Genomic DNA, 57,671 nt, shown 5'->3' with positions numbered 1-57,671 from the left:
GCCATTCGTCCCAGAAATTGGTCAACTCCTGTCGCCAGCCCGTCCCTTGCTCAGCATCTAATGAAAATGAAACGCCCAGCGTCTGGTTACGTATTTTTTGGGACAAGGAGGGATAAAGAGCCTCAAAACCGTTTAGTACATCCATCTTATTGATAACAATATATACCGGCATACGGCAGGCGAAACGATCGCTAAGCTCCAGGATACGGGTTTGCCAGCCCTGCATCCATACACGACGCGTTTCATCATTCATAGCCATCAATTGTTGAACGTTGAGCGTAAGTACAACGCCATTCAAAGGTTGCCGGGGTCGATGCTGTATAAGCCAGTCAAGAAGGTGCTGGTGCAATCGCTCGCCTCTGCTGGCCCCTTTTTCGACTGCATCGTTCCTGGACTGAAAAAACTCACCGGGTGGATCGATAATGACCGCCGAATTTGTCAGCGCAAGTTTAAGTGTTTTGAGTTCAATGCCTTCATGTAGCTCTCTTATATACTCACTGGCATAATCCAACGGAATAATCTGATCCGACTGACGAATGAGCGCACTCTTACCACTAACGCTATCTCCTAACAGCATGTACCAGGGACGGTTATAGTTTGCATTTTTACGGTGGCTACGTTGCAAATAGTGTTGCATCCACTCGTTTAGATACTCTTCCTGATAATCAACACTCGCCTGATAAGGTTTTTTTTCAACCGATGCCTGCCCGGGGAGTGTTTTTTTCACCTGCTGGTACAAATAAAAGCTCACCACGCTCAGCGCAATCAGCAAAAGCAAAAGCGTAGCTACGACACGATTGCTCTGTGATGCTAATGGCTGACTCTCACCCCAAACCCAGCGCGGCCCCCACGTCCAGATCGCAATGAGGCCCAGCCCCCAGACCAGCCATAGTAAAACCAGGGAGACAGAGAAGCGTGGTAACAAGGGTTTCAGACGCAACAGCTGAAGAAATAGCGACTTCACTGTACGTAACGGGGAAAGCCAATATGTGATTTTATTTATAATGTTCATGAATAATTACTCCAGTCCCTGTGAAGCATCGGCAATATTTTTCTTTATAAATGTGATTAACGAGGGTTCCCATTCCTCAAGGGAAAGCGTTCTGATACTTTTCCAGAGCGTGGCATATTGATGCTGCGAGAGGTCTGATAATCCTTCTTCAGCCAATAATTGCGCGGTGGTAAGTTGGTTATAAAAATAAATACGCGGATCGTTTCCAGGCGTGCTTTGCTGCGCGTTATTTAGTTTACGAAGGGCCGCCTGTAGCCCCTTACTATGATATTCCTGCCATACCGCTTCGTCGTTAAGGCCACCCCCATTCTGCATTGGGGAAACCGCGTCATTTTCTAACCAGGCGGCGGTCTCTTTACTCACAAAAGGAGAACCATCGCTGAACTGCAATATTTCTGCGCCAGGCACTTTCTCAAGGAACCGATTTATACTTTCACGTATCGCGTTTGCGACAGCATGATAACCATTTTGCAAGGCAATCGATGCCGACAGGTAATGGCCATCAAACCACCATGGTGCAAGCGTCACGCTGGTTTCAATCTCTTTCCAGACACTGGGATCAGAGGCAATCCGTCGGCGATAATCTGCCGTTCTGTCAGCTGCAACGGCGGCAAGCTGGGTCTTAAATCCTTCTTTAGTGGGCGGAAGACTATTAATTGTGCTCCAGATAGCATGTCGGCGTAATAAATAGCCCACCGGATCGGCGGGATGCGTTTCACATAAGCGCTCAGCTACATCAAGTAAACTCTGGCGCCATGCCCGTTCAGAATCACTACGTATTTCAATATTGGCCGGAATGTTCGGGGCTGCCGCGGTTGCTTCCTGAGTGGCTGCGGGCAGAGGTGTAGTATCAGGATCGCTGACGCGCTCATACGCAGTCATAAGCTGTCGAACGTCGGCCGCGCGTTTTTCATCCAGTGAAGAAACGCGGTCTAAAAGCGTCGTCAATGCCTGATGCATTTGCTGACGATGCTGCTCATCAGCGCGTTTTGAAAAGTGAACTGCAGCGCTGTCAAACCGCCTGAAAACCTGCTGAAGCAACCGCGAACTGACCTGCTTGTCCTGCGGCCATGCGATCCCCGCGTAACAATTCATGTAATCGTTCAGCAGTGAACATGCCAGAACGAGTCCGTCAGGATTACCGCTATGCTGTAGCGTACGGAGGAGGTGAATAAATATGCGAAAATCTTTGCTCTCCTCCTCCAGCAAGGTCAGACACAGCTCCTGAAGACGCGGGATATCGACCTGACCGTGCGTAAGGGATCCCAGTTTTGCAATGTTATTGTCTATCTCTTCCCAGAATGGGCATTCATCAGAGATCTTTGCCGCTATCTTTTCAGCCGGCAGGCTGGCGAGAAGCCGCTGCCGCCAGGGGTGATCAATCATTGTCATATTTTTAACGTCCATGTGTTACCAGTGACATGCCTTTCTTAAAGGCTCAATTGCAATTTTCAGTCCATCAATACGAAAACGTAAGTGATTCAATGCCGGGTGTTCAGCAGCGATTTCGAGTTCTTTCGCACCAAAAAGCTGCTGAATTTCTGCAATACCCTGTAACCCACGGCTCGCCTCCAGTCGATATCCGCTTCCGCGCCAGAACCATCGTCCTGGCACACTTTTCCCGTTAGCAATGAGGTGTAATATCTGATCGCCTTTTCCCTGCGGAGCGTTAAAAACAATCTGCATACGCGTGATGTTTTCAATACAGCTAATAGCGAGAGTCGCTCTCGCCGGGTAGTTACCGTTGCCGGGAACGGTCAGCAGCAGATAAGACGTACCGGCCTCTCCATTGATCGATTTGAGCAATAGCAAAGGATCATCAGGCTTTCTGGCCTGTTCCTGGCTGGTTACCTGCCACCAGTACGGATCAGGTTTACCTTTTTCTGCAGACTTTAATTCGGGATGCCATGCATCGTCATAACATTGCAAACGAGGAAGGGGCGATGATTCCTTACGACAAGCCTGCATAGCGGTCTGAATATCAATCGCCAGAGGTTCCGTTAACGCTTTGTTGACTGGCGTAGCCGCAGACCATCCCGTAGATAAAACAGAAAGACCGACTATTAATACATACGATTTATATTTCATCGCGATATCCCTGCCTTCTTGCATTTCATATCCAGTGAACGTCTTGATATAGACAGACTTTTAGCAACGCGTTCTTTATCAAAATTGTATTTTTCCAGCCGATGACGTAATACCACTTCCTCGTAATAGGCCAAAATTTTCTTTAATGAACCAGACATAACGTATGCGGTGGAAAAGGAGAGTGAGCATCCCTGACTTGCTTTTAATCTTGTTACAAGCGTCGCCAGTGCTTGTTCACCCCCTTCATTTTCCAGCGTAATAATATAAATACGAATGATGTTTTCCAGCTCACGGATATTCCCGGGAAACGTATGCGTTAACAAAACATCCAGAACATCTTCCGAAAGACCTGCCGATTGTGCCAGGGGCTTTTTTATTGATTCCAGTAATATCCCTGTGATTTTCTTAATATCGTGCATTCTATCACGCAGCGGCGGCAAATATATTTCAGCACCACAAAATCGATGATAAAAGCCTGCGTTTGTGGGGTATAATTTATTAAGTTCAGAAAACGATCTCCTGCATGTCACTATCAATTTTAATGTCACCGTACCTGAATCCCGGGCATCACAACTGATCACCTCATGCGTATCAAGAAAATGTTGAAAGCGCGCATGCCAGCGAGCAGCCAAAGCATCAATATTTTCTATAAGCAGATATCCCCGATGCGCTTTCACCAGCGCGGCACCAGCAACGCTATTTTCACCGAACAGTTTTAAGCCCTGCATTTCATCTGACAGGACGGCACAATCAAAGCATACCAGCGAAGAGGTATCGCGAGAGTATGCATGCAGATAATGGGCCAGCCAGGTTTTCCCGGTCCCCGACTCGCCTGTCAGGGCAACAGGTTTATCTACCTGCAACCTCTCCAGCAGGAACTGTACATAGTGAGACGCAATACAGGCCCCTTCAGTCGCCTTAAAATCGTTACTTGCGCCGTTATCAACATGTAATCGCCGTTGGCTTAATTCTCTGATGCGATGCTGAACCACCTGAGTAATAACCTGGAAATGCCCCTGGGTATCAACTAACTTACCGATCGTTATCGATGGGGCAAGTGCCGCCCACACCCCAGAGACATGTCCATTGTTATCAACGAATGGAAAAGCGTATAAACCACATTCAGTTTTTTGACGTTGCACTAGCGCTTTGAAAGCAGGGTGCTCGATCCGCGCTCCAAAATTTAATGATAACCAGACAGCAGGTTTACCGCTGCGAATCACCTGAGCCAGGGGATGCCGGAAATCATTAACGTCCAGATGAATTAAACCGGAGTGAGAGCCACTAACGCGGCACTCAATCAGCGAACTCCGCGGCATTAGCAATCCTGATAGCTGAGAGCATCCGGGCGCAAGCTCATCCATTTGCGCAGAAAATCGCGTCAGGAGCTCCGTCATATCATTGCAGGAAAGCAACTCCAGTATGGAGTGAGCTGCGGACAGAGACATTAGCTTATTACCTCAACTGCGAACTCCCCTTCTTTAATGCTGAAATGGACGCGCTTGATAGCTTCCCCTGCTGAAAGTTTTTGCAAAATTTCCAGGGACACAGGAGGAAGTAACGCCCCGTCAATTACCGATTCAAGCATTCGTGCGCCATTTTCTTTGCGGGTGGCACGGGAAATTATTTCTTCATAGACCTCTTCATCAATGCAGACGTCAGCAGAAAATCGAGAGGCCAGTTTCGCTGTGAGACTGGTCAGTTTGCCACGGACAATTGACATCATGGTCTCTTCATCCAAAGGCAGAAAAGGAACCACTTCCATACGGGCAAGCAGCGCTGGTTTGAAGAAAGCGGCAAGTTCTGGATAGAGCGCATCCTGAATCTGTTCTGGTGAATGACTCAACTCAACGATTGTTTGATAACCCAGATTCGAGGTCAGGAAAAAGGCTATGTTCTTACAGTCAATAAGTTGTCCTTCGCCATCGGCCATTTCACCTTTATCAAAAGCCTGATAGAAAAGGTTCAGCACATCGGGATGCGCCTTTTCAACTTCATCAAGCAGAACAACTGAATAAGGCTTTTTACGAATTGCCTCAGTCAGGACACCGCCTTCGCCATATCCGACATAGCCCGGGGGTGAGCCGATAAGCCGCGACACAGTATGTTTTTCCTGAAATTCCGACATATTGATGGTTGTCAGCCACGAAGCGCCGCCAAAAAGAAGATCGGCAAGTTGCAGTACCGTTTCCGTTTTACCGACACCACTGGGGCCAACCAGAAGGAAAGCGCCGAGCGGTCTTCCCCCTTTTCTTAAATCAGCACGCGCCGTCAATAAATGTCGGTGCAAATGTTTTAATGCTAAATCCTGACCTTTTATCGTATCAGCAAGATATGCAGGCAATTCGGTAATCACCTTCAGTTCATTTTGTGATATTTGCCGTAACGGTACACCGGTCCATTCTGCAATAACTGTAGCGATCTGGCTTCGGTCAACGTGAGCTGAAAGGCACTGATGTGTTTTCTGCGATTCAGCAAGCTGCTCTTCTAAATCGGCCAGGCTGATGGCGACAGTTGATGAAGTATCGCCATCAAGTAATAATTTACGTAACGCGATTATTTCCGTGACCAGTGTTCTTTGGCTATGCCATTGCGCTTCAAGTTTGGCAAGTTCAACTTTACTGCTCTGACGAGATTGAAAAAGTTCGCCCAGGCGTTCAGCATGATCGTTGAGCCCTATACGTTGTTCACGTTCAATGTGAGTAATTTCCTGCTCAATTTCATTAAGCCGTGTTATCAACGCTGTTATAGTTCTTGGGGGTGTTGATAAATTAATGGCACAACGAGCACAAGCCGTATCCAGAACATCGATGGCTTTGTCAGGGAGTTGGCGCCCGGAAATGTAGCGAGCACTCAACTGTACAGCGGCTACAATTGCATCGTCATCAACCAGAACGTTATGCGCCGACTCATAGTAAGAGACAAGACCACGTAAAATAGTGATAGCCTGCTCAGGATGAGGTTCCTGAACTTTTACTAACTGGAAACGGCGGGTTAAAGCTGCATCTTTCTCAATGTACTTTTTATATTCGCTCCATGTTGTCGCAGCGATGGTTTTCAACGCTCCTCTCGCTAATGCTCGTTTTAACAAATTAGAAATATCCAATCCGCCCTGAGTATTACCAGCACCAATTAATGTGTGCGCCTCATCGATAAAAAGGATCACCGGAACAGGTGCGTCATAAATTTCCTGCATAACACCCTTAAATCGCTTTTCGAACTCACCCTTTACCGAGGCTCCGGCTTGCATAGCCCCAAGGTCAAGGGATAGCACCGCGGTACCAGTAAGCTGTGATGGAACATTATCGGCAGCAATTCGCAAAGCCAGCCCTTCGATTAACGCACTTTTACCCACGCCGGCTTCACCAACGACTATAGGGTTGTTTTTACGTCGGCGGCACAGGATGTCTATCATCAGGTCAATTTCGTCATCACGACAAAGAACAGGATCAAGCTGGCCGTGGCGTGCGGCATCCGTGAGATTTGTCGTAAAGCGAGAAAGTAAGCTTCCCTCACTTGCTATCGTTGCTTCATTACGAACACTTTGTACGCTTTTAACAACGTTATTTTCTGCAGAATCCTGAGTGAGAACGCCAAAACGAGCCAACACTTGATCGCGATGAATACCATCAATCAAACGGCAAAATTCTGCATTAAGATAGCGGTGACGATGTTGAAGTAAAACTAGTAACAGAGCGCCGCTTCTTAATTCATTATGCTCAAGCTCTGTTGATCCAAATAACCAACTATCCTGTAGCCATTCTACAAGTAATGGAGAAAAAGAGGGGTAAGCTTCCGGGTATGCAGAAATGGGTAATAAATCTGTGAATGCCAGTAAAGAAGACCGTGCACTTTCAATATCGACACCATATTCATTCATTATGATATGTATATCACATAAAGGGGTGCAAATTAATTCATATAATAAATGATTGACAGTGATTTCTTCAGCTTGCTTATTGACGCTTACTGCTGCTGCACGCTCAAGGGCGTTCCTTACGAGTGGATGCATGCGTTTTACCAGCGTCGACATCTCTATCCTGATCATATTTTCTCCTTGTTTCGATCTAGTATGGGCAGCCTGCTTATCACGGCAGCATTTCTTCTAATTTAACTATGATATTTGCAGTCTGAATATGTAGCTGCCACTGAAAAATAAGAAACCCCATCAAAGCCAATCCAACCATGAGCCAAACTATCTTTTTGACGGAAAGTAAGCTTCTTAACCCATATTTTTTATCACGCGTAAGAGCACCATAATGAACAACCGTGTTTTGCAAAAGAACAGGCTGTTCCATGGCAGCGACAGCATTAACGCTTTGTAACTTTTGATGTATTACTCGCAGGATCCGTTCACGCTCCTCCTGATACTGTACCGTCATTCTGTATCGACCCTGAAACCCAAGACATAAGCAAAGATGAATAAATTCAAGCAAATCACGATATCGTGAAGGTTCTAATAGGAGACGGTTTATTAGCTGAAAACATTTTTCGCCTCCCCATGTTTCATTATGAAAGCGTACCAGAAGTGTATGTTGCGCCCAACTCTCAATGCCCCATGGACGAGCCATAACCATTTCATCTATGAATGTACAAAAAAAATAGCTCCAGGATAATAAAATACCCGGCTCATATTTTTCAGATTCAAGGTTTTGTAAAATGATGTGAAGTTCATGTTCAATGCGATCAATCAAATTTTTATCAGCCGGTGCATCCATAAGCGATTTAACCCGGACCACAAAACCTAATAAGGACGAGGATTGACTTATCAACGCATTTGGATGATGTAGCAACTCTGTGTCATTCAGACTTCCTACAGCGTTGACATGTAGCGATTGATTCAGCTCCTGCATAATTACTGAATGGATATCGGTTCTGCTTTGCATTATTGATTATCTCCTGATAGCCCAGAATTGCATATCCAGCTCAGGGAACTTCCCTCCGATATGGAAAGCAAATCCGCTATTTGTTCCAGTTTTAGGCCAATACGGAGTCTGATGGTCTAAAGAAAAATAAATGTACCCATTGTGGTAAGGAAGCTGCCGGGGCGATGCCGCTAAAGGACGCAGTGGAATACCATGCGTATGCGTACTTACCAGTTTCATTATCGTTTCAGGTGTAGCCACCTTACTTTGCTGCATAAATTGTTTGCCTAATATATCAAGCGGTAAATTTGCTTTTACTGCAAGCACGAAATCAGCATCAAGCAGTAACTCTTCCTCAGTAATAGCCGCAACAAAGACGCCAAATCGTTGCTCTCGTAACTGCAATGAAACGGCTCGCGGGGAAAGTACGGTACTAAGCGCTTGTCTTAATGAGAGCATAAGAGGATGGAAGCTGCGCTGTAAGTTGTCATGATAATAAAGCGGTAAGTTGTGAGGTAAACGTGAGAGGTCGGTAAATGTCATCAGCTCACCGCAAAAACCTGCCAGAAGATTAAAAAGCGCTTCAGGGTGTAAAATTACTTTACTATTCAGATGATTTAACTGCGGCTGCATGCGGTTCAACAATTGAAGCAGCATAAATTCAGCAACATCAGCAACGCCTTGTTGGCCTGGCGAACCAATTCTGTCGGCGAGGTTTTTTGCACGCTCAATCACGAGACCTGTGACTTCGGAAAGAAAGCTTCTTAATTGCGAAACAGTGCTGATAGTCAAGCAAGTAGGGATAAAATTATTATCAAGCAATAAACTCCCATCGGGCCGTTTATCCGCAATACGCGCGATGGGTATCGAAGCGAATGTGCTTCTGTCATCACTTTCTAGCATCAGTCTAAGATTCACTTTTGCCACTTTGAGCGAAGTTATGTCTGCGCTGGCGGAATAGAGATCGCGTACCGTTTCTATACTTTCCTGATAACGTGTTTTAGATATAGAGCTTTCACTGGAAATATTTATTTCCTGAATATGATCGCTCATTAAAGGAACAGCAAGATAAACGACTTGCCCTACCAAACTACTACCTGCCACTTTAAGTGGCTGCGGAAGAATATCTTCATAAGGGAGGTTAAACAGGGTTCCATCCGGCATAATGCCAGAGGCACTGATTAACGTAACTTGTCCAAAACTTAGATGTTCTTCATTTATCTTTAGCTCAGTAACACCATAAAAATTTTCTGATAATGCAGAAAAAAAAGAATGGAGCAGATAGTCATTATGCCTTTGTTGCTGCTGAAAATGCTGAGGTTTAATAAATAAACCTTCATTCCATATAATACGATTGCGTGTTAACATTAATCCTCACTCTCTTTTAGAATGTCTACACTATCTTTATGCAGGTGGACTAAAACCTGATAATGCCGCCCTAAAGGAAATAGTTTTATAGCTTTTTTCCATTGGGACTTATTAGGATGACTATAATAGACAACAACACCGATATATTTTACATCCTTATCCATTTCGACAGGAGGAAGATACTTGTATTGGCCAGGTACTAACGTAAAATCCTGATGATTTATGTAGTTTTTACCTAATGTATCTTCTATTTTTTTCTCCTGTAACTGGTCAATATCAGCGGCCATGAGCTTAGAATCGTCTGACATCCAGATGAGCTGAAATGCGGCAGGGGAAGCAACCTGACTTTCATTAGGATTAATATCTTTATCCGCAAGTAATGTCAGACCCAAAGTAGAAGGCAATTTAGTGACATCAGGTGTTTCATCACCAGGCCATATTGAACTCTGGCATCCGGCTAATCCCATAGCTACCATAAACATGAGCACTGCCGAAAATCCCGTTTTTAAAACGGTCATATCTTGGCCTCCTCACGCAGCTCCCGTAAACATTTGTCATAAACTTGTTCAAAAACCTCGCGAAATAAGCGGTTAATACCTGCCTGCCTTGAGGACTGGAGCTCTTCAAAATAATATTTATACATTTCCCAGGCCCACGAAGGATCATTGATATCGGCCATTGAATCATGACGATACCGTTGAAAACGGGCCAATAAAACATCCGGTGAAAATGATTGAATAACACTATCAAGCGCAGTTTCTACAGCACGCTCAGAGGCATGGCTTTGTAATCTTATATATGACAGACACTCCCACACAGCAGCAGAAGGTGAAAGATGCACCTGGCTTTTACGTTCACCGAACATTGTATCCAGCGTTGTGACATAATCCATTTGAAGGCGTAGAGGGTTATCTTCTACGGGCTGCATCTGTTTATTAATGCGGATGCGGTCCTGCTCGAGTAGCAATAGCCCTTTGATAGCGGATTCCAGTGTACGGCCTGCCTCCTCTAAAAAAGCATTGGCTTGTTCGCTATCAATAAAACTGAAGAAATTATTCATGCCCCGCATTAATGGTGTAAGGGCTACACTTTCGAAAGGTTGTGTATAGTAGCTCTCAGGTTGTTGATAAGGGTTGGGCACATCAATGAACTCCTCATCCAACATAGGCTCTACTCTCGCCGTAACGTTTTTTAAATCATCGGCATAGCCCTGAGGATCAGATGATTCTGGAGTCGAATAAGGCGATCGCAAACCAAGGGTACCCGGATCAAAAGGCCGGCTTGATAAAACAGATTCATCATAAATATGCCTCGATAGTGAAGCTGAAGTGGCATTGATGACTTGATTCACATCTCCTTTATCTTCAGTAGAGATCAATTCCTGTAGTTGAGAGTAATCAGGGACATCAATTTTCTCTCCAGGGTACCTCAACTGAGAGTGCAGTATTATCTTACCCACTCGCAGCTGATCGCCTGTGGTAAGAGCTACAATATTGTCTTTACCGATACTGTGATCGGCAGCATTAATAAAAGTTTTTCCGCTTGTATCTTCAATACAAAATCGGCCATCCTGAAAAATAATCCGTGCATGAATAACATCTATGCCTTCACTGTTGTCCTGTAAAAACCAGTGTTTTTCATCTTGAATTTCTTTACTTCCTATTGTTCCTCCTTCTTTGCGAAACACATGAGAACGTTTTGTTTTTCCTTTGATACTGTGTGAATCGACAATGTTTAATATCAATTCCATTGAATTATTCATAATAATCATTCCTGAACACGAAGCGTAATTTTTGGTTCCTGTGGCACAGGGGCAAGAAACGTTGTCCATCCCAATAGACATCCATTCCCCGAGCCCAGACATGTTTTCTCAAACTGTTTTTTTGCAAGATTTAACTCAAGATCCCAGGCAAACTGTTCTCGCATGATAAATGACATAACAGTAACTAAAGGCTTAAAAAGATCACCATTAGGAAGAAATCTTAAAAATTCAGAATATGCCAATTCATTTATTTCTAAAATATATTTACTGCTTATGTCGGGGCAAAAATCACCAATAACGAAGTCTTCACCCAGCGAAACATTGGCTTTACCAAGCATATTCTGTTGATGCTTCGCAATGGCAACACGACGATACTGCCAGCAATGTATGCGCACATTCTTAAGATCGAAACAGTGTGAGATTAATCCTTCAACAACCTGAGGCGAACGTCCAGGCGCAGCTAACAGGCCTGAATAGGCCAGCATTTTGCTATGATTAATTGATAAAGATTGGCGTAACTCTTTACTCCCCAGTCCTATTAGAGAAAACATACATTGAGAAAATCGATCCTGCCCTCCCTGGCGGTATCTCACATGATAGCGATATTTTCGCCAGGCACGGTGCAGTAACATTAAGAATCGGTGATTAAAAAAGTTAAGAAATTGCCCCGGACCATCTTCGCCATGGAGATACTGTCTCGCCACGTTTTCAAGATAATAACCTGGCAACGGTGACTGAGCCCCCTGAAGTCCGAGAAATGAAACCTCTACCTCATATCCCTGGTTGTTTTTATTTACTGAAACAATATCTCCAGAAGGAAAGCCCAGCGAGCCGCTTGCAACAAAGCGAATCCGTTCCTTTGCAGGTAACAAGTTTTCAAGCCGTTCGATATCCTGCCCTTCATTACGATAGAGCAGTTCAATCAATTGATAAAAATTATATTCAGTAAAATTATTATTCATTATATCAATGAATGATTGCCTTGTTGTAATGGCCAGTGATAAACAGACTGTGATTCAGTATCTACGAGCAATAATTCATGAAATGAATTTATGTTAGCAAAGAGTGCTAAAAATCGAGAAAGTATACAACCAAACAAATACAACTCACCTTCACTCATGAAAGCGCTACGTTTAGCATATAATGTCGATTGAATACCGCGTACCGGCATGCCACGTATCAATCTATCAACAGGATGAGTGTCAATCTTCTCAATACCATCTAGCCTTCGTTGTGATATCCGTGCAGCCTGTTGATCATTCATTGCCGGAAAATCATAGTTACGAATAATTTGAAGAAATGCATTTTTATCTAACAGTGACAGATAGTTGAGCGCCATGTTTGATATCAATGTCCAATGCAGATCATCATTGATCAATGGCCTAAGTGTACGCGAAGGTAAAGTGATATTCTTATATGACAGCCAGGGAGGAGATTCTCCCAATGGGAGATAAATATCACCGATACCGAGTTCAGCAGGTAAGTGTCGATTGGTGCAGAGCATTGCCACCGAAATTACTTCATCATTACTATCAGTCATATGCTCATCCCCTCTAAAGAAGGAAATGTCGTGTTCGAAACCAGAAAAGTGTAAAGAATTAGCAACGCCAATTTTAAAATAACGCATTATTTTCTTTTTTTCGAATTCGATGTCGTGCCTGAATTTTTCAAAAGCATGATAACACCTCATTTCACCTTTGCTTTGTTTGCCCGTTTTATCAAGATGCTCACTTAACCACCCTTCAACTTTCAACACGGAAAATACTTCATAAATCTCGGGCTTTTTATGACTTGCTTTTAAAGGATAACTTAAACGTTTACCACTTAAATGTATTGGCTCTGCGTTATGCGCGAATAAATTGGCGGCCGGGACACAATGTAACTTTATGGTAGACGTGGTTATACGACAGTCACCCGGGAAAGGTTTATCAAAACGAAAAATGAGTTCAATATCATTTATAAGTGTTTCCTGCGGCAGGGAGTCAAACCCTTTCAAATCAAGAAACAAAAAACCATCCGGAAAACAAAAGAACTCTTGTAAAATACGATAGCCTGAATAAACATTTTTTGGGTAGGGCAGCAAAGCATCACTATCCTTAAAACCTACTGGAGCGACTTTTAATCCAGGTAATGCAAACTCAACACCATTAAGCTTAATTTTCACACAATCAAGGTGATGAAGCATGTATAAATAAAGTTGTGTCGCAACGTAGTAATCATTTCCAAGAAAAAATTGCAGATGATCAAGACAAATTTTACTAAGCGGCTGTGCGCTAAACGTCCTCAAAAAGAGTGAAATAGTACCATTAGCATTGCTATTATCCTTAATTACATCTGTTATTTCTAACGGAAGCATCCACGCATCACGACAAGTTACAAAAGTACATACAGTATCATTGACCGGAGTAGAGCCTAACTGTATACCTTTTGATATATTACATGCTTCAGTAATGGACCCTGTTTTCGGTGTGCATTCTATAATTGCCATAGATGGAACTGGGCGAAGATAGTTAGGCCATAAAATATTTAGCAAGCCGTGGGTAAGCTCCGGGAAATCATCCTCGATTTTTGCGCGTAATGTGCCTGATAAAAATGCGAACCCTTCCAGCAATCTTTCGACGTCTGGATCTGCACTTTTCTCCGAAAGAAAGCGTGTCAGTTGCGGCCATGCTTTTGAGAAATCGGCTCCTTGCATACGGAGCCATGATAATTCATCTTTAAAAAACTCATCAAGTTTCATAAGTGATATCTATAATTAATCGATTTTATATTTGTGACTTCCATCTATTCGCAAGTTGAAATTAATTAGTCTTTCTTTCTCATCGAACACAATCAGCGCTTTTATTGAAAAATATAGCGTTAAAGGATCGTTTTCATTAGGCTGTGCAACCACCTCGACTTTGTGGATGCGAGGCTCATAATGTTCAATACAACGCTGGATGGCCTTACAAATTGTGGCATAGACTTCTACTGAACTCCCGGTAGCATCGTTGAAATCTATAATGCCAAGTTCTTTACAACTTTGGGCGTTTCCTACCCTTGTGTTAAGGATTGCCTGTAGATTGCGCTTTAAAGAGGCCACCAGACCATCTTCATCATTAGAACATCTGGTGGCCAGATTATCTTCAATGCGCTCAAAGAGGCTAGCCGAATGATTTTTTCGCCATACAATAAGCGCAGACATAAACATTACTCCTTATCAAGACGGCCCACTAATGAGAGCTCGAAACTTGCTCCCATATATTTGAAATGTGGTCTGACAGCCATTGACACCTGATACCAGCCTGGATCACCTTCAACATCAGAAACCATGATCTGGGCAGCCCGTAATGGACGACGACTACGAACTTCAGCAGGTGGATTCTCTTGGTCGGCAACGTATTGCCGAATCCAGCGATTCAACTCTCGCTCAAGATCCTGTCTTTCTTTCCACGCTCCAAGCTGCTCTCTTTGTAATACTTTTACATAATGCGCCAGACGGTTAATGATGAACATGTAAGGTAGTTGGGTACCAAGACGGTAATTTGTCTCAGCGATTTTGCCTTCACGCGTATTTGGGAAAACTTTGCACTTCTGAACTGAATTTGCAGAGAAGAACGCTGCATTATCACTTCCCTTCCGCATTGTTAACGTTATAAAACCTTCTTCCGCCAATTCAAACTCACGCCGGTCGGTTACAAGAACTTCGGTAGGAATTTTGGCCTGTAACTGACCCAGCGACTCAAATTTATGTACCGGCAGGTCGTTTACAGCACCACCGCTTTGCGGTCCAATAATATTTGGGCACCAGCGATAACGCGCAAAACTATCAGTTATGTTGCAAGCCAGCAGATAGGCAGTATTCCCCCATAAATAGTTATCATGCTCATCATGAATTGTTTCCTGATAATCAAAGGATTTAATAGGGTTTTCATTTTGGTCATAGGGAAGACGCAGTAAAAATCGTGGAGCCGTAAGCCCCAGGTAACGGGAGTCTTCGGATTCACGTAAAGCACGCCATTTTACATATGCAGGACCTTCAAAAACCGCTTTCAGTTCTTTAATAGCGGGGAGTTCTGTAAAACGATTGAGTCCAAAAAAGGAGGGACTAACGGATGACAAGAAAGGAGCATGGGCCATCGCGCCTACGGCACTCACATATTGGAGCAGTTTCATGTCTGTAGTCGATGGCGTGAACGCATAACTTCCTATGACTGCAGCAACGGGCTCTCCCCCAAACTGACCATACCCGCTTGAGTAAATGTGTTTATAGAAGCCTGATTGCACAATTTCCGGTGAATATTCAAAATCATCAAGCAGCTCTTCTTTGGTGGCATGCAGGATAGTAATTTTGATATTTTCCCTGAAATCTGTTCTGTCTACCAGTAACTTCAATGAGCGCCACGAGGATTCCATATTCTGGAACGCATCAGCATGTACAATTTCATCCATTTGCGCGCTGAGTTTTTTATCTAACTCGCAAATCATTCGGTCTACTAAAAGCTTGTTTACCGGAACGCCTTCCTGCCCGGTTTCGAGGATATTGGCGATAAAAGCGGATATGCCCTGTTTCGCAATATCATAACCTTCATCTTCAGGCTGTAAGCGCGCCTGCTGCATGATTTGCTCAAGCAAGGAATACGATTCAGAATTCAGTTCATTTTGCTGAATACTTTCTTGTAGAGACATACAAAATCCTTATGTATTTATTTCGGACTGATTGCTTATTGCGGTTTTCGATCATCAAGAACTAAATCGAGTTCTTTTAATAGTCGCGCACGAGTTTGATCATCTGTCAGCAACTGTTGCAGGCTTGCACGGAATGAAGGAATGTTACCCAGCGGCCCTTTTAAGGCGACAAGAGCTTCACGTAACTCAAGCAATTTTTTCATTTCTGGAACCTGTCTGGCTACACTGTCTGGTGACAGGTCCTTTAACGAACGTATATCCAGATTAACAGGCAATTCCTCCGTTGAATCCTCCTGCAGCCGGTTAGGTACAGCAAAACTTAGATGTAAACCTGCTTTCTCCATCACAGAGTCAAAATTATTTTTATCAATTGAAATAGCTTCGCGCTCTTCAATTGCGGACTCCTCTTTACCACCTTTTAAATCACCAACTACCATGATGTTTAAGGGCAATTCTACTTCAGCCTGTTCCCCTCCTGTTGCAGGAACATATTTGATATTAATACGCTCTTTAGGAGCGATACTTCCTTCAAACGTTTGTTTGTTCATGCTCAATCGTCTCCACTGTTAAGTTTTTTTATGCACGGTTAAAACACAGCCTTATAACACATTAGATTACTTACAAAAAATAATTAGCATGAATAACCTCAACTTTGAACTATAATTAACACCAAACAAATTTCTTCAATGAATATTGAAGGCCTGAATATTAGTCATCATGATTAGGTTGATGAAAAGACGTTAGATAAATGTTTAAGAAAGTAGTTTATTATTGTTAAATTCATCATAAGAATGCGCATTTTAAAAAGAACTAAAATTAATTATAATTTTTTTGATAAGCAGACTTTTTTTGCTTTTATATTTAAAAGCATTATTTGTTAAAAATAAAAACAAAAAAAGGGCGGCCATAGCCACCCTTATACATCAGAGATGTTACTTATACCGCTTTCACTGCGTCCGCAATGCGGTTAGCAAATGCCGTTACCTGCGCTTCGTCTTCACCTTCCACCATCACACGGATCAACGGCTCGGTACCGGATTTACGCAGCAACACGCGGCCGCGATTACCCAGCGCCGCTTCCACTTCTGCGGTGACCGCTTTCACGGTTTCATCTTCCAGCGGATCGCCGTTGCCAGCCGTAAAGCGTACGTTAATGAGGATTTGCGGGAACAGCTTCATACCGCTGCACAGGTCGTGCAGGGTCATATGGTTACGTACCATCGCCGCCACAACCTGCAGGCCAGCCACGATACCGTCGCCGGTAGTGGTTTTGTCCAGCAGCAGAATATGGCCGGAGTTTTCCGCACCAATGCGCCAGCCTTTCTCCTGAAGTTTTTCCAGCACGTAGCGGTCGCCCACTTTTGCGCGCGCAAACGGAATGCCGAGCTGTTTCAGCGCCAGCTCCAGCCCCATATTGCTCATCAGCGTGCCGACTGCGCCACCGCGCAGCTGACCCTGACGAAGACCTTCACGGGCGATGATATAGAGGATCTGATCGCCATCAACCTTGTTACCTTCATGATCCACCATGATCACGCGGTCACCGTCACCGTCGAAGGCGATACCGATATCGGCTTTTTCGGCCACCACGCGGGCCTGCAACGTACGAACGTCCGTTGCCCCTACTTCCTCGTTGATGTTCACGCCGTTCGGCTCACAGCCAATGGTGATGACGTGAGCGCCCAGCTCGCGGAAGACGTTTGGCGCGATGTGGTAGGTTGCGCCGTGCGCGCAGTCAACCACAATTTTCAGACCCTTAAGGCTGAGTTCGTTCGGGAAGGTGCCTTTGCAGAATTCAATGTAACGCCCGGCGGCATCGACGATACGGCTGGCTTTACCCAGCAGCGCCGAATCCACGCAGGTGATCTCTTTTTCCAGTTCGGCTTCAATCGCCTCTTCCACGTCATCCGGCAGTTTGGTGCCGTCAATGGAGAAGAATTTAATACCGTTATCGTAGAACGGGTTATGGGAGGCGGAAATCACAATTCCCGCTTCCGCGCGGAAGGTCCGCGTCAGGTACGCGACAGCAGGCGTCGGCATTGGTCCGGTAAAAGAGGCGGAAATGCCCGCCGCTGATAGCCCGGCTTCCAGCGCCGATTCCAGCATGTAGCCGGAAATGCGCGTATCTTTACCGATAATGATTTTACGCGAGCCATGGCGCGCCAGGACTTTACCGGCGGCCCAGCCGAGTTTAAGAACGAAATCCGGCGTAATTGGCGCATCGCCTACACGACCACGAATACCATCTGTTCCAAAATATTTACGTTCACTCATAGCGTTTCTTTCCCTTCGCTGACAGTGTGGCTTCGACCACTCGCATAGCCTCTACCGTTTCTTTTACGTCATGGACACGAATAATATGCGCGCCCTGCATTGCCGCGATCACCGCGCACGCCAGGCTGCCGCTGAGGCGTTCAGAAGGCCCTACATTCAGTAGCTGGCCAATCATCGATTTGCGCGACATTCCCACCAGCAACGGTAGATCAAACTGATGGAATTCAGATAAGCGGGCGAGCAGCGCATAGTTGTGGGACAGATTCTTACCGAAACCGAATCCCGGGTCGAGCAACAATTTCTCTTTTGCGATGCCCGCCTGCTCGCAACGTGCAATATTGTCGATAAAAAAGCGCGTTACGTCAGTAATAACATCATCGTATTTTGGCGCATCCTGCATGGTTTTGGGGTCGCCCTGCATATGCATCAGACAGACCGGCAGCCCGGTTTCCGCCGCCGCCTCCAGCGCCCCCGGCTCCGTCAGGGAACGGATGTCATTGATAAGATGCGCGCCGACGCGGGCAATTTCGCGGATCACTTCCGGCTTTGAGGTATCAACCGAGATCCACACTTCAAAACGCTGCGCCAGCGCTTCAACCACCGGCACCACGCGGGACAACTCTTCATCCACGCTGACATCCAGCGCCCCCGGACGCGTCGATTCGCCGCCGACGTCGATAATGGTCGCCCCCGCATTGATCATCAGGTTAGCGTGCTTTACCGCCTCGATCAGCGTGTTATGCGCGCCACCGTCAGAAAAGGAATCCGGCGTAACGTTAAGAATGCCCATAACATGTGGATGCGACAGGTCGAGCACGGACCCCTGAGCAAAGCGTTTCATAAGTCATCCCTTGTATAACGAGGTCAACAGAATAATAAAAAACCCCGGAGCAAGCTCCAGGGTTTGAAGTAATACAGACACAGCATCAGTGCGAAAAACTTATTTGTCGCCCAGCTGCTCTGACATGGTATTGCCCGGGTTCGGCGTACGCGGTTCATCGACCGGACGCGGCGCACGCGGGGTGCCGTTGCTGTCAGAGTTGTTGGACGCGCCTGGATCTTCCCAACCCGCTGGCGGACGCACATCGCGGCGAGCCATCAGGTCATCGATCTGCGGTGCGTCGATGGTCTCATATTTCATGAGCGCATCTTTCATCGCATGCAGAATATCCATATTCGCATTCAGGATCTCACGGGCGCGATTGTAGTTACGCTCAATCAGCGCTTTGACTTCCTGGTCGATGATACGTGCCGTTTCATCAGACATATGCTTCGCTTTTGCGACAGAACGGCCAAGGAACACTTCGCCTTCTTCTTCTGCGTACAGCAGCGGACCGAGTTTATCGGAGAAGCCCCACTGGGTGACCATGTTACGCGCCAGGTTAGTCGCGACTTTAATGTCGTTCGACGCACCGGTGGAAACATGCTCCGCACCGTAGATGATCTCTTCTGCCAGACGACCGCCGTACAGCGTCGAAATCTGGCTTTCCAGCTTCTGACGGCTGGCGCTGATCGCGTCACCTTCAGGCAGGAAGAAGGTCACGCCCAGCGCACGGCCGCGCGGGATGATCGTCACTTTATGCACCGGATCGTGTTCCGGCACCAGACGACCGATGATCGCATGGCCTGCTTCGTGATACGCCGTGGATTCTTTTTGCGCTTCCGTCATCACCATGGAGCGACGTTCCGCACCCATCATGATTTTGTCTTTCGCTTTCTCGAATTCCACCATCGACACGACGCGTTTGTTACCACGGGCAGCAAACAGCGCCGCTTCGTTCACCAGGTTCGCCAGATCCGCGCCCGAGAAGCCAGGCGTGCCGCGGGCAATGATTGCCGCGTCAATATCCGGTGACAGCGGTACGCGACGCATATGCACTTTCAGGATCTGCTCACGACCACGTACATCCGGCAGACCGACCACAACCTGACGGTCGAAACGGCCTGGACGCAGCAGCGCAGGGTCAAGCACGTCCGGACGGTTAGTCGCGGCGATAACGATAATGCCTTCGTTACCTTCGAAGCCATCCATCTCAACCAGCATCTGGTTCAGGGTCTGCTCACGTTCGTCGTGACCACCACCCAGGCCTGCGCCACGCTGACGGCCTACGGCGTCGATTTCATCGATAAAGATGATGCACGGCGCGGCTTTTTTAGCCTGTTCGAACATGTCACGCACACGAGAGGCACCGACACCCACGAACATTTCCACGAAGTCCGAACCGGAAATCGTAAAGAACGGCACCTTCGCTTCACCGGCGATAGCTTTCGCCAGCAGCGTTTTACCGGTACCCGGCGGCCCCACCATCAGCACGCCTTTTGGAATTTTACCGCCCAGTTTCTGGAAACGGCTCGGTTCACGCAGGTACTCAACCAGTTCCGCCACTTCTTCTTTCGCTTCATCGCAACCTGCGACATCAGCAAACGTGGTTTTAATCTGATCTTCGGTGAGCATACGCGCCTTGCTCTTGCCGAACGACATGGCGCCTTTGCCACCGCCGCCCTGCATCTGACGCATAAAGAATATCCAGACCCCAATCAGCAACAGCATCGGGAACCAGGAAATAAAGATAGAAGCCAGCAGGCTCGGTTCTTCCGGCGGCTCGCCAACCACTTTGACGTTTTTCGTCAGCAGGTTATCAAGCAGTTTCGGGTCGTTTACCGGGATGTAAGTCGTGTAACGGTTACTATCTTTCTTGGTAACGTTGATCTCACGTCCGTTGATACGCGCTTCGCGAACCTGGTCCTGATTGACCTCTTGCAGGAAGGTAGAGTAATCCACCTTACGGCCATTAGACTCGCTGGGCCCAAAGCTCTGGAATACTGACATCAGCACGACGGCAATGACCAGCCAGAGTATTAGGTTTTTCGCCATGTCACTCAAGGGATTAACCTCATATTACAACTGTGTTAAAAACAGCGTCAGGATACGCCATATCCAGCCTCATTCAAACGGTTGTCTGAAATCAACGGGTTATGATTTTAGCCCGGTCGCTACAATGTACACTTCACGTGAACGCGCACGAGAAGAGTCCGGCTTACGAACTTTAACCTTCGTAAACAGGGAGCGAATTTCCCTTAGATACTCATCGAAGCCTTCGCCCTGAAACACCTTCACTACAAAACTGCCGCCAGGTGCCAATACGTCCCGACACATCTGCAATGCCAGCTCCACCAGATACATGGCGCGGGGAATATCCACCGCGGGTGTTCCGCTCATGTTCGGTGCCATATCTGACATTACGACCTGGACTTTACTGTCGCCTACCCTATCAAGTAACGCTTTCACGACTAATTCATCACGAAAATCGCCCTGAAGGAAGTCCACACCAACGATAGGATCCATAGGTAAAAGATCACATGCGATGATACGGCCTTTGCCACCAATCTGTGTTACCACATACTGTGACCAGCCGCCAGGTGCTGCGCCAAGGTCAACAACTGTCATCCCCGGCTTAAAAAGTTTGTCACTTTGCTGTATTTCATCAAGTTTAAACCAGGCACGGGAACGTAACCCTTTTTTCTGTGCCGCTTGAACATATTTATCGCTAAAGTGTTCCTGAAGCCAGCGACTGGAGCTGGCAGAACGCTTTTTACCTGTCATTTAACATTCCATCTGGGTTCATCGTGAGCCGATGGTGTAAATTTCCACACGGCAATTTGGCGATATAAGGGAGATGGCGGTAGAATGAACCGTTTTCAATCCCAACGTAAGCAAAAATATACGATGAATCTGAGTACTAAACAAAAACAGCACCTGAAAGGTCTGGCACATCCGCTCAAGCCAGTAGTACAGCTTGGCAACAATGGTCTGACCGAAGGGGTACTGGCCGAGATTGAACATGCGTTACAACACCATGAGCTTATCAAGGTTAAAATCGCGACTGAAGACCGCGAAACCAAGACGTTGATCGTGGAAGCCATTGTTCGTGAAACCGGCGCCTGTAATGTACAGGTCATCGGTAAAACGCTGGTTCTGTATCGCCCAACAGCAGACCGTAAAATCGCGCTGCCACGTTAAGAATATCCTGAGTTAAACACAAAATCTGTGTAAAACGAGGGGTTTTCTAAAAGCAGACGAGCAAAATGCCACGCTCTGAGTGTTGTTAAAAGGCCGCTTCGCGGCCTTTTTCTTTTCTTTACAATGCGTCAACATATTACACATTGTAACCTAATCAAAGATATTCCACTTTGATGATTTCGAATTCAACTTCGCCGCCCGGCGTCTTGATGACCACGACATCGTCCTGCTCTTTACCCACCAGGCCACGGGCGATAGGCGAATTCACAGAAATCAGATTCTGCTTAAAATCAGCCTCGTCATCGCCCACGATGCGGTAGGTCTGCTCTTCGTCGTTGTCGAGGTTCAGCACGGTTACCGTACAGCCAAAAATCACACGCCCGTTGTTCGGGATTTTAGCAATGTCGATCACCTGCGCGTTGGACAGCTTCGCTTCGATATCAGCGATACGGCCTTCGCAGAAGCCCTGCTGTTCACGGGCGGCATGGTACTCGGCGTTTTCTTTCAGATCGCCATGTTCACGGGCATCGGCGATGGCCGCGATAATTTCAGGACGGCGTACGGACTTGAGAAAATCCAGCTCTTCGCGCAGTTTTTCGGCACCGCGTAAGGTCATCGGAATAGCTTGCATTTGTTATACCTCTTGAACATTCCTGTAGGGAGCGGTGTCCCGCCCCGGCAGCTAAGCCCGCCCGTTTTTCATCGGGTTCCCGGACCAGAAGCAAAAGAAAACTGACCCGGAGTCACAGCCCCAGGTCAGAAGCAATTTTTCAATTTGATACGCATTTTACCGCGAAGTTCACTATGGGTCATCGTTTACTTTCAAGGGCGATGCACCGTAGTATGACGGCCTGTTTCCAGGTTGTTAGCGCGAGATTATGCGATTTTCCAGATTTGTCATCGGATTGACCACCAGTATAGCGATGAATGTTCAGGCGGCGAATGTCGACGAGTACATCAATCAGTTGCCTGCCGGCGCGAACCTCGCCCTGATGGTGCAGAAGATTGGCGCTCAGGCACCGGATATTGATTATCACAGCCAGCAGATGGCCCTTCCCGCCAGTACGCAGAAAGTGATCACCGCCCTTGCCGCTCTGCTGCAACTTGGCCCTGATTACCGCTTCACGACCACGCTTGAAAGCAAAGCCCCGATTGAAAACGGCGTCTTACAAGGCGATCTGACGGCGCGCTTTGGGGGCGATCCGACGTTAAAACGTCAGGATATTCGCAATATGGTGGCGGTTCTGAAAAAAGCAGGCGTGCGTGAAATCGCGGGCAACGTGCTTATCGATACCTCCATTTTCGCCAGTCATGACAAAGCACCCGGCTGGCCATGGAATGACATGACGCAATGCTTCAGTGCCCCGCCAGCGGCCGCCATTGTCGACCGTAACTGTTTCTCGGTTTCTCTCTACAGCGCTCAGAAAGCCAATGATCTGGCATTTATCCGCGTCGCCTCCTATTACCCCGTGAACATGTTCAGCCAGGTGCGTACGCTGGCCCGTGGCAGCGCTGAGGGCCAGTACTGCGAGCTGGATGTGGTTCCGGGTGACTTAAACCGTTTCACGCTGACAGGCTGTATGACGCAGCGTGCTGACCCCCTGCCGCTGGCGTTCGCCATTCAGGACGGCGCAAGCTATGCCGGCGCCATTATCAAAGATGAATTGAAACAGGCGGGGATCACCTATAGCGGCACCCTGCTGCGTCAAACGCTGGTCAATGAACCGGGCACGGTGATCGCCAGCAAGCAGTCGGCTCCCCTGCACGATCTGCTGAAGATCATGCTGAAAAAATCCGACAATATGATCGCCGACACGGTGTTCCGCACTATCGGCCATGCGCGTTTTGGCGTGCCGGGCACCTGGCGCGCCGGCGCTGACGCGGTACGGCAGATCCTCCGCCAGCAGGCGGGCGTCGATTTGGGGAACAGCATTGTGGTGGATGGCTCTGGCCTGTCGCGTCATAACCTGATTTCTCCCGCCACCATGATGCAGGTGCTGCAATATATTGCTCAGCATGATACCGAGCTTAACTTTATCTCGATGCTGCCGCTGGCGGGCTACGACGGCTCGTTGCAGTACCGCGCGGGTCTGCATGCCGCAGGCGTGGACGGTAAAGTATCGGCGAAGACCGGCTCTCTGCAGGGCGTCTACAATCTGGCGGGCTTTATTACCACCGCCAGCGGTCAGCGGATGGCGTTCGTGCAGTATCTGTCCGGCTATGCCGTTGAGCCTGCCGATCAGCGTAACCGCCGCATTCCGCTGGTGCGGTTTGAAAGCCGTCTGTATAAAGATATTTACCAGAACAACTAAACAAAAAGCCCGGTCGCGTTATGCGTACCGGGCTTTTGGCTGGCAGAGCGTTAGTCTGGATTAACGCTTGTAGATGAACTCAACGCCTTCGTCGTCTTCTTCATCCCAGTCGTCATCCCAGTCTTCGTCGTCTTCTTCAGCTTCCGCTTCTTCCAGCTGCTGGCGATGATAATCATCCCACATGAATTCGACTTTCTCTGGCTGCTTCTCTTCTTCAGCGTGAACGATTGGGTTCTCGATGATGAAGGTCATCACATCCCAGCACAGGTCTTTAACGCCCTGCTGGGTGGCGGCGGAAATCAGGTAATACTTATCTTCCCAGCCCAGAGCTTCGGCGATAGCTTTCGCTTTTTCTTCGGCCTGCGCTTTGTCCATCATGTCGATCTTGTTAAAGACCAGCCAGCGCGGCTTACTGGCCAGATTTTCACTGTATTTTTCCAGCTCGCCAGTGATGATGCGCGCGTTTTCCGCCGGATCGGAACCATCGATCGGATCGATGTCGATGAGGTGAAGCAGTACGCGGCAACGCTCAAGGTGCTTCAGGAAGCGAATACCCAGACCGGCGCCTTCCGCCGCCCCTTCGATAAGGCCCGGGATGTCTGCCACCACAAAGCTCTTCTCGTTATCCATACGCACCACGCCAAGGCTTGGCACCAGGGTGGTAAACGGATAATCCGCGACCTTCGGCTTCGCCGCAGATACAGCGCGGATAAAGGTGGATTTACCGGCGTTCGGCATCCCCAGCATCCCCACGTCAGCCAGCAGCATCAGCTCCAGCTGAATGTCACGCTTTTCGCCAGGCGTCCCCATGGTCTTCTGACGCGGCGTACGGTTGACGGACGATTTAAAACGGGTGTTACCCAGACCGTGCCAGCCGCCTTTAGCCACCATCAGACGCTGACCGTGTTTGGTCATGTCGCCCATGGTTTCGCCGGTGCCCTGATCGATAACACGCGTACCGATCGGCACCTTAACGCAGGTGTCTTTACCGCGCTTACCGGTACAGTCACGGCTTTGACCATTCTGACCACGCTCAGCGCGGAAAGATTTTTCAAAGCGGTAATCGATAAGGGTATTCAGGTTTTCGTCCGCTTCCAGCCAGACATCGCCACCGTCACCACCGTCGCCGCCGTCAGGGCCGCCACGGGGAATATATTTTTCACGGCGGAAGCTTACACAACCGTTACCGCCATCACCTGCCACGACCAGGATCGTCGCTTCATCAACAAACTTCATTTTACTCTCCGTTACTCATTCGCCTGAGCGGGGTAAAGTGACAACCACTTCACGCTTGCGCAGACGTCCCCACAGGCGATGGCCTATGGCGGAATACATCGCGCCCGCAACCACGACAAACGCACCGAGATAACCTAAAAGGTTTAACATCGGTCTGGCGAAGACATCGGGCCAGGCCTGTGATAATAAATCTGAAAACAATAGTGTAAACAGCGGCGTCAACGTGATTAACGCGCTCACCTGCGCCGCCTGCCAGCGCGCCATGGCTTCCGCCAGCGCGCCATAACCGACCAGCGTATTCAGCCCGCAAAACACCAGGCACGCCAGTTGCCATTGGCTGAGTTCGGCGATCATGGCCGGTTTCGCCAGCGGCAACAAAGCTATTGTACATAAAGTGTACAGCAAAAAGAGGATCTGCTGTGAGGCCAGACGACGCAATAATACTTTTTGCGCGACGCCATAGCTTACCCAGACCGTTGCCGCTCCCACGCCGAAGATCACACCCCAGGTGTAATCGGTAAGGCGGGTGAAGATCTCCACCAGGCTGGTGTTGAAAAACATCACCAGTCCGCAAAGCAGCATTATCGCCCCTATGATCTGTGTGCCGCGCATCTTCTCTTTAAGAATGAACACGCTGGCGACCATCATGCCCACCGGTGAGAGCTGTCCAATCACCTGTGATGCCGTTGGGGTCAAATATTGTAGAGAAGAGCTGAAGAGAATGAAATTCCCGAATAAGCCCCCGGTAGCAATGGCAAGCAACACCAGCCAGCGGGGCTGCCGAAAAATGCGCATCGGCGGCAGTTTGCCTTTAACGGCCAGAATCAGGCCAAGACCAATAGCTGCCATTAAAAAGCGATAGAACACGATAGTAGGTGGTTCCATCACTTCCAGCACCTGCTTCATTGCGATTGGCAATGCACCCCAGCACATGGCTGTCGTCAGCGCCAAAAGAATTCCAATGCCTGCCTGCTGCTTCATTGCCCGTTTTCCCTACAAGAGATTTTTCCGGACGTCGAATGTAAAAAGCCCCGCAACGTGTTGCGGGGCTTTCATCCGTTACCGGGACGCGAAAAACTTATTCAGCAACGATGCTGATGAACTTACGGTTTTTCGGGCCTTTAACTTCGAACTTAACTTTACCGTCAGTCAAAGCGAACAGAGTGTGGTCACGGCCACAACCAACGTTGCTGCCAGCGTGGAATTTAGTACCACGTTGACGAACGATGATGCTACCTGCCAGTACTGCTTCTCCGCCAAAGCGTTTTACGCCCAGACGTTTAGCTTCTGAATCGCGACCGTTACGAGTTGAGCCGCCAGCCTTTTTGTGTGCCATTTAAATCTGCTCCCCTAGTCTTAAGCGCTGATGCCAGTGATTTTAACATCAGTGAACCACTGACGATGGCCTTGCTGCTTACGGTAGTGTTTACGACGACGAAACTTAACAATCTTAATTTTCTCGCCACGACCGTGAGCAACGATTTCAGCTTTGATAACGCCGCCATCAACGAAAGGAACGCCGATTTTGACTTCTTCACCGTTTGCGATCATCAGAACTTCAGCGAACTCGATAGTTTCGCCAGTTGCGATGTCCAGCTTTTCCAGGCGAATGGTCTGACCTTCGCTTACTCGGTGTTGTTTACCACCACTTTGGAAAACCGCGTACATAAAAAACTCCGCTTCCGCGCACCTTTTGTGTGATTCAGAGTGCGCTATAAATATTCACAATAGGGCGCGAATATTACGCAAAACGCGAAGCTTTGACAAGAGTGATCATCAATCCGCGAAGAAAAAAAACACAACGTGTATGGTAACGTTTATCTGGCGGGTTTTTTCAGTACAATCGACGATACTATTCTAACCCGTAACCCTTCGTTATCCCATTTTGATATGTGGTAAACAGGACTTTAAGCCCGGCATTAGCGATGAATTTAGAAAAAATCAATGAGTTAACCGCGCAAGATATGGCGGGTGTGAATGCGACTATCCTTCAACAGCTCAACTCCGATGTCCAGTTGATCAACCAGTTGGGTTACTACATCGTCAGCGGCGGCGGTAAACGCATCCGTCCGATGATCGCGGTGCTTGCCGCACGGGCTATTGGCTATGACGGAAATGCGCACATCACCCTCGCAGCATTAATCGAATTTATCCACACCGCCACGCTGCTGCATGATGACGTGGTAGACGAGTCAGATATGCGCCGCGGCAAAGCCACGGCTAACGCGGCTTTTGGCAATGCTGCCAGTGTGCTGGTGGGCGATTTTATCTATACGCGCTCCTTCCAGATGATGACCAGCTTAGGCTCGCTGAAGGTACTGGAGGTAATGTCGGAAGCGGTAAACGTCATTGCCGAAGGCGAAGTGCTGCAACTGATGAACGTTAACGATCCGAACATCACCGAAGAAAACTACATGCGGGTGATCTACAGCAAAACCGCGCGTCTGTTTGAAGCGGCCGCGCAGTGCTCCGGCATTCTCGCAGACTGTAGCGCCGCGCAGGAAAAAGGGCTGCAGGATTACGGCCGCTATCTGGGCACCGCGTTCCAGCTCATTGACGATCTGCTTGATTACAGCGCCGACGGGGAAACCTTAGGCAAAAACGTCGGCGACGATCTCAACGAAGGTAAACCGACCCTGCCGCTGTTACACGCAATGCGTAACGGTACGCCGCAACAGGCGCAGATGATCCGCGAAGCCATCGAACAGGGCAACGGACGGCATCTTTTAGAGCCGGTTCTGGAAGCCATGGCCGATTGCGGTTCGCTGGAATGGACGCGTCGTCGCGCCGAAGAAGAAGCCGACAAGGCCATTCATGCCTTGCAGGTATTGCCTGATACGCCGTGGCGCGATGCGCTTATTGGCCTCGCCCACATCGCCGTTCAGCGCGATCGTTAATCCTGCCGATATCTTTCCGCGTCATGCGCGGAAAGATTCTAATAAGTTCTTATAAGTTTTCACTACCTTCCCGATAAGCGCTTATATCCTGCTATTTCGACCTTAATAAATTCTGAATTGCACTTTCGTTTACATGAACTTTTTAGAACAACACGTCGCAAGGAGTATAGTGAATTGCTGCGGCGCATCAGGATAAGCCGCGCATAATTCAACCGCAGGGAGGAGTGATGGAAAATAAATTTATCGACTGGCATCCTGCCGATATCATCGCCGGATTGCGTAAGAAAGGGACGTCGCTGGCCGCGGAGTCGCGCCGGAACGGGCTAAGTTCATCGACGCTGGCAAATGCGCTGACGCGCTCATGGCCGAAAGGGGAATGGATCATTGCGAAGGCGCTGGACACGGATCCCTGGATTATCTGGCCGTCGCGTTACCACGATCCGGTCACCCATGAGTTTATCGATCGCACCAGCATGATGCGCCAGCAGAAGCATAAATAGCGGCTGTACGCCATCTACAATGCAACAACCCCCTGCGTACAGGGGGTTGCATTACCGCTTAGCTTATTCGCCTTTTATGCGCTCAATGTTCGCACCGAGCGCACGCAGTTTGTCTTCAATACGCTCGTAACCACGGTCGATATGATAAATACGGTCGACGATGGTGGTGCCCTCTGCGATACAACCCGCCAGTACCAGGCTTGCGGACGCACGCAAATCGGTCGCCATCACCTGCGCGCCCGACAGGGTTTCCACACCATGGCAGATCGCGGTGTTGCTTTCGATCTCGGCGTGCGCGCCCATACGGATCAGCTCAGGAATGTGCATGAAACGGTTTTCGAAGATCGTTTCGATGATCACGCCCGTCCCTTCCGCCACCAGGTTCAGCAGCGTGAACTGCGCCTGCATGTCAGTCGGGAAAGCCGGGTGCGGCGCGGTACGCACGTTAACCGCTTTCGGACGTTTGCCGTGCATGTCGAGGCTGATCCAGTCTTCGCCCACTTCGATATCGGCACCCGCTTCACGCAGTTTCGCCAGTACCGCATCCAGCGTATCCGGCTGCGCTTTATGACAAACAATTTTGCCGCCGGAAATGGCTGCCGCCACCAGGAAAGTACCGGTTTCGATACGGTCAGGCAGCACGCTGTAGACGCCGCCGCCAAGACGTTCAACGCCTTCGATGGTGATCTTGTCGGTACCCATGCCGGTGATCTTCGCGCCCAGCGTATTGAGGAAGTTCGCCGTATCGACGATCTCCGGCTCACGGGCCGCGTTTTCGATAATGGTGGTGCCTTCTGCCAGGGTAGCGGCGGACATGATAGTGACGGTCGCGCCGACGCTGACCTTGTCCATCACGATATGCGCGCCCTTCAGGCGACCATCCACAGACGCTTTAACGTAACCTTCTTCCAGTTTGATCTGCGCGCCCAGCTGCTCAAGGCCGCTGATGTGCAGGTCAACCGGACGCGCGCCAATCGCACAGCCGCCCGGCAGGGAAACCTGACCCTGACCAAAACGCGCCACCAGCGGGCCAAGCGCCCAGATAGAAGCGCGCATGGTTTTCACCAGATCGTAAGGCGCGCAGAAGATATTGACGTCACGGGCATCGATCCACACGGAGCCGTTGCGATCCACTTTCATGCCCAGCTGGCTGAGCAGCTTCATGGTGGTATCAATATCTTTCAGTTTCGGAACGTTACGGATTTCAACAGGCTCTTCGGCCAGCAAAGCGGCGAAAAGAATTGGCAGGGCCGCGTTTTTCGCGCCGGAAATTGTCACTTCGCCCTGAAGCCGCGTTGGCCCCTGTACACGAAACTTATCCATTCATCTGTTCTCTGTTAAGAATTCACAAATGCTGACGGTGCGTAACCGGCAGCTCAAAAACCGTTAAGTTTACGATCGCGCGCCCATTCAGCCGGGGTATACGCTTTGATCGAGACGGCATGGATGCGGTTGTCCGCAATGTATTCCATCAGCGGGCCATAAACAGCTTGCTGCTTCTTGACCCGGCTCATGCCGTCAAAAATTTCACCCACAGCAATAACCTGAAAGTGACTGCCATCGCCGGTGACGTGGGCTTCCTGGAGTGAGAGTGCATTGATCAGCACGCTCTGAATTTCATGATTTTCCATGGGATCTACTATTGTCCGAGAATGAAAACAGTCCAACATTTTAGAGGAAAGTGGCGCTGTCTTAAATAAGCAAAAAGCCTCGCTAAAAAATCTCGCGAGGCTACGGGTAGTAACGTACTGAAAATATTAGTGAGGCAGGGCGTCGGCAGGCAAATTATAAAGTTGCGCTAATGTCAGGACGTTATCGCTGACGCCTTCCAGTTTCACCGCCCTGCCCTGTTTTTTGACCAGGGCGATGAAGTGCACCAGCAGGGCGACGCCAGCGGTATCCACCCGCGTAAGCGCGGTAAGATCGATGACAGTCACGCCCTGCAGCGCCTCAGCTCGCGCATCCCAGAGCGGGTTAAGCACGTCCTGATCAAGCTCGCCCTGCAATGCAAGGCGCTCGCCGTCACGTGTCCAGCTGAGATGCTGCGCCATTATTTGTTCTCTTGCAGGGTGATCTTCTGACGAGAGATCGACTGCAACTGCGCGGTCAGGCCATCAATACCTTTGGTACGCAGCAGATCGCTCCACTCGTTCTGTTTGGTGGTGATCATGCTGACGCCTTCGGCGATCATGTCATATGCCTGCCAGTTACCGGATTGGCTGTTTTTACGCCACTGGAAATCCAGACGCACCGGCGGACGACCGTTTGGATCGATGATGGTGACGCGGATCGGCACGATAGTCGCATCGCCCAGCGGTTTTTCCGGGGCAATCTGATAGCTCTGACCGTGGTACATCGCCAGCGCCTGGCCATAGGCCTGCTTCAGATATTCACGGAACGCAGCAAAGTAGGCGTCACGTTGCGCCGGGGTAGCCTCTTTGTAATAGCGACCCAGCACCAGCGCGCCGGCATATTTCACCTGCACATAGGGCAGCAGCTCCTGATCGACGATCTGACGCAGGTAATCCGGATTGGAACGGATTTGCGACTGTTCGTTTTTGAGGCGATCGAAGGTCTTTTTCGCCGCTTCCTGCATCATGTTGTAAGGATTGCTCTGGTCCGCCGCAGTGGCGGCAGTCAGCGGGGCAATCACCAGCATTGCTACCATTAAAAGTCGTTTAAACATGCGTTAATTCTCCTCAATGAATCGTCGGGCCAGCAGGTGCCGTTGCATCAGTATTAGCGGCATCTGGCGTTGGCGCATCCTCTGATGGCTTATTATCGTTTCCTTTGCTGTTGTAAAGGAATTGTCCGATCAGATCCTCAAGCACCATGGCCGATTTGGTGTCCTGGATCGTACTGCCTTCTTTAAGCATAGAAGACCCCAGCTCCGGGTCGTCAAAGCCGACGTTTAATGCCAGATATTGCTCGCCCAGCAAGCCAGAGGTGCGGATCGCCAGCGAGCTGGTGTCCGGGATCTGGTTGTAGCGCTCTTCAATATCCAGCGACACGCGGGGCAGATAGGTTTTCTGGTCAAGGGTAATATCCGCAACCCGTCCAACGACAACGCCGCCGATACGCACCGGGGAGTTCATTTTTAAGCCGCCGATGTTATCGAAAGTGGCATAAATACGGTACGTCGGTTCACTGCGCAAAGAGGTCACATCCGCCGCTTTCAGACAAACAAACAGCGCCGCCAGCATGGCGATCAGCAAAAACACGCCAACCCAAATTTCACTTTTTTTCGTTTGCATCACTCAATTCCCAAACATCAGTGCGGTGAGCACAAAATCGAGGCCAAGAACGGTCAACGATGAGTGCACAACGGTACGTGTAGTAGCCCGGCTAATCCCTGCTGAGGTCGGAATTGCATCATAACCATTGAATAATGCAATCCAGGTTACCGAAATGGCGAACACCACACTCTTAATCAGACAGTTAACCAGATCCAGACGCAGGTCGACGGCGTTTTGCATTGCTGACCAGAAGAAGCCGGCATCAATGCCTTTCCAGTTGACGCCCACCAGCGAGCCGCCCCAGATGCCGACGGCGACGAAAATAATCGTCAGCAACGGCAGCGAGATCACCCCCGCCCAGAAGCGCGGTGAAATCACCCGCCGCAGCGGATCGACGGCCATCATTTCCATACTGGAAAGCTGTTCGGTAGCGCGCATCAGCCCGATTTCAGCGGTCAGCGCAGAACCGGCCCTGCCAGCGAACAGCAGCGCGGCGACGACCGGCCCGAGTTCACGCAGCAGCGAAAGGGACACCAGCATACCGAGACTGGTTTCCGCGCTATACGTGGTCAGCACCAGGTAGCCCTGCAACCCCAGCACCATGCCGATAAAAAAACCGGACACGATGATGATCAGCATCGACAGCACGCCCACGTTATAAAGCTGGCGAACCAGCAGCGGCGCATGCTTGCGAAACTCGGGTTTACCGACCAGCGCATTGAATAACATCAACCCGGCGCGCCCGAACGTGGCGAGCATACTGATGCCGCGCTGTCCGAGGGAAGCCAGTGAATTTAACAGCATGAGTGGATTAACTCCCTGTTCCTAATAAATCGTGAAGATAATCGCCAGCAGGAAAACGGAAAGGTACCGGCCCATCCGCAATGCCATCCAGGAACTGACGCACCCGGGGATCGGCATTCTCCTGCAATCCTTGCGCGCTGCCATGGGCAACGATTTTTTTGTCCGCCACAATATAGGCGTAATCCGCGATGCTCAGCACTTCCGGTACGTCATGGGAGACGACGATACAGGTGACGCCCAGCGTACTGTTCAGTTCTGAAATCAGCTTTACCAGCACGCCCATGGTGATGGGATCCTGGCCGACAAAAGGCTCATCAAACATGATCAGATCGGGTTCCAGCGCGATGGCCCGCGCCAGCGCCGCGCGACGCGCCATGCCGCCCGACAGTTCAGACGGCATCAGTTTAGCCGCGCCGCGAAGCCCGACGGCTTCCAGCTTCATCATCACCGTGCTTTTCAGCAAGGGCGCAGGCAAAGGCGTGTGTTCACGCAACGGATAGGCGACGTTATCAAAAACGGTCATATCGGTGAACAGCGCCCCGGACTGAAACAGCATGCTCATTCTTTTGCGCACGGTGTAGAGCCTGGTGCGGGACATCTCCGGCACGTTTTCGCCATCAAATAAGATCTCACCGGCATCCGGCGGGATCTGACCGCCAATGAGGCGAAGCAGCGTTGTCTTACCGATCCCTGACGGACCCATGATCGCGGTGATCTTTCCGCGCGGGACCGTCAGCGAAATATTGTCGAAGATGGTCCGGCTGCCCCGTGAGAAGCTGACGCCTCGGACATCGACTAAATTCGCCACAGTCTGGCTCATTTACTGATCCTTTTAGCCTTGTTAGGGGTAAGCATTTCGCGTTGTCGCACCCTGAACCCAACATTTTTACAGAATATTACTCGCTGTGGTTAGCGAAAGCTGGCATTTGTTTTACTTTTAAGCCGCATAAAGTCAAAATTAGGAAATCATTGGTTTTACGATCCCAATCCTGCCAGACGATCGTGGTAGCGGGCCGATGATTATACCTGAAGAAAGGACTTTAGATGCTTTTAGCCACGGCGCTGTTAATAATTGGTTTACTTTTGGTGGTCTACAGTGCCGATCGTCTGGTGTTTGCCGCATCTATCCTTTGCCGCAGTCTGGGGATCCCGCCGCTTGTCATCGGCCTTACGGTGGTCAGTATCGGCACCTCGCTGCCTGAAATCATCGTTTCCGCCGCCGCTTCTATGCACGGGCAGATCGATCTGGCGATCGGCACGGCGATCGGATCCAACATCGTCAACATCCTGTTGATCTTAGGCCTTGCCGCCCTGCTCCATCCTTTTACCGTACATTCTGATATTCTGCGTCGCGAATTGCCGCTAATGTTAATCATGAGCCTGCTGGCAGGCAGCGTGCTCTATGACGGCAGCCTGACCCGTCTGGACGGGATCTTCCTGCTATTACTGGCGGTTGCATGGCTGCTGTTTATTGTGAAAATAGGCCGCCTCGCCGAACGTCAGGGCAATGACAGCCTGACCCGCGAGCAGATCGCCGAGTTGCCCCGCGAAGGCAGTCTGTCGGTGGCCTTTTTGTGGTTAGGCGTGGCGCTGATCATCATGCCGATGGCCACCCGCATGGTGATCGATAACGCCACCGTGCTGGCGAACTTCTTTGCCATGAGCGAGCTGACCATCGGGCTGACCGTCATCGCCATTGGCACCAGCTTACCGGAGCTGGCGACGGCGATTGCGGGCGCCCGCAAAGGCGAAGATGACATCGCCATCGGGAACATTATTGGTTCCAATATTTTCAATTTAGCTATCGTGCTGGGCCTGCCGGCGCTTATCGCCCCCGGCGCGTTTAACCCGCTCGCGTTCAGCCGTGATTATGGGGTAATGCTGGTGGTCAGCGTGATCTTCGCCCTGTTGTGCTGGCGTCCACGGTGTCAGACGGGTAAAGGCGCGGGCGCGCTGTTGATCGGCGGCTTTATCCTTTGGATGGCGATGCTCTACTGGCTGTCGCCTTTTTTTACCGGTTAATGGGAACTGAATATGTCGCAAATAGATTTGCCGCCGGGCTTTGACTTTCAGCAGGCAGGTAAGGATGTCCTGGATATTGAACGTGAAGGCCTGGCACATCTCGATCAGTACATTAATCAGGACTTCAGCGAAGCCTGCGAAAAAATGTTCTACTGCGCCGGTAAAATCGTGGTGATGGGCATGGGCAAATCGGGTCATATCGCCCGCAAAATGGCGGCGACTTTCGCCAGTACCGGAACCCCGTCGTTCTTCGTGCATCCCGGCGAAGCGGCGCACGGCGATCTGGGGATGGTCGCGCCGCAGGATATTGTCATCGCCCTGTCGAATTCCGGCGAATCCAACGAGATCCTGGCGCTGATCCCGGTATTAAAGCGTTTGCAGGTGCCGCTGATCTGCATGACCAGCCGCCCGGAAAGCAGTATGGCGCGGGCGGCAGACATTCATTTATGCGTTAAAGTACCGCGCGAAGCCTGCCCGCTGGGGCTGGCACCGACCTCCAGCACCACCGCGGCGCTGGTGATGGGCGATGCGCTGGCGGTGGCGCTGTTAAAGGCCCGCGGCTTTACGGCGGAAGATTTCGCGCTTTCCCATCCGGGCGGCGCCCTTGGCCGTAAACTGCTGCTGCGGGTGAATGACATCATGCACACCGGCGATGAGATCCCCCACGTCAGCAAAGACGCCACGCTGCGCGATGCGCTGCTGGAGATCACACGCAAAAATCTGGGCATGACGGTCATCTGCGACGATTTGATGAAAATCGAAGGTATTTTCACCGACGGCGACTTACGCCGCGTATTCGATATGGGCGCGGATGTCCGCAATCTCGGCATTGCTGACGTCATGACTCCCGGCGGTATTCGCGTACGTTCCGGGGTGCTGGCGGTCGACGCGCTCAACCTGATGCAGTCCCGCCACATCACCGTGGTTATGGTTGCCGATGGCGACCAGTTGCTGGGTGTGGTACATATGCATGATCTACTGCGCGCAGGCGTAGTGTAATAAGGATAAAAAGAATGAGTAACGCTGGTGCTTCACTTGCAACCTGCTACGGTCCCGTCAGCGCGCAAGTGATGGCAAAGGCGGAGAAAATCCGCCTGCTGATCCTCGACGTGGATGGTGTCATGTCGGATGGACTGATTTTTATGGGCAACAACGGCGAAGAGTTAAAGGCGTTTAACGTCCGTGATGGTTATGGCATTCGTTGCGCCCTCACCTCCGGTATTGAGGTGGCGATAATTACGGGCCGTAAGGCTAAACTGTTAGAAGATCGCTGCGTTACGCTCGGCATTACGCATCTGTATCAGGGGCAGTCCGATAAACGCATTGCGTTTAAACAGCTGCTTTCCGATCTGGCGGTATCAGCCGATGAAGTGGCCTATATTGGCGACGATCTCATTGACTGGCCGGTGATGGCGGACGTGGGTCTGAGCGTGGCGGTCGCCGATGCGCACCCGATGCTGATCCCGCGTGCCGATTACGTGACCTACATTAATGGCGGCCGCGGGGCCGTCCGGGAAGTCTGCGATCTGCTGTTACTGGCGCAGGGCAAACTTGAAGCAGCCACAGGGCAATCAATATGAGTAAAACCAGACGTTGGGTTATCATTCTGCTGTCGCTGGTAATACTGGTGCTGATTGGCATTAATCTGGCAGACAGAGACGACACAGAGCAGGTGGTGGCAAACACCAATGAGCCGACCTACCGCAGCGAGCACACGGACACGGTGGTTTACAGCCCGGAAGGGGCGCTGAATTACCGCCTGATCGCGCAGCATGTTGAATATTTTTCCGACCAGGCGCTGTCGTGGTTCACGCAGCCGGTGTTGACGACTTTCGACAAAGACAAAATTCCTACATGGTCAATTAAGGCAGATAAGGCCAAACTGACCGATGACCGGATGCTTTATCTTTATGGACACGTTGAGGTCAACGCCCTGACCGCTGATGCTCAACTGCGTAAAATCACCACGGATAACGCCCAGATTAACCTGATCACTCAGGATGTGACGTCAAACGATCTGGTTACGTTGTACGGTACGACATTTAATTCCAGCGGCCTGAAAATGCGCGGCAACTTACGCAGCAAAAACGCCGAGCTGATTGAAAAGGTTAGAACCTCATATGAAATTCAAAACAAACAAACTCAGCCTTAACCTTATGCTTGCCAGTACGCTTCTGGCCGCCAGCATTCCCGCGTTTGCGCTGACCGGTGATACCGATCAGCCCATTCACATTGAATCCGATCAGCAATCGTTAGACATGCAGGGCAACGTCGTAACCTTCACCGGCAACGTTGTTGTCACCCAGGGCACCATCAAAATCAATGCCGATAAAGTGGTGGTGACGCGTCCGGGCGGCGAAGAAGGTAAAGAAGTGATTGACGGCTTCGGCAAGCCAGCCACTTTCTACCAGATGCAGGATAGCGGCAAGCCGGTAAAAGGCCATGCCTCTCAGCTGCACTATGAACTGCAAAATGACTTCGTGGTGCTGACCGGCGATGCCTTCCTTGAGCAGCTCGACAGCAACATCAAAGGCGACAAAATTACCTATCTGGTGAAAGAGCAGAAAATGCAGGCTTACAGCGAGAAAGGTAAGCGCGTCACCACCGTTCTGGTGCCGTCGCAACTGCAGGACAAAAGCGCAACCCCGGCTCCGGCACAAAAAAAGAGTAACTGATCCGTTATGGCAACTTTAACTGCAAAAAATCTCGCTAAAGCTTACAAAGGCCGCCGCGTGGTGGAAGACGTCAGCCTCACCGTTAAATCCGGTGAAATTGTCGGTCTGTTAGGCCCTAACGGGGCGGGTAAAACCACCACCTTTTACATGGTGGTAGGCATCGTGCCGCGCGATGCGGGCAACATTATCATTGATGATGAAGACATCAGTCTGCTGCCGCTGCACGCCCGCGCTCGTCGCGGCATCGGCTATCTGCCGCAGGAAGCGTCGATTTTCCGTCGTCTGAGCGTGTTCGATAACCTGATGGCGGTGCTGCAAATCCGTGACGATCTGACCTCACAACAGCGCGAGGATCGCGCCAATGAGCTGATGGAAGAGTTCCACATTGAACACCTGCGCGATAACCTCGGCCAGGCGTTGTCAGGCGGTGAACGCCGCCGTGTGGAAATCGCCCGCGCGCTGGCGGCGGATCCGAAATTTATTCTGTTGGATGAACCTTTTGCGGGCGTAGATCCAATTTCTGTTATCGACATCAAACGTATTATCGAACACCTGCGCGACAGCGGCCTCGGTGTGCTGATTACCGACCATAACGTCCGCGAAACCCTGGCCGTGTGTGAGCGGGCTTATATCGTCAGCCAGGGGCATCTGATTGCCCATGGTACGCCGCAGCAAATCCTTGAAGACGAACAGGTTAAGCGCGTATATCTTGGGGAAGGCTTCAGACTCTGATAGGGTAGAGAAAATAAAGGGTTTAAGCGGAGAAGACTGCTCTGAATATGAAGCAAGGTTTGCAATTACGGCTTAGCCAACAACTGGCCATGACGCCACAATTGCAGCAGGCCATCCGTCTGTTGCAATTGTCTACGCTGGAACTTCAGCAAGAGCTTCAGCTGGCGCTAGAAAGCAACCCGTTGCTGGAGCAAACCGATCTTCACGATGAGATAGACGCCCAACCGACGCAGGACACCGAAAACCTGGATGCCGTCGATGCCCTTGAACAGAAAGAGATGCCCGATGAGCTGCCGCTGGATGCCAGCTGGGACGAGATCTACACCGCCGGTACGCCTTCGGGTAACGGTGTCGATTATCAGGATGATGAACTGCCGGTCTATCAGGGCGAAACCACCCAGTCCCTGCAGGATTACCTGATGTGGCAGGTGGAACTGACCCCCTTCTCGGATACCGATCGCGCCATTGCCACCTCCATCGTCGACGCCGTTGATGACACCGGTTATCTCACCGTCTCGCTGGACGATATTCTTGAAAGCATGGGCGATGAGGAGATCGGGCTGGATGAAGTCGAGGCGGTGCTCAAGCGCGTACAGCGTTTTGATCCGATCGGCGTTGCCGCCCGCGATCTGCGTGACTGCCTGCTGATCCAGCTGTCGCAATTTAGCAAAGACACGCCCTGGCGCGACGAAGCGCAGTTGATCATAAGCGATCATCTTGATCTACTGGCGAACCATGATTTCCGATCTCTGATGCGCGTAACGCGGCTGAAAGAAGATGTGCTAAAAGAAGCCGTCAATCTGATCCAGTCGCTCGATCCGCGACCCGGCCAGTCGATCCAGACGGGCGAACCCGAATATGTTATCCCTGACGTGCTGGTACGTAAGCATCAGGGACGCTGGACTGTCGAGCTTAATTCCGACAGCATTCCCCGCCTGCAAATCAATCAGCACTATGCCGCCATGTGCGGCGGATCGCGTAATGACGCGGACAGCCAGTTTATCCGCAGTAATTTGCAGGATGCCAAATGGCTGATCAAAAGTCTGGAAAGCCGTAACGACACGCTGCTGCGCGTCAGCCGCTGCATCGTTGAGCAGCAGCAGGCCTTTTTTGATAAAGGCGAAGAATATATGAAACCGATGGTGCTGGCCGACATTGCCCAGGCCGTCGAGATGCACGAATCGACCATTTCACGTGTGACTACCCAGAAGTACCTGCACAGCCCACGGGGCATTTTTGAGCTCAAATATTTCTTCTCCAGCCATGTGAATACCGACAGCGGCGGCGAAGCATCGTCCACCGCCATTCGCGCGCTGGTGAAGAAACTGATAGCCGCAGAAAACCCGGCGAAACCACTGAGTGACAGTAAGCTAACTACCCTGCTGTCCGACCAGGGTATCATGGTAGCGCGCCGTACTGTTGCGAAGTATCGAGAGTCTTTATCCATTCCGCCGTCTAACCAGCGTAAACAGCTGGTCTGACTCAACCGATAAGGAAGACACTATGCAGCTCAATATCACAGGACATAACGTCGAGATTACTGAGCCCTTGCGCGAATTTTTACAGACAAAATTTGCCAAGCTGGAGCAATTTTTTGACAGGATCAATCAGGTCTACATTGTTCTGAAGGTGGAAAAGGTGACGCATATCGCCGACGCCACCCTGCATGTCAACGGCGGAGAGATCCACGCCAGTGCGGAAGGGCAGGATATGTATGCCGCCATTGATGGTTTAATTGATAAACTTTCACGGCAGCTCACTAAACATAAAGATAAACTGAAACAACACTAATTGTCCGGGCAGTTAACGGGTGCAGGACGGCCTGTTGTGAGACACAACGGGCCCTTTGTACCGTTAGCGCTTAGGTGAAATTATGATGAACAACGATTCAGCTCTTCAATTGAGCAATGTCCTTAACCAGGAATGTACCCGCAGCGGCGTTCACTGCCAGAGCAAAAAACGTGCGCTGGAAATCATCAGTGAACTGGCCGCCAAACAGCTAAGCTTACCGCCGCAGGTGGTATTCGAGGCGATTTTGACGCGTGAGAAAATGGGCAGCACCGGTATCGGCAACGGTATCGCGATCCCTCACGGTAAGCTGGAGGAAGATACGCTGCGCGCTGTGGGCGTCTTTGTGCAGCTGGAAACGCCGATCGCCTTTGATGCTATCGACAACCAGCCGGTGGATTTGCTGTTTGCGCTGCTGGTGCCGGCCGACCAGACCAAAACGCATCTGCATACGCTCTCTTTAGTCGCCCGCCGCCTGGCGGATAAAACCATTTGTCGCCGTCTGCGCAGCGCGCAAAGCGATGAAGAACTTTATCAAATCATCACGGAAACAGAAGGCTCCCGGGATGATGCTTAACCAGGAAATGGCCTTCGTCTTTGTTGTCCGGAGGAGAAAGGGTACATGGTACTGATGATCGTCAGTGGTCGTTCGGGATCGGGGAAATCTGTCGCCCTGCGAGCGCTGGAAGACATGGGCTTCTACTGCGTCGATAACCTGCCCGTCGTGCTGCTGCCAGAACTGGCGCGCTCGCTTGCTGACCGTCAGATTTCGGCGGCGGTGAGCATTGATGTGCGTAATATGCCGGAATCGCCGGAGATCTTCGAACAGGCGATGAACAACCTGCCCGATGCGTTTTCTCCGCAACTGCTGTTTCTTGATGCCGACCGCAATACGCTGATCCGTCGTTACAGCGATACCCGTCGTCTGCATCCGCTGTCCAGTAAAAACCTGTCGCTGGAAAGCGCCATCGACGAAGAGAGCGATCTGCTGGAGCCGCTGCGCTCCCGCGCCGATCTGATCGTCGATACCTCGGAAATGTCGGTGCACGAACTGGCCGAAATGCTGCGTACGCGCCTGCTGGGCAAACGCGAACGTGAGCTGACGATGGTCTTTGAGTCTTTTGGCTTCAAGCACGGTATTCCTATTGATGCGGATTATGTCTTCGATGTGCGCTTTCTGCCAAACCCGCATTGGGATCCCAAATTGCGTCCAATGACCGGTCTGGATAAGCCCGTGGCGGCGTTTCTTGATCGCCATACCGAAGTGCATAACTTTATCTATCAGACGCGCAGCTATCTGGAACTGTGGTTGCCGATGCTGGAAACCAATAACCGTAGCTACTTAACGGTCGCTATCGGCTGTACCGGCGGCAAGCATCGTTCGGTGTATATCGCTGAACAGCTGGCGGATTACTTCCGATCGCGCGGCAAAAATGTGCAATCCCGTCATCGTACGCTGGAAAAACGCAAATCATGACCGTAAAGCAAACCGTTGAAATCACTAACAAGCTGGGTATGCATGCGCGCCCGGCGATGAAACTGTTTGAGCTGATGCAGGGCTTCGATGCGGAAGTTCTGCTGCGCAATGAAGAAGGGACAGAAGCAGAAGCGAACAGCGTGATCGCGCTGCTGATGCTGGATTCGGCGAAAGGCCGACAGATTGAGATCGAAGCCACCGGCCCGCAGGAAGAAGAGGCGCTGGCGGCGGTGATCGCGCTGTTTAACGCCGGGTTTGACGAAGACTGATAAGTCCCCCCGCCTTGCCGGAGAGGGGGAAGGTTACTGATACAGTCCCTGGTCGCGCATATAGCCTTCACCGCCCAGCTGACGCATCTGGCGCATGATCCACGCCTGGCGACTGTGCACGTAACCTGAAGGCGCATCAGCCTTAAAGCGTAGCGGATTGGGCAGCACCGCCGCCAGCAGCGCGGCTTCCGACATCGTCAGACGACTGGCTGGCTTATGAAAATAGCGCTGCGCCGCCGCTTCAACGCCAAATACTCCGTCGCCAAACTCCGCAATATTCAGGTAAACCGTCAGGATGCGGCGTTTACTCCATACCGTTTCCATGCCCAGCGTTAAGCCCGCTTCCAGCCCTTTACGCAGCCAGCTTCGCCCGTCCCACAGGAACAAATTTTTTGCCGTCTGCTGGGAAAGGGTCGAGGCGCCGCGAATGCGGTTCTCGTTGCGTTCGTTGTGAGAGAGCGCTTTTTCGATAGCGGCCATATCAAAGCCCCAGTGCTCTGTGAATTTCTGATCTTCCGCCGCGATCGCCGCCAGCCCCATCCAGGGGGAAATCTCGTCCATGCCGACCCAGTCTGAATGGGCAACATAGCCGAAATCGCCGGTCAGCCAGGCCGAAATCTGGCGCTCGGCCATCACCGCGGAAAAGGGTACCGGCATGAAGGAAAACAGCGCGATGCCGCCGCCCCAGAACAGGATCAGCACCAGCAGGATCCGCCACAGCCAGGATTTTAACGTCGCCATCAGCGGGGCACGTCGCCGTTTCATTCCGCGAGAACCAGCACGCGCGTGACCAGCTTATCGATGCCTGTTGCCACTTCAGCAATATTCTGCGCCAGCATATAGGCCGGAGTAGTCACCACTTTATTGTCTTCATCCACGACAATATCATCCACCGGACAGGGCACATGCTCCGCCCCCATTTCTTCAAGCAGTTCGGCTGTGTCGACGTCTGTGCCGATAGTCAGACGCAGCGGGAAGTCGAAAATCGTTGGCAGCATCGCCGGCGCGATACAGATAAAGCCCAGCGGTTTGCCCGCCGCATGCATCGCCTGCGCCAGACGTTTCAGATCGGGGTCGACGGTGCATTCCGCGCCCTGGCTGGCAAAATCACTCAGGTTTTTTGCCGCGCCGAAGCCACCCGGGACGATCAGCGCATCCAGCGTATCAGCGGACGCCAGGGCTAACGGCTGGATCGCGCCGCGGGCAATACGCGCCGCTTCGATCAGTACGTTACGGCTTTCCGCCATAGGTTCGCCGGTCAGATGATTCACTACATCGCTCTGGCTTTTATCCGGGGCAAAACAGACTGCTTCGCCACCGTTTCGGGCGATGGCCAGCAGAGAAAGTACGGCTTCGTGGATCTCTGAACCGTCGTTAACTCCGCATCCGCTAAGGACAATACCTACTTTTTTCATGCTGCTCATCCTTTCTGGCAATAGGCTAAATTTTATTAATTATTGTGATAACAACGCTGTGCTTCACACATTTAACTGATTCACGTAACAAATGATTCAAGTTTTGGTATCTTAAGTGCCAACTTTTCTCATGTCTCGTCGTGCCCGTTCAACTACAAAATCACAATCCCGGCGCAGCCACGGTTCCCTGGTGTTGGCGCAGTATTCGCGCACCCCGGTTTATCCGGGGTTATTTTTTACTGGCATTCGCCACCCAGGCTTTCAGTAACGCCACGTCATGCGGCCATTCCTGTTTCATCTCGTCGATCCATTCGCCCACGTTATTCCACCAGGCGGGCAGATCCGGCGACTGAATTTGTTGCCCCAGCTGTTGTAAACGGCGCAGGCCAATCGATCCTGCCGCGCCTTTAATTTTATGCCCTTCTTCGGTGATGCCTTTCTGATCGCGAGCGGTGAAATTGGACTCCAGCACGCTGATATAGCCCGGCATCATTTTTTCAAATACCGCCACGCCATCGGTGATCAGCTTCGGCCCCACCAGCTCCAGATACTGTTCCAGCATCGGCAGATCCAGCAGCGCTTGTGATTTACTGTCATCCACAGGGGTCACATCACTCTCCTCGTCGTCACAGGTATCCCAGAATTTTTTGATCATGGCCGTTAATGCCGGTACGGCCAGCGGTTTGCTGAGGACATCATCCATACCGGCGTTCAGGTATTCTTGTTTGTCTTTCAGCACGTTGGCGGTTAGCGCCACCAGCGGCGGCAGATCTTCAGCGGCATAGCGGCTGGTGAGCTGGCGGGAAATATCCAGCCCGGTCATATCCGGCAGCTGAATATCCAGCAGCAGCAAGTCGTATTCGCCGGGGGTAAACATCTCCAGCGCCGCCTTGCCGGTCATTGCCACATCCACGCTGCAACCCAGTTTTTCCAGCACTGAACGGGCGACGATCACGTTCAGCTCAATGTCTTCCACCAGCAGGACGTGAAGGGCCGGCAGCGGCATTTCATCTTCTTCGAACGCATCGTCTACTTCTTCCGCAACAGCAGGGGCGCGCACCGACAGCGAGAAGACCGAACCTTTGCCCGCCACGCTGGACACCGTGATATCGCCGCCCATGCTCTTCGCCAGACGGCGCGATACCGCCAGACCAATGCCCGTCCCCGTCGCGGGTTTACCGCCGTGGCTGTCTTTCACCTGATAATACATGGCGAAGATCTTATCCTGTTCGGTCTGCGGAATACCGATACCGGAATCTTCCACCTCAAAGCGCAGCATCTCCTGCGGGGCGTCGTAGCGCACCCTCACCACCACCTGCCCGTGCAGGGTGAATTTGACGGCGTTACTGATGAGGTTCCACAGGATCTGCCGCAGACGCGTGCCGTCGGTGACAACCTTATGCGGCAACGGCAGCGCAGGCTCCATCACGAAGCGCAGCCCTTTTTGCTGCGCCTGTAGCCCGGAGAGGTTTTCCAGATCGGCAAGGAAGCTGGTGAAGTCCACCGGCTGGTTATCCAGCTGGACTTTATGCCGCTCCATTTTATCCATGTCGATAATATCGTTGAAAATATTCCCGAGGGTTACTGCCGAAACATGGATGGTTTTCAGGTATTTTTCCTGTTCGGCGGTCAGCTCCGTATCCAGCAGGATACGGCTCAGACCGACGATACCGTTAAGCGGCGTGCGCAGTTCATGGCTGATAGTGGAGATAAAGGTAGTCTTGTCGCGGCTGGCGCGCTCCAGCGCGTCCTGATAGCGCTTACGTTCGGTTATGTCACGCCCGAAGCCCATCAGCCCGTGGCGTTTACCCACGCGGTCGTAATAGGGTACTTTGCGGATCTCAAAACAGGCTTTACGACCGTCCGGGTAATCCAGCCACTGTTCATACGTGAGCGACACGTTATGGCGGAAAACTTTCTCGTCGGTTTCCAGCACTTTCTCGGCGGCTTCCGGGGAATAGACGTCCTGCGGCTTCAGATTCACCAGCTGTTTTTCGCTTTTGCCGGTCAGCAGCTCCATTGCCCGGTTACAGCCGGAAAACTCTTTATCTTCATTGCGATAGAAAACCAGATCCGGGGAAGCATCGAGGAACGAGCGCAGGAAAGAAGATTGCTGCTCCAGCTGGATCTGCGTCTGTTCGCGCTCCTGCATTTCGATTTTTAGCTGTTCGAAGGTGGCCTGGCGCTCCGCTTCCGCTTTCACGCGATCGTTGATCTCCTGATTCAGCTGGGAGATGTTGTCCCGCAACTGCACGTTGAGCTTGAGATCGCGGTCGCGCATCTCTTCAAGTTTATCAACCAGCCGCGAGAGCCGCTGCCGCGATTCCTCCAGTTGTTCAACCACCACCGACAGAAAGTAGACCGCCCAGGGGGTAATGAGCAGACCAAAGAAGATAGAGCGTATAACGTCAATGCTTTCAACGCGGCCATGCAACACCATGGTGACCGCCATCTGCACGACAATCGCCAGTACCACCAGCGCCAGCGCCAGCAGTATGGAAAAGCGCACCAGGCCGAGCTTCATCATCAGATCGACATAGTATTGCGCCAGTACTCGGATTTGCTTCATAGGGGATCCCTTCGCGACAACCTGGCACAATAATACTCAATTCTGAGCAAGGCGTTGACGCTTGTGTGAAAAAGTGCGAATTATTCCCCGCTCAGGAAGGAAACGTTCAGACGCATGGCTGCACCCAGCCGCGGCCCAGCGCCGATCCCTGCGCCCCGTGGCTGTTAAGGTAGCGGTCCAGTTCCACCATACCGGTCCAGCGATTTTCGCACCACAGCGGGGCGAGCAGCGTCGGGCGACGCGCGCTGGCGGAAATACGGTGATAAATCACCTCAGGGGGCGTATGACGGATCATCTCCCCGGCGGTGACGGTGTAGTCTTCCAGCGCAATGCCGTGCAGACGCCCCGCTTCCCAGGCCTTCGCCATGGTGCTGCCGGTGACAATATGCAGCGGGTGCAGTTTGATCCCGTCCACACCCGTCTCCACCACCCGGTGCAGCGTGTCCAGACATGCGGCCTGCCCTTCTCCCGGCAGACCGACAATCAAATGGCTGCACACTTTCAGACCGCGTTCGCGCGCCCGGCGGGTGGTGTGCTGGTAGCAGGCATAATCGTGGCCGCGGTTAATGCGATGCAGGGTTTTATCCTGAGCCGTTTGCAGCCCAAGCTCCAGCCACACTTCATAGCCCGCGTCGTGGTATTCGCTGAGCAGATCCAGCACCGCATCCGGCACGCAGTCCGGGCGGGTGCCGACGCATAAACCGACGATGCTGGCCTGGCTTACCGCCTGCTGATACATGGCGCGCAGCACCTGCACTTCCGCCCAGGTGCTGGTGTAGGCTTGAAAATAGGCGAGATATCGTCTGGCGCGGTTGACCAGCGTGGCTTGATAAGCCAGCTGCTCCGCAATGGAGTGGTTCTGCTGGGTTTCGTCAGCGAAAGAAGCCACGTTACAGAAAGTGCAGCCGCCCCGTCCGATAGTGCCATCGCGATTGGGACAACTGAAACCGCCATGCAGCGTCAGTTTATGGACCTTCTGCCCGTAACGACGGGCGAGATCGCCACCAAACATATTGACTAATTTCTGTAACTGCATAAATTGATAGACCGGCCTGATGAAAGGGCCAAGCCTGCCATTTTTAGTCTTTGTCGGCGATGACCTGGATCAATCGCCATAGAGGACGCACACCTATTGCATAATCACGCACAATTACCGCAATTTCATTCACTGCTTCGCTGATTACTTTTACTTATGTCGGCGGGATATTTTTCAAAAAGAATTCCTTCGGCGTAAAACAGTGGCATTAAGCGGGTTACGAAGAAAAGCCAGTGTAATATTCTGTTTGGAAAACAGAACACAGGACAGCGCGGTAATAACAGCGCTTTCTTATAGTGAGAGGGATCACACTCCATTAACGGTCGTCAGGCCTGACACAGTGGCAAAAAGAGCATTAAAAAACATTAAAAACAACTAGTTAACCAACCTTTAGCACATTTTTGTATAAATAAGATTGCCATTTGACCTGTGTGCCGATTCCCGATAACTTGAGGATCCGCTGGAAGCTTTCTGGGTGAGCAGTCTGCTCATCATATTTATGCAGTAATTGAGATTCCCTCTTAAGCAAGTCCTCAACACTTGTGTACCGATGCGAAAAGGAAAAAAAAGAGGGCGACACCCGAGGCCTTAAAGCCCCGTCGCCATGCTCTTTCTGCGCCTGTGCGCGTCGGTTAAGACGGACTCCCGTAGAGCCTGGGGAGGTTCACTGATATGTTGTACGATAAATCCCTTGAGAGGGATAACTGTGGTTTCGGCCTGATCGCCCACATAGAAGGCGAACCTAGCCACAAGGTAGTGCGTACCGCTATTCACGCACTGGCCCGAATGCAGCACCGTGGCGCGATCCTTGCCGATGGTAAAACCGGCGATGGCTGCGGTTTACTGTTGCAAAAACCCGACCGTTTCTTCCGCATCGTTGCCGAAGAGCGCGGCTGGCGGCTGGCTAAAAACTACGCCGTTGGCATGCTGTTCCTGAATCAGGATCCTGAAAAAGCTGCCGCCTCGCGCCGTATTGTAGAAGAAGAGCTGCAACAGGAAACCCTGTCGATTGTTGGCTGGCGCGACGTGCCGACCAATGAAGGGGTGCTCGGTGAAATCGCCCTCTCCTCGCTGCCACGTATTGAGCAGATCTTTGTCAACGCCCCTGCGGGCTGGCGTCCACGCGATATGGAGCGCCGCCTGTTTATCGCGCGCCGCCGCATTGAAAAGCGTCTGGTGGAAGATAAAGATTTCTACGTTTGTAGCCTGTCGAACCTGGTCAACATTTATAAAGGTCTGTGTATGCCGGCGGATCTGCCGCGCTTTTACCTGGACCTGGCGGACCTGCGCCTGGAATCAGCCATTTGCCTGTTCCACCAGCGCTTCTCAACCAACACCGTGCCGCGCTGGCCGCTGGCGCAGCCGTTCCGCTATCTGGCGCACAACGGTGAAATCAATACCATCACCGGTAACCGTCAGTGGGCGCGCGCGCGTACTTATAAGTTCCAGACGCCGCTGATCCCGGATCTGCACGATGCCGCGCCTTTCGTCAACGAAACCGGCTCTGACTCCAGCTCCATGGATAACATGCTGGAGCTGCTGCTTGCCGGTGGTATGGACATCGTACGCGCCATGCGTCTGCTCGTGCCGCCAGCCTGGCAGAACAACCCGGACATGGATCCGGAGCTGCGCGCGTTCTTCGACTTTAACTCCATGCATATGGAGCCGTGGGATGGCCCGGCGGGCATTGTTATGTCCGACGGTCGTTTCGCCGCCTGTAACCTCGACCGTAACGGTCTGCGCCCGGCGCGCTACGTTATCACCAAAGATAAGCTGATCACCTGCGCCTCTGAAGTGGGCATCTGGGATTATCAGCCGGACGAGGTGGTGGAAAAAGGCCGCGTGGGGCCGGGCGAGCTGATGGTGATCGACACCCGCGGCGGCCGTATTCTGCACTCTGCGGAAACCGATGACGATCTGAAAAGCCGTCACCCCTATAAAGAGTGGATGGAGAAAAACGTCCGCCGTCTGGTGCCCTTTGAAGATCTGCCTGATGAAGAAGTCGGCAGCCGCGAAATGGGCGACGATCTGTTAGGCAGCTACCAGAAACAGTTTAACTACAGCGCAGAAGAGCTGGATTCCATCATCCGCGTGCTGGGTGAAAACGGCCAGGAAGCGGTCGGTTCAATGGGTGACGATACCCCCTTTGCCGTACTCTCCAGCCAGCCGCGCATCATTTACGATTACTTCCGCCAGCAGTTTGCGCAGGTGACTAACCCGCCAATCGATCCGCTGCGTGAAGCGCACGTGATGTCGCTGGCCACTAGCATTGGCCGCGAGATGAATGTCTTCTGTGAAGCAGAAGGCCAGGCGCACCGCCTGAGTTTCAAATCGCCGATCCTGCTGTACTCCGATTTCAAACAGCTCACCACCATGACGGAGCATCACTATCGCGCCGACACACTGGACATCACCTTTGACGTGAATGAAAGCACGCTTGAAGAGGTCGTCAAAGCGCTGTGTGATAAAGCCGAAGCCATGGTGCGCGACGGCACGGTGCTGCTGGTGCTCTCGGATCGCAACATCGCCAAAGATCGTCTGCCGGTACCGGCGCCGATGGCAGTGGGCGCGATCCAGACTCGCCTGGTGGAAAAAAATCTGCGCTGCGACGCCAACATCATTGTTGAAACCGCAAGCGCGCGCGACCCGCACCACTTCGCCGTACTGCTGGGCTTTGGCGCGACCGCTATCTATCCGTACCTCGCCTATGAAACCCTGGCGAAACTGATCGATACCCGCGCCATTGAGAAAAGCTACCGTACCGTGATGCTGAACTACCGTAACGGCATCAACAAAGGTCTGTACAAGATCATGTCCAAAATGGGCATCTCGACCATCGCCTCTTACCGCTGCTCGAAGCTGTTCGAAGCGGTCGGTCTGCATGACGATGTGGCGAACCTCTGCTTCCAGGGCGTGATCAGTCGTATCGGCGGCGCAAGCTTCAGCGACTTCCAGCAGGATCTGCTTAACCTGTCGAAGCGTGCCTGGCTGGCGCGTAAACCGCTGGATGCGGGCGGCCTGCTGAAATATGTGCACGGCGGTGAATACCACGCCTATAACCCGGACGTGGTGCGCACGCTGCAACAGGCGGTGCAAACCGGCGAGTACAGCGACTATCAGCAGTATGCGAAACTGGTTAACGAACGCCCGGCGGCGACGCTGCGCGATCTGCTGGCTATCAATCCGCCTGCCGACGCCGTCAGCATTGACGACGTGGAACCGGCGCAGGAACTGTTCAAACGCTTCGATACGGCAGCCATGTCCATCGGCGCGTTAAGCCCGGAAGCGCACGAAGCGCTGGCGGAAGCGATGAACAGCATCGGCGGCAATTCCAACTCCGGCGAAGGCGGTGAAGATCCGGCGCGCTACGGCACCAATAAAGTGTCGCGCATCAAACAGGTGGCTTCGGGACGTTTTGGCGTTACCCCGGCCTACCTGGTGAATGCGGATGTGATCCAGATTAAAGTGGCCCAGGGCGCGAAGCCTGGCGAAGGTGGTCAGTTACCGGGTGATAAAGTCACCCCATACATCGCCAAACTGCGCTACTCCGTGCCTGGCGTAACGCTGATTTCGCCGCCGCCGCACCACGATATTTACTCCATCGAGGATCTGGCGCAGCTGATTTTTGACTTAAAACAGGTCAACCCGAAAGCGATGATTTCCGTGAAGCTGGTGTCCGAGCCGGGCGTGGGCACTATCGCAACCGGCGTGGCTAAAGCCTATGCGGACCTGATCACCATTGCCGGCTACGATGGCGGCACCGGCGCAAGCCCGCTCTCCTCCGTGAAATATGCGGGCTGTCCGTGGGAGTTGGGCCTGGTGGAAACCCAGCAGGCGTTGGTTGCCAACGGCCTGCGCCACAAGATCCGCCTGCAGGTCGACGGCGGCCTGAAAACCGGCGTCGATATTATTAAAGCCGCCATCCTCGGCGCGGAAAGCTTCGGCTTCGGCACCGGTCCGATGGTCGCGCTCGGCTGTAAATACCTGCGTATTTGTCACCTGAACAACTGCGCCACCGGCGTGGCAACACAGGATGAAAAACTGCGTAAAAATCATTATCACGGTCTGCCGTTCAAAGTGACCAACTACTTTGAATTTATCGCCCGCGAAACCCGCGAGCTGATGGCGCAGCTGGGCGTGAAACGCCTGGTGGATCTGATTGGCCGCACCGATCTGCTGATCGCGCTGGAAGGTTATACCGCCAAGCAGCAAAAGCTGGATCTGAGCAAACTGCTGGAAACCGCCGAGCCACATCCGGGTAAAGCGCTGTACTGCACCGAGCACAACCCGCCGTTTGATAACGGCGTGCTGAACGCCCAGTTGCTGTCGCAGGCGAAGCCCTATGTGCATGAAGGCCAGAGCAAAACCTTTTGGTTCGATATTCGCAACACCGACCGCTCCGTTGGCGCGTCGCTGTCCGGTTATATCGCCCAGAAGCATGGCGATCAGGGACTGGCAGCCGATCCGATCAAAGCGCACTTCAGCGGTACCGCAGGCCAGAGCTTTGGCGTGTGGAACGCCGGCGGCGTGGAGCTGTATCTGACCGGCGATGCTAACGATTACGTGGGCAAAGGCATGGCAGGCGGGCTGCTGGCGGTACGTCCGCCGGTGGGGTCAGCTTTCCTCAGCCATAAGGCGAGCATTATCGGTAACACCTGTCTGTATGGCGCAACCGGCGGTCGCCTGTATGCCGCAGGCCGCGCGGGTGAACGTTTTGCTGTGCGTAACTCCGGTGCCATCACCGTGGTGGAAGGCATTGGCGATAACGGTTGTGAATATATGACCGGCGGTATTGTCTGCATTCTGGGTAAAACGGGCGTTAACTTCGGTGCCGGTATGACGGGCGGCTTCGCTTACGTACTGGATGAAGACGGCGAATTCCGTAAGCGTGTAAACCCGGAGCTGGTGGAAGTGCTGAGCGTCGATGATCTTGCCATCCATGAAGAGCATCTGCGCGGTTTGATCACCGAGCACGTGCAGCACACGGGCTCCTCACGCGGCGAAGAGATCCTGGCGAACTGGCCAGCGTTCTCCACCAGATTCGCACTGGTTAAACCGAAGTCCAGCGATGTTAAAGCACTGTTGGGTCACCGTAGTCGTTCCGCAGCTGAGCTGCGGGTGCAGGCGCAGTAAGGGGAAGCAATGAGTCAGAATGTCTATCAGTTTATTGACTTACAGCGCGTTGATCCGCCGAAAAAAGCGCTGAAGATCCGTAAAATAGAGTTTGTTGAAATTTACGAGCCGTTTTCAGAAGGCCAGGCCAAAGCACAGGCAGATCGCTGCCTGTCCTGCGGCAATCCCTACTGCGAGTGGAAATGCCCGGTTCATAACTACATTCCTAACTGGCTGAAGCTGGCCAACGAAGGGCGAATTTTTGAAGCGGCAGAATTGTCGCATCAGACTAACACCCTGCCGGAAGTGTGCGGTCGCGTGTGTCCGCAGGATCGTCTGTGTGAAGGCTCCTGTACGCTTAACGACGAGTTTGGCGCGGTCACCATCGGCAACATTGAGCGCTATATCAATGATAAAGCGTTTGAAATGGGCTGGCGTCCGGACATGACCGGCGTACGTCAGACCGATAAGCGCGTGGCGATTATCGGCGCAGGCCCGGCAGGTCTGGCATGTGCCGACGTGCTGACCCGCAACGGCGTGAAAGCGGTGGTCTTTGACCGTCATCCGGAAATCGGCGGCCTGCTGACCTTCGGTATTCCGGCATTCAAGCTGGAAAAAGAAGTCATGACCCGTCGCCGTGAAATTTTCACCGACATGGGTATTGAGTTCAAACTGAATGTGGAAGTGGGCCGCGACGTACAGCTTGAGGATTTGCTGAAGGATTACGATGCCGTGTTCCTGGGCGTCGGCACCTATCAGTCGATGCGCGGTGGGCTGGAGAATGAAGATGCGTCCGGCGTGTACGACGCGCTGCCGTTCCTCATCGCCAATACAAAACAACTGATGGGCTTTGGCGAAACCACAGACGAACCGTTCGTCAGTATGGAAGGCCGTCGCGTGGTGGTACTGGGCGGGGGTGATACCGCGATGGACTGCGTACGTACGTCCATTCGTCAGGGCGCCACGCACGTGACCTGTGCTTATCGTCGTGATGAAGAAAACATGCCGGGTTCCCGTCGCGAAGTGAAAAACGCGCGTGAAGAAGGCGTAGAGTTCCAGTTCAACGTGCAGCCGCTGGGTATTGAAGTGAATGCCAACGGCAAAGTGAGCGGCGTGAAAATGGCGCGTACGGAGATGGGCGCGCCGGATGCCCATGGCCGCCGTCGTGCGGAGATCGTACCGGGCTCTGAACACGTGTTACCGGCCGATGCCGTGGTGATGGCGTTTGGTTTCCGTCCGCACAGCATGGAATGGCTGGCGAAACACAGCGTCGAGCTTGATTCGCAGGGCCGTATCATTGCCCCGGAAGGTAATGAAAATGCCTTCCAGACCAGCAACCCGAAAATCTTTGCCGGTGGCGACATCGTGCGTGGTTCGGATCTGGTGGTCACCGCCATCGCCGAAGGGCGTAAAGCAGCAGAAGGTATTATGAACTGGCTGGAAGTATAAGCTATAACCGTGGCGGTGTGTTAATACACTGCCACGGATATTCATTTCTGCGATCAATATATTTAGTTAATAATTGCCCCACCCCTCCTGTTAATAATTCCTGTTAGTACTTCCCTTTTAACCGCGATCCTTCCTTTTACGTCAATAATTACAATAGTTCACATTCACATATCTAATAAAACACTCTTAAAATTACGGTTATTTGTAACTATCGGCATAGCGACACAGTCGCAACCGTTTACTTAATGAAAGCTTAAGAATAGTATGCCCCGCTTATTTCATTTCTTACAACGGAAGTAATTATGTCGTATACACCGCATCAATTAAATTTGATTACCAAAACAATATTAAAATTAATGCCCACTATTGCTTTTTGTTCGTCTTCTGTGGCGTTTGCAGAAATAATCACAGCCCCAGGGGAATTAAATGATAAGGCTGAGATTTACAGCGTCACTCCTGATACAGTTTTAGAGAGCGATTCCGCTATTACTGCCACATTAAATATTAATGGTGCCTTTATTAAAAACGTCACTAATAATGGCACTGTCAGAAATATCTCTGGCGGAGCTATAGACATTAACAACATGGATGGTAAGGTAATAAATAACGGCATCATTGAAGGAGAAATCTATGGTATAAAAGTCATAAATAGTGCGCAGTCAGAAATAACGAACAATGAGGCTGCAAAAGTATCAGGGAAAGAAAGCGCCATTATCGCAGAAAATAATTTTGCTTTAAATAATCATGGTGCTATTACCTCGGATAATGGTGATACGATACTTGTGAAACATGACAAAGCCTCTATAAAAAATAATGCCATTATCATCAGTCAAAAAGGTGCTGGTATTGCTGTCAATGGAGATGGCGCTGCTAATATTAGCAACGCAGGGAAAATCCAGGGTAAAGATTATGCAATAAAATTTGAATCTACCGAAAATAACAGCTTAGTTCTTCTCTCTGGCTCCGAGCTTGTGGGTGATGTACTGAGTGCAAATTCTAAAAAGAATACCTTACTCCTGAGAGATAGCGGTACCGAAGACAGCAATTTTGTCGGTCTTACTGATAATGACGGTTTTGCATCTCTGAATATGGTTGGGGATGCCTGGACACTGAGCGGCGAAATAGATTTATTAGGCAACGACGATAAAGACCTGAATGATAAAGTCCTGCAGGTCACCACCGGCACCTTAACGCTAACCGGTACAGTAAACAATGCTGGCGGCACCACTATTAATCAGGGTGCCACCTTACAAATAGGGGATGCTACGCACACTGCGGCCTTTACCTCTGATGCAGTTACCAATAACGGCAATCTGATAATTAACCAGAGCGGCGACTCCACCTTCAGCAGTGATATCAGCGGCCAGGGTAAACTCATTAAATCCGATGCCAGTACCCTGACGCTTGACGGTGTATTCAGTTACACCGGCGGCACTGAACTCAATGGCGGTACCACGCTGGTCGCCAAAGACAGCGCGCTGGGCACGGCCGCTGCGCCTGCCAGCGTCACCATCAACAATAGTGCCACCCTGGCCAGTGCCGGTACGGTAACTGGCGATGTAAATATTATGGCAGGCGGCACGCTGGCAGCCTGGAATGTGGCGACGGCAGGGAATACCGCTTCCGCTACTGCGGATTCCATAAAGGGTAACGTCAGCAACAGCGGTTCGCTGATTATTGGCAGCGCAAACACCCAGCCAGGCCAGCGTTTTACCATCAATGGTAACTATGTTGGTAATGCCGGCAGCCAGCTAATAATGAATACCACCCTGGCGGATGACAACGCCGCGACGGACATGCTGACCATCACCGGTAACACCAGCGGTGAATCGAAAGTGGCGCTGACCAATATCGGCGGCCAGGGCGCGCAGACAATCAACGGCATTGAAATTATTGAGGTTGGGCAGACTTCCGATGCCGTATTCACTCTCTCATCCCGTGCCGTAGCGGGTGCCTGGGAATACGATCTTAAAAAGCGCGATGGAGACTGGTATCTGGTTTCGGAAAAAGAACCCGATCCAAATGACAACGGCGATGGTGGTAACGGTGACGGCGGCGATAACGGCAACGGCGGTGACAACGGCAACGGCGGCAATAACGGCAACGGCGGCGACAACGGCAACGGCAACGGCAACGGCGGCGATAATGGCAACGGCGGCGATAACGGCAACGGCGGCGATAACGGCAACGGCGGCGATAATGGCAACGGCGGCGATAACGGCAACGGTGGCGATAACGGCAACGGTGGTGATAACGGCAACGGCGATGAAGATAAATCCCCTGAAGTCATTCGTCCGGAAACCAGCGCTTATCTTGCTAACCAGAGCGCTGCACAGCAAATGTTCCTGCACAAGCTGGACGATCGCGAGCAGGTGCTGGCACGTAATGAAGGCGAACAAAATGGCTGGATGTACGTCAAAGGCCGTTATAACGAAGGTACCGCAGCGGATGCGAAAGGCGGTTATGACACCACCACCACCGTCTTCCAGGTCGGCAGCGATCTCTATACCCGTACTTATGATGAAGGCGAACTGCATGCCGGCTTTATGCTTGGCGCAGGTCTGAGCGTCACGCATGCCGATGCCACTAATAACCGCAACTCCGCGAAGGGAAAAGTCAGCGGTTATAACGTCGGGCTGTATGCCACCTGGCAGCAGGATCCGCAGTTACGTACCGGCAGCTATGTGGACAGCTGGGTGCAGGCTAACTGGTATGACGGCTACGTCCGTGGCGATGGCCTCGACTCTGAAGATTACAAGAGCAACGGCTATGCCGCCTCGCTGGAAATGGGCCACGCCTGGCTGGTTAACGGTGAAGAAGATCGCAGCTGGAAGATCGAGCCTCAGGGCCAGATCATCTACAGCTATCTCGATCAGGACGATCATACCGAGGTTAACGGTACGCGCATTACGCAAAGCGACAAGGACAGCATTCTGACCCGTCTGGGCGTACGCGTCAGCAACCTCAATCAGAAAGCGCCGGGAGACTGGCAGCCGTGGACATCGGTTAACTGGCTTAACGGCGACGGCGCGACCGATTTGCAGTTTAACGGCGAAACGCTGAGTAACGATGTGCCGGAAGATCGCGCCCTGGTCGAGGTCGGGATCACCGGTAAGCTCAATGAAGCAATGACGCTCTCCGTACGCGCCACGGGCGAATGGGGCGAAAACAGCTACGACGCTTACGGCGGCCATATTCTCTGGAACTATCGCTGGTAATAAATGCGGGGGCGATATTTTTCGCCCCCGCATTTCAGCCAGTGGCTTCCTCGCAGGGAACTTTAATCACCGCTTTTTTTACCTCGCTCCCCCGCCCCATGGTGCAGCCAGGCTTATGCGGTTCACCGGGCATAAACACGGCAAACATCCCGGCGCGCAGGGTCAGCGTCTGCTGATTATCAATGTGCTGGCACAGCTGATAATCGTCTGCGTCATGCCACTCTTCACACTCGCGCGCACTGCCCGCAGCGCCGTAAACAATCTGCTCTTCCCCGGTAAGCACCACCTGCACATCCACATACTGCCGGTGGAGTTCCGCCTTTTTTGTGTCCGGCAACTGCGTGCTGTAATGCATCACGTTCATAAAACACGCCGCACCGGTGAGTTCGTGCCGTCCGGGGGATAGCTGCTCCGGCGCTAATGCCAGCGCCTGGCGCAGCGCATCCAGCAATCCGGCGGGTAAACCGGCCGCTTCCGGCTGGTGAATATCTCCGTAAATCATGCTTTTCTCCCGTTAGCCCACCAGGCCGCGCCGAGCAGTCCGGCGTCGTGCTGATAATGCGCAGTCAGTAATTCGGTATGGTACATCGCCGGTTCGCGTAACAGCGCCGTCCGCACACGGGCAAGATAGCCGGGTGCCAGACCAATGCTGCCGCCGAGCACCACGCACTGACAGTCGGTGGCGGCCTTCACATCGGCGATCAGGCGTGCCAGCGCGGTTGCCGATCTGTCCACCAGCGCACTGGCTCCTGCATGTCCCTGCTCGCTCAGGGCAAAAAGGGTTTTCGCGTCACAGCCAGCCAGTTCGCCCTCTGCCGCCGCCGCGATGCCGCGTCCGGAGGCGATGGCCTCCACGCAGCCGGTAC

General features: G+C 51.5%; 54 protein-coding genes (2 of these 54 cut by a window edge). 18 read left to right on the top strand and 36 right to left on the bottom strand.

From position 1 onward, the window contains the following. From tssM to rlmE, 18 genes are all read right to left on the bottom strand, one after another. Window positions 1–1,012 carry the start of a type VI secretion system membrane subunit TssM gene (gene tssM, locus ACQUTD_RS19780; RefSeq protein ID WP_473274444.1) on the bottom strand. The gene continues 2,648 nt to the left of window position 1, outside the view, so the window shows 1,012 of its 3,660 coding nt (coding positions 1–1,012); it begins with the start codon at window positions 1,010–1,012; the stop codon falls past the left edge of the window. A gap of 6 nt (window positions 1,013–1,018) precedes the next feature. Beyond that, complete coding sequence (gene tssA, locus ACQUTD_RS19775) at window positions 1,019–2,419, bottom strand: type VI secretion system protein TssA (protein ID WP_473274443.1); 1,401 nt, start codon at window positions 2,417–2,419, stop codon at window positions 1,019–1,021. 3 nt (window positions 2,420–2,422) lie between these two features. Further along, entirely contained in the window at window positions 2,423–3,100 is a 678-nt protein-coding gene (gene vasI / locus ACQUTD_RS19770) for a type VI secretion system-associated protein VasI (RefSeq protein WP_473274442.1), read from the bottom strand. Further along, window positions 3,097–4,548, bottom strand: a complete 1,452-nt coding sequence (locus tag ACQUTD_RS19765; protein ID WP_473274441.1) for a sigma 54-interacting transcriptional regulator — start codon at window positions 4,546–4,548, stop codon at window positions 3,097–3,099. The genes vasI and ACQUTD_RS19765 overlap by 4 nt, the downstream gene beginning before the upstream one ends. After that, entirely contained in the window at window positions 4,548–7,148 is a 2,601-nt protein-coding gene (tssH, locus tag ACQUTD_RS19760; protein ID WP_473274438.1) for a type VI secretion system ATPase TssH, read from the bottom strand. The genes ACQUTD_RS19765 and tssH overlap by 1 nt, the downstream gene beginning before the upstream one ends. 40 nt (window positions 7,149–7,188) lie before the next feature. Then, window positions 7,189–7,986 carry a type IVB secretion system protein IcmH/DotU gene (gene icmH / locus ACQUTD_RS19755; RefSeq protein ID WP_473274437.1) on the bottom strand — a complete coding sequence of 266 codons (798 nt, stop codon included), beginning with the start codon at window positions 7,984–7,986 and terminating at the stop codon, window positions 7,189–7,191. 6 nt (window positions 7,987–7,992) lie between these two features. Beyond that, a complete protein-coding gene (gene tssK / locus ACQUTD_RS19750; RefSeq protein WP_473274436.1) occupies window positions 7,993–9,333 on the bottom strand; it encodes a type VI secretion system baseplate subunit TssK in 1,341 nt (446 codons plus the stop codon). Beyond that, window positions 9,333–9,851, bottom strand: a complete 519-nt coding sequence (gene tssJ, locus ACQUTD_RS19745; RefSeq protein ID WP_473274435.1) for a type VI secretion system lipoprotein TssJ — start codon at window positions 9,849–9,851, stop codon at window positions 9,333–9,335. Before tssJ ends, tssK begins: the two co-directional genes overlap by 1 nt. Continuing rightward, window positions 9,848–11,095, bottom strand: coding sequence for a type VI secretion system-associated FHA domain protein TagH (gene tagH / locus ACQUTD_RS19740; RefSeq protein ID WP_473274434.1), 1,248 nt, complete (start codon window positions 11,093–11,095; stop codon window positions 9,848–9,850). Before tagH ends, tssJ begins: the two co-directional genes overlap by 4 nt. Before the next feature lie 5 nt (window positions 11,096–11,100). Next, the gene (gene tssG / locus ACQUTD_RS19735; RefSeq protein ID WP_473274433.1) at window positions 11,101–12,057 is read right to left on the bottom strand and encodes a type VI secretion system baseplate subunit TssG; all 957 of its coding nucleotides are present in this window, start codon (window positions 12,055–12,057) and stop codon (window positions 11,101–11,103) included. Further along, window positions 12,057–13,835, bottom strand: coding sequence for a type VI secretion system baseplate subunit TssF (gene tssF, locus ACQUTD_RS19730; RefSeq protein WP_473274432.1), 1,779 nt, complete (start codon window positions 13,833–13,835; stop codon window positions 12,057–12,059). Before tssF ends, tssG begins: the two co-directional genes overlap by 1 nt. Window positions 13,836–13,850: 15 nt before the next feature. Then, window positions 13,851–14,279, bottom strand: a complete 429-nt coding sequence (tssE, locus tag ACQUTD_RS19725; protein ID WP_473274431.1) for a type VI secretion system baseplate subunit TssE — start codon at window positions 14,277–14,279, stop codon at window positions 13,851–13,853. Between the two features lie 5 nt (window positions 14,280–14,284). Beyond that, window positions 14,285–15,763 (bottom strand): type VI secretion system contractile sheath large subunit, encoded by a 1,479-nt coding sequence (tssC, locus tag ACQUTD_RS19720; RefSeq protein ID WP_473274430.1) that lies wholly within the window; start codon window positions 15,761–15,763, stop codon window positions 14,285–14,287. Between the two features lie 35 nt (window positions 15,764–15,798). Beyond that, a complete protein-coding gene (gene tssB, locus ACQUTD_RS19715) occupies window positions 15,799–16,311 on the bottom strand; it encodes a type VI secretion system contractile sheath small subunit (protein WP_473274429.1) in 513 nt (170 codons plus the stop codon). A 388-nt stretch (window positions 16,312–16,699) separates the two neighbouring features. Next, a complete protein-coding gene (glmM, locus tag ACQUTD_RS19710) occupies window positions 16,700–18,037 on the bottom strand; it encodes a phosphoglucosamine mutase (protein WP_072569589.1) in 1,338 nt (445 codons plus the stop codon). Continuing rightward, window positions 18,030–18,878, bottom strand: a complete 849-nt coding sequence (folP, locus tag ACQUTD_RS19705) for a dihydropteroate synthase (protein WP_072569588.1) — start codon at window positions 18,876–18,878, stop codon at window positions 18,030–18,032. The genes glmM and folP overlap by 8 nt, the downstream gene beginning before the upstream one ends. A gap of 99 nt (window positions 18,879–18,977) precedes the next feature. Then, on the bottom strand, window positions 18,978–20,912 hold the full coding sequence (gene ftsH / locus ACQUTD_RS19700; protein WP_473274428.1) for an ATP-dependent zinc metalloprotease FtsH: 1,935 nt from the start codon (window positions 20,910–20,912) through the stop codon (window positions 18,978–18,980). Between the two features lie 99 nt (window positions 20,913–21,011). Further along, window positions 21,012–21,641, bottom strand: coding sequence for a 23S rRNA (uridine(2552)-2'-O)-methyltransferase RlmE (rlmE, locus tag ACQUTD_RS19695; RefSeq protein ID WP_473274427.1), 630 nt, complete (start codon window positions 21,639–21,641; stop codon window positions 21,012–21,014). Window positions 21,642–21,764: 123 nt separating this feature from the next. Between rlmE and yhbY the strand changes: the two genes are divergently transcribed. Further along, complete coding sequence (gene yhbY, locus ACQUTD_RS19690) at window positions 21,765–22,058, top strand: ribosome assembly RNA-binding protein YhbY (protein ID WP_072569585.1); 294 nt, start codon at window positions 21,765–21,767, stop codon at window positions 22,056–22,058. Window positions 22,059–22,212: 154 nt separating this feature from the next. On the opposite strand, the gene greA is transcribed toward yhbY, so the two are convergent. Then, on the bottom strand, window positions 22,213–22,689 hold the full coding sequence (gene greA / locus ACQUTD_RS19685) for a transcription elongation factor GreA (protein WP_072569584.1): 477 nt from the start codon (window positions 22,687–22,689) through the stop codon (window positions 22,213–22,215). Between the two features lie 247 nt (window positions 22,690–22,936). Between greA and dacB the strand changes: the two genes are divergently transcribed. After that, the gene (gene dacB, locus ACQUTD_RS19680; RefSeq protein WP_072569583.1) at window positions 22,937–24,370 is read left to right on the top strand and encodes a serine-type D-Ala-D-Ala carboxypeptidase; all 1,434 of its coding nucleotides are present in this window, start codon (window positions 22,937–22,939) and stop codon (window positions 24,368–24,370) included. Window positions 24,371–24,430: 60 nt separating this feature from the next. Here the strand turns inward: dacB and cgtA are convergent, their stop codons facing one another. The 4 genes from cgtA to rplU all read right to left on the bottom strand — a co-directional run bounded on the left by cgtA (window position 24,431) and on the right by rplU (window position 27,274). Then, window positions 24,431–25,606 (bottom strand): Obg family GTPase CgtA, encoded by a 1,176-nt coding sequence (gene cgtA, locus ACQUTD_RS19675; RefSeq protein ID WP_072569582.1) that lies wholly within the window; start codon window positions 25,604–25,606, stop codon window positions 24,431–24,433. Window positions 25,607–25,621: 15 nt separating this feature from the next. Beyond that, entirely contained in the window at window positions 25,622–26,587 is a 966-nt protein-coding gene (locus tag ACQUTD_RS19670) for a DMT family transporter (protein ID WP_072569581.1), read from the bottom strand. 97 nt (window positions 26,588–26,684) lie between these two features. Continuing rightward, entirely contained in the window at window positions 26,685–26,942 is a 258-nt protein-coding gene (rpmA, locus tag ACQUTD_RS19665) for a 50S ribosomal protein L27 (RefSeq protein ID WP_017457338.1), read from the bottom strand. Between the two features lie 20 nt (window positions 26,943–26,962). Next, the gene (gene rplU, locus ACQUTD_RS19660; RefSeq protein WP_072569580.1) at window positions 26,963–27,274 is read right to left on the bottom strand and encodes a 50S ribosomal protein L21; all 312 of its coding nucleotides are present in this window, start codon (window positions 27,272–27,274) and stop codon (window positions 26,963–26,965) included. A 257-nt stretch (window positions 27,275–27,531) separates the two neighbouring features. Between rplU and ispB the strand changes: the two genes are divergently transcribed. Both ispB and sfsB read left to right on the top strand, forming a co-directional pair. After that, window positions 27,532–28,503, top strand: a complete 972-nt coding sequence (gene ispB, locus ACQUTD_RS19655) for an octaprenyl diphosphate synthase (protein WP_072569579.1) — start codon at window positions 27,532–27,534, stop codon at window positions 28,501–28,503. 227 nt (window positions 28,504–28,730) lie between these two features. After that, window positions 28,731–29,003: a DNA-binding transcriptional regulator SfsB gene (sfsB, locus tag ACQUTD_RS19650; RefSeq protein ID WP_072569578.1), complete on the top strand. Its 273-nt coding sequence runs from the start codon at window positions 28,731–28,733 to the stop codon at window positions 29,001–29,003. Between the two features lie 63 nt (window positions 29,004–29,066). Here the strand turns inward: sfsB and murA are convergent, their stop codons facing one another. From murA to mlaF, 7 genes are all read right to left on the bottom strand, one after another. Continuing rightward, window positions 29,067–30,326: a UDP-N-acetylglucosamine 1-carboxyvinyltransferase gene (gene murA / locus ACQUTD_RS19645; protein ID WP_072569577.1), complete on the bottom strand. Its 1,260-nt coding sequence runs from the start codon at window positions 30,324–30,326 to the stop codon at window positions 29,067–29,069. A 53-nt stretch (window positions 30,327–30,379) separates the two neighbouring features. After that, the gene (gene ibaG / locus ACQUTD_RS19640) at window positions 30,380–30,634 is read right to left on the bottom strand and encodes a BolA family iron metabolism protein IbaG (protein ID WP_072569576.1); all 255 of its coding nucleotides are present in this window, start codon (window positions 30,632–30,634) and stop codon (window positions 30,380–30,382) included. 126 nt (window positions 30,635–30,760) lie between these two features. Then, window positions 30,761–31,054: a lipid asymmetry maintenance protein MlaB gene (mlaB, locus tag ACQUTD_RS19635; RefSeq protein ID WP_473274424.1), complete on the bottom strand. Its 294-nt coding sequence runs from the start codon at window positions 31,052–31,054 to the stop codon at window positions 30,761–30,763. Beyond that, window positions 31,054–31,689, bottom strand: a complete 636-nt coding sequence (gene mlaC, locus ACQUTD_RS19630; protein WP_072569574.1) for a phospholipid-binding protein MlaC — start codon at window positions 31,687–31,689, stop codon at window positions 31,054–31,056. The genes mlaB and mlaC overlap by 1 nt, the downstream gene beginning before the upstream one ends. Before the next feature lie 13 nt (window positions 31,690–31,702). Continuing rightward, window positions 31,703–32,257: an outer membrane lipid asymmetry maintenance protein MlaD gene (gene mlaD / locus ACQUTD_RS19625; RefSeq protein ID WP_072569573.1), complete on the bottom strand. Its 555-nt coding sequence runs from the start codon at window positions 32,255–32,257 to the stop codon at window positions 31,703–31,705. Window positions 32,258–32,260: 3 nt separating this feature from the next. After that, a complete protein-coding gene (mlaE, locus tag ACQUTD_RS19620) occupies window positions 32,261–33,043 on the bottom strand; it encodes a lipid asymmetry maintenance ABC transporter permease subunit MlaE (protein ID WP_072569572.1) in 783 nt (260 codons plus the stop codon). A gap of 7 nt (window positions 33,044–33,050) precedes the next feature. Then, window positions 33,051–33,863: a phospholipid ABC transporter ATP-binding protein MlaF gene (gene mlaF / locus ACQUTD_RS19615; RefSeq protein WP_072569571.1), complete on the bottom strand. Its 813-nt coding sequence runs from the start codon at window positions 33,861–33,863 to the stop codon at window positions 33,051–33,053. A gap of 224 nt (window positions 33,864–34,087) precedes the next feature. On the opposite strand from mlaF, the gene ACQUTD_RS19610 reads away from it, so the two are divergent. From ACQUTD_RS19610 to npr, 11 genes are all read left to right on the top strand, one after another. Further along, a complete protein-coding gene (locus tag ACQUTD_RS19610; RefSeq protein ID WP_318363375.1) occupies window positions 34,088–35,065 on the top strand; it encodes a calcium/sodium antiporter in 978 nt (325 codons plus the stop codon). A gap of 12 nt (window positions 35,066–35,077) precedes the next feature. Continuing rightward, window positions 35,078–36,064 (top strand): arabinose-5-phosphate isomerase KdsD, encoded by a 987-nt coding sequence (gene kdsD, locus ACQUTD_RS19605; protein WP_072569569.1) that lies wholly within the window; start codon window positions 35,078–35,080, stop codon window positions 36,062–36,064. Window positions 36,065–36,078: 14 nt separating this feature from the next. Beyond that, on the top strand, window positions 36,079–36,645 hold the full coding sequence (gene kdsC / locus ACQUTD_RS19600) for a 3-deoxy-manno-octulosonate-8-phosphatase KdsC (protein WP_072569568.1): 567 nt from the start codon (window positions 36,079–36,081) through the stop codon (window positions 36,643–36,645). Beyond that, the gene (gene lptC / locus ACQUTD_RS19595) at window positions 36,642–37,217 is read left to right on the top strand and encodes an LPS export ABC transporter periplasmic protein LptC (protein WP_072569567.1); all 576 of its coding nucleotides are present in this window, start codon (window positions 36,642–36,644) and stop codon (window positions 37,215–37,217) included. The genes kdsC and lptC overlap by 4 nt, the downstream gene beginning before the upstream one ends. Then, a complete protein-coding gene (lptA, locus tag ACQUTD_RS19590) occupies window positions 37,186–37,740 on the top strand; it encodes a lipopolysaccharide ABC transporter substrate-binding protein LptA (protein WP_072569566.1) in 555 nt (184 codons plus the stop codon). Before lptC ends, lptA begins: the two co-directional genes overlap by 32 nt. 6 nt (window positions 37,741–37,746) lie before the next feature. Then, window positions 37,747–38,472, top strand: coding sequence for an LPS export ABC transporter ATP-binding protein (gene lptB, locus ACQUTD_RS19585; RefSeq protein WP_072569565.1), 726 nt, complete (start codon window positions 37,747–37,749; stop codon window positions 38,470–38,472). 47 nt (window positions 38,473–38,519) lie between these two features. After that, window positions 38,520–39,953: an RNA polymerase factor sigma-54 gene (gene rpoN / locus ACQUTD_RS19580; protein WP_072569564.1), complete on the top strand. Its 1,434-nt coding sequence runs from the start codon at window positions 38,520–38,522 to the stop codon at window positions 39,951–39,953. A 22-nt stretch (window positions 39,954–39,975) separates the two neighbouring features. Continuing rightward, window positions 39,976–40,263 carry a ribosome hibernation promoting factor gene (gene hpf, locus ACQUTD_RS19575; protein WP_072569563.1) on the top strand — a complete coding sequence of 96 codons (288 nt, stop codon included), beginning with the start codon at window positions 39,976–39,978 and terminating at the stop codon, window positions 40,261–40,263. A gap of 82 nt (window positions 40,264–40,345) precedes the next feature. Then, the gene (gene ptsN / locus ACQUTD_RS19570; protein ID WP_072569562.1) at window positions 40,346–40,837 is read left to right on the top strand and encodes a PTS IIA-like nitrogen regulatory protein PtsN; all 492 of its coding nucleotides are present in this window, start codon (window positions 40,346–40,348) and stop codon (window positions 40,835–40,837) included. A 45-nt stretch (window positions 40,838–40,882) separates the two neighbouring features. Beyond that, entirely contained in the window at window positions 40,883–41,737 is an 855-nt protein-coding gene (gene rapZ, locus ACQUTD_RS19565; RefSeq protein ID WP_072569561.1) for an RNase adapter RapZ, read from the top strand. Beyond that, window positions 41,734–42,006, top strand: coding sequence for a PTS phosphocarrier protein NPr (gene npr / locus ACQUTD_RS19560; protein ID WP_072569560.1), 273 nt, complete (start codon window positions 41,734–41,736; stop codon window positions 42,004–42,006). Before rapZ ends, npr begins: the two co-directional genes overlap by 4 nt. A 33-nt stretch (window positions 42,007–42,039) precedes the next feature. Here the strand turns inward: npr and mtgA are convergent, their stop codons facing one another. The 4 genes from mtgA to mnmL form a co-directional block, all read right to left on the bottom strand. Then, window positions 42,040–42,747, bottom strand: a complete 708-nt coding sequence (gene mtgA, locus ACQUTD_RS19555; RefSeq protein WP_473274689.1) for a monofunctional biosynthetic peptidoglycan transglycosylase — start codon at window positions 42,745–42,747, stop codon at window positions 42,040–42,042. A 20-nt stretch (window positions 42,748–42,767) separates the two neighbouring features. Then, window positions 42,768–43,421 carry an isoprenoid biosynthesis glyoxalase ElbB gene (gene elbB, locus ACQUTD_RS19550; protein ID WP_473274423.1) on the bottom strand — a complete coding sequence of 218 codons (654 nt, stop codon included), beginning with the start codon at window positions 43,419–43,421 and terminating at the stop codon, window positions 42,768–42,770. 229 nt (window positions 43,422–43,650) lie between these two features. Next, a complete protein-coding gene (arcB, locus tag ACQUTD_RS19545; RefSeq protein WP_318374491.1) occupies window positions 43,651–45,990 on the bottom strand; it encodes an aerobic respiration two-component sensor histidine kinase ArcB in 2,340 nt (779 codons plus the stop codon). Window positions 45,991–46,096: 106 nt separating this feature from the next. Beyond that, the gene (gene mnmL, locus ACQUTD_RS19540) at window positions 46,097–47,026 is read right to left on the bottom strand and encodes a tRNA modification radical SAM protein MnmL/YtqA (protein ID WP_473274422.1); all 930 of its coding nucleotides are present in this window, start codon (window positions 47,024–47,026) and stop codon (window positions 46,097–46,099) included. A gap of 672 nt (window positions 47,027–47,698) precedes the next feature. Between mnmL and gltB the strand changes: the two genes are divergently transcribed. The 3 genes from gltB (at window position 47,699) to ACQUTD_RS19525 (ending at window position 56,805) form a co-directional block, all read left to right on the top strand. Then, window positions 47,699–52,159 carry a glutamate synthase large subunit gene (gene gltB, locus ACQUTD_RS19535; protein ID WP_473274421.1) on the top strand — a complete coding sequence of 1,487 codons (4,461 nt, stop codon included), beginning with the start codon at window positions 47,699–47,701 and terminating at the stop codon, window positions 52,157–52,159. Window positions 52,160–52,168: 9 nt separating this feature from the next. Further along, window positions 52,169–53,587 carry a glutamate synthase subunit GltD gene (gltD, locus tag ACQUTD_RS19530; RefSeq protein WP_473274419.1) on the top strand — a complete coding sequence of 473 codons (1,419 nt, stop codon included), beginning with the start codon at window positions 52,169–52,171 and terminating at the stop codon, window positions 53,585–53,587. Window positions 53,588–54,675: 1,088 nt separating this feature from the next. Next, window positions 54,676–56,805 (top strand): autotransporter outer membrane beta-barrel domain-containing protein, encoded by a 2,130-nt coding sequence (locus tag ACQUTD_RS19525; protein WP_473274418.1) that lies wholly within the window; start codon window positions 54,676–54,678, stop codon window positions 56,803–56,805. A 34-nt stretch (window positions 56,806–56,839) separates the two neighbouring features. On the opposite strand, the gene nanQ is transcribed toward ACQUTD_RS19525, so the two are convergent. Further along, window positions 56,840–57,307: an N-acetylneuraminate anomerase gene (gene nanQ / locus ACQUTD_RS19520; protein WP_473274417.1), complete on the bottom strand. Its 468-nt coding sequence runs from the start codon at window positions 57,305–57,307 to the stop codon at window positions 56,840–56,842. Then, window positions 57,304–57,671: the end of an N-acetylmannosamine kinase gene (gene nanK, locus ACQUTD_RS19515; protein ID WP_473274416.1), read on the bottom strand. 508 nt of this gene lie beyond the right edge of the window; the window shows 368 of its 876 coding nt (coding positions 509–876); its start codon lies beyond the right edge, outside the window; the stop codon is at window positions 57,304–57,306. Before nanK ends, nanQ begins: the two co-directional genes overlap by 4 nt.

The sequence above is a fragment of the Enterobacter sp. K510 genome (assembly GCF_055804875.1).
Note: the sequence above shows the minus strand (reverse complement) of the source record. Positions and strands in the feature narration are given on the sequence as shown.

What these genes read in the sequence shown, in the direction of transcription:
- tssA (WP_473274443.1), bottom strand. Translation starts at nt 2,419, where the DNA reads ATGGACGTTAAAAATATGACAATGATTGATCACCCCTGGCGGCAGCGG.
- vasI (WP_473274442.1), bottom strand. Translation starts at nt 3,100, where the DNA reads ATGAAATATAAATCGTATGTATTAATAGTCGGTCTTTCTGTTTTATCT.
- ACQUTD_RS19765 (WP_473274441.1), bottom strand. Translation starts at nt 4,548, where the DNA reads ATGTCTCTGTCCGCAGCTCACTCCATACTGGAGTTGCTTTCCTGCAAT.
- tssH (WP_473274438.1), bottom strand. Translation starts at nt 7,148, where the DNA reads ATGATCAGGATAGAGATGTCGACGCTGGTAAAACGCATGCATCCACTC.
- icmH (WP_473274437.1), bottom strand. Translation starts at nt 7,986, where the DNA reads ATGCAAAGCAGAACCGATATCCATTCAGTAATTATGCAGGAGCTGAAT.
- tssK (WP_473274436.1), bottom strand. Translation starts at nt 9,333, where the DNA reads ATGTTAACACGCAATCGTATTATATGGAATGAAGGTTTATTTATTAAA.
- tssJ (WP_473274435.1), bottom strand. Translation starts at nt 9,851, where the DNA reads ATGACCGTTTTAAAAACGGGATTTTCGGCAGTGCTCATGTTTATGGTA.
- tagH (WP_473274434.1), bottom strand. Translation starts at nt 11,095, where the DNA reads ATGAATAATTCAATGGAATTGATATTAAACATTGTCGATTCACACAGT.
- tssG (WP_473274433.1), bottom strand. Translation starts at nt 12,057, where the DNA reads ATGAATAATAATTTTACTGAATATAATTTTTATCAATTGATTGAACTG.
- tssF (WP_473274432.1), bottom strand. Translation starts at nt 13,835, where the DNA reads ATGAAACTTGATGAGTTTTTTAAAGATGAATTATCATGGCTCCGTATG.
- tssE (WP_473274431.1), bottom strand. Translation starts at nt 14,279, where the DNA reads ATGTCTGCGCTTATTGTATGGCGAAAAAATCATTCGGCTAGCCTCTTT.
- tssC (WP_473274430.1), bottom strand. Translation starts at nt 15,763, where the DNA reads ATGTCTCTACAAGAAAGTATTCAGCAAAATGAACTGAATTCTGAATCG.
- tssB (WP_473274429.1), bottom strand. Translation starts at nt 16,311, where the DNA reads ATGAACAAACAAACGTTTGAAGGAAGTATCGCTCCTAAAGAGCGTATT.
- glmM (WP_072569589.1), bottom strand. Translation starts at nt 18,037, where the DNA reads ATGAGTGAACGTAAATATTTTGGAACAGATGGTATTCGTGGTCGTGTA.
- folP (WP_072569588.1), bottom strand. Translation starts at nt 18,878, where the DNA reads ATGAAACGCTTTGCTCAGGGGTCCGTGCTCGACCTGTCGCATCCACAT.
- ftsH (WP_473274428.1), bottom strand. Translation starts at nt 20,912, where the DNA reads ATGGCGAAAAACCTAATACTCTGGCTGGTCATTGCCGTCGTGCTGATG.
- rlmE (WP_473274427.1), bottom strand. Translation starts at nt 21,641, where the DNA reads ATGACAGGTAAAAAGCGTTCTGCCAGCTCCAGTCGCTGGCTTCAGGAA.
- yhbY (WP_072569585.1), top strand. Translation starts at nt 21,765, where the DNA reads ATGAATCTGAGTACTAAACAAAAACAGCACCTGAAAGGTCTGGCACAT.
- greA (WP_072569584.1), bottom strand. Translation starts at nt 22,689, where the DNA reads ATGCAAGCTATTCCGATGACCTTACGCGGTGCCGAAAAACTGCGCGAA.
- dacB (WP_072569583.1), top strand. Translation starts at nt 22,937, where the DNA reads ATGCGATTTTCCAGATTTGTCATCGGATTGACCACCAGTATAGCGATG.
- cgtA (WP_072569582.1), bottom strand. Translation starts at nt 25,606, where the DNA reads ATGAAGTTTGTTGATGAAGCGACGATCCTGGTCGTGGCAGGTGATGGC.
- ACQUTD_RS19670 (WP_072569581.1), bottom strand. Translation starts at nt 26,587, where the DNA reads ATGAAGCAGCAGGCAGGCATTGGAATTCTTTTGGCGCTGACGACAGCC.
- rpmA (WP_017457338.1), bottom strand. Translation starts at nt 26,942, where the DNA reads ATGGCACACAAAAAGGCTGGCGGCTCAACTCGTAACGGTCGCGATTCA.
- rplU (WP_072569580.1), bottom strand. Translation starts at nt 27,274, where the DNA reads ATGTACGCGGTTTTCCAAAGTGGTGGTAAACAACACCGAGTAAGCGAA.
- ispB (WP_072569579.1), top strand. Translation starts at nt 27,532, where the DNA reads ATGAATTTAGAAAAAATCAATGAGTTAACCGCGCAAGATATGGCGGGT.
- sfsB (WP_072569578.1), top strand. Translation starts at nt 28,731, where the DNA reads ATGGAAAATAAATTTATCGACTGGCATCCTGCCGATATCATCGCCGGA.
- murA (WP_072569577.1), bottom strand. Translation starts at nt 30,326, where the DNA reads ATGGATAAGTTTCGTGTACAGGGGCCAACGCGGCTTCAGGGCGAAGTG.
- ibaG (WP_072569576.1), bottom strand. Translation starts at nt 30,634, where the DNA reads ATGGAAAATCATGAAATTCAGAGCGTGCTGATCAATGCACTCTCACTC.
- mlaB (WP_473274424.1), bottom strand. Translation starts at nt 31,054, where the DNA reads ATGGCGCAGCATCTCAGCTGGACACGTGACGGCGAGCGCCTTGCATTG.
- mlaC (WP_072569574.1), bottom strand. Translation starts at nt 31,689, where the DNA reads ATGTTTAAACGACTTTTAATGGTAGCAATGCTGGTGATTGCCCCGCTG.
- mlaD (WP_072569573.1), bottom strand. Translation starts at nt 32,257, where the DNA reads ATGCAAACGAAAAAAAGTGAAATTTGGGTTGGCGTGTTTTTGCTGATC.
- mlaE (WP_072569572.1), bottom strand. Translation starts at nt 33,043, where the DNA reads ATGCTGTTAAATTCACTGGCTTCCCTCGGACAGCGCGGCATCAGTATG.
- mlaF (WP_072569571.1), bottom strand. Translation starts at nt 33,863, where the DNA reads ATGAGCCAGACTGTGGCGAATTTAGTCGATGTCCGAGGCGTCAGCTTC.
- ACQUTD_RS19610 (WP_318363375.1), top strand. Translation starts at nt 34,088, where the DNA reads ATGCTTTTAGCCACGGCGCTGTTAATAATTGGTTTACTTTTGGTGGTC.
- kdsD (WP_072569569.1), top strand. Translation starts at nt 35,078, where the DNA reads ATGTCGCAAATAGATTTGCCGCCGGGCTTTGACTTTCAGCAGGCAGGT.
- kdsC (WP_072569568.1), top strand. Translation starts at nt 36,079, where the DNA reads ATGAGTAACGCTGGTGCTTCACTTGCAACCTGCTACGGTCCCGTCAGC.
- lptC (WP_072569567.1), top strand. Translation starts at nt 36,642, where the DNA reads ATGAGTAAAACCAGACGTTGGGTTATCATTCTGCTGTCGCTGGTAATA.
- lptA (WP_072569566.1), top strand. Translation starts at nt 37,186, where the DNA reads ATGAAATTCAAAACAAACAAACTCAGCCTTAACCTTATGCTTGCCAGT.
- lptB (WP_072569565.1), top strand. Translation starts at nt 37,747, where the DNA reads ATGGCAACTTTAACTGCAAAAAATCTCGCTAAAGCTTACAAAGGCCGC.
- rpoN (WP_072569564.1), top strand. Translation starts at nt 38,520, where the DNA reads ATGAAGCAAGGTTTGCAATTACGGCTTAGCCAACAACTGGCCATGACG.
- hpf (WP_072569563.1), top strand. Translation starts at nt 39,976, where the DNA reads ATGCAGCTCAATATCACAGGACATAACGTCGAGATTACTGAGCCCTTG.
- ptsN (WP_072569562.1), top strand. Translation starts at nt 40,346, where the DNA reads ATGATGAACAACGATTCAGCTCTTCAATTGAGCAATGTCCTTAACCAG.
- rapZ (WP_072569561.1), top strand. Translation starts at nt 40,883, where the DNA reads ATGGTACTGATGATCGTCAGTGGTCGTTCGGGATCGGGGAAATCTGTC.
- npr (WP_072569560.1), top strand. Translation starts at nt 41,734, where the DNA reads ATGACCGTAAAGCAAACCGTTGAAATCACTAACAAGCTGGGTATGCAT.
- mtgA (WP_473274689.1), bottom strand. Translation starts at nt 42,747, where the DNA reads ATGGCGACGTTAAAATCCTGGCTGTGGCGGATCCTGCTGGTGCTGATC.
- elbB (WP_473274423.1), bottom strand. Translation starts at nt 43,421, where the DNA reads ATGAAAAAAGTAGGTATTGTCCTTAGCGGATGCGGAGTTAACGACGGT.
- arcB (WP_318374491.1), bottom strand. Translation starts at nt 45,990, where the DNA reads ATGAAGCAAATCCGAGTACTGGCGCAATACTATGTCGATCTGATGATG.
- mnmL (WP_473274422.1), bottom strand. Translation starts at nt 47,026, where the DNA reads ATGCAGTTACAGAAATTAGTCAATATGTTTGGTGGCGATCTCGCCCGT.
- gltB (WP_473274421.1), top strand. Translation starts at nt 47,699, where the DNA reads ATGTTGTACGATAAATCCCTTGAGAGGGATAACTGTGGTTTCGGCCTG.
- gltD (WP_473274419.1), top strand. Translation starts at nt 52,169, where the DNA reads ATGAGTCAGAATGTCTATCAGTTTATTGACTTACAGCGCGTTGATCCG.
- ACQUTD_RS19525 (WP_473274418.1), top strand. Translation starts at nt 54,676, where the DNA reads ATGGTTGGGGATGCCTGGACACTGAGCGGCGAAATAGATTTATTAGGC.
- nanQ (WP_473274417.1), bottom strand. Translation starts at nt 57,307, where the DNA reads ATGATTTACGGAGATATTCACCAGCCGGAAGCGGCCGGTTTACCCGCC.